Source organism: Pontibacter mucosus (genome assembly GCF_003054055.1).
Taxonomy (GTDB): Bacteria; Bacteroidota; Bacteroidia; order Cytophagales; family Hymenobacteraceae; genus Pontibacter; species Pontibacter mucosus.
Genome location: NZ_QBKI01000014.1, coordinates 1 through 55,877 on the forward strand (window position 1 = coordinate 1; position 55,877 = coordinate 55,877).

Annotated in this window: 55 protein-coding genes and 1 pseudogene (1 of these 56 running past the window's edge); 37 read left to right on the forward strand and 19 right to left on the reverse strand. The window is 53.7% G+C overall.

All coding sequences use genetic code 11. The features are described from left to right. Positions 1-1,042 precede the first annotated feature (1,042 nt). Positions 1,043-2,863, forward strand: a complete 1,821-nt coding sequence (locus C8N40_RS20610; protein WP_108213707.1) for a cytochrome c oxidase subunit I — start codon at positions 1,043-1,045, stop codon at positions 2,861-2,863. A 76-nt stretch (positions 2,864-2,939) separates the two neighbouring features. Here the strand turns inward: C8N40_RS20610 and C8N40_RS20615 are convergent, their stop codons facing one another. Beyond that, entirely contained in the window at positions 2,940-4,139 is a 1,200-nt protein-coding gene (locus tag C8N40_RS20615) for a proline dehydrogenase family protein (protein ID WP_245905207.1), read from the reverse strand. Positions 4,140-4,389: 250 nt separating this feature from the next. On the opposite strand from C8N40_RS20615, the gene C8N40_RS20620 reads away from it, so the two are divergent. The 3 genes from C8N40_RS20620 to C8N40_RS20630 are packed head-to-tail and all read left to right on the forward strand — an operon-like array spanning position 4,390 to position 6,821. After that, the gene (locus tag C8N40_RS20620) at positions 4,390-5,022 is read left to right on the forward strand and encodes a thioredoxin family protein (RefSeq protein ID WP_108213708.1); all 633 of its coding nucleotides are present in this window, start codon (positions 4,390-4,392) and stop codon (positions 5,020-5,022) included. 30 nt (positions 5,023-5,052) lie between these two features. Beyond that, complete coding sequence (locus C8N40_RS20625; RefSeq protein ID WP_108213709.1) at positions 5,053-5,496, forward strand: hypothetical protein; 444 nt, start codon at positions 5,053-5,055, stop codon at positions 5,494-5,496. Then, complete coding sequence (locus tag C8N40_RS20630; RefSeq protein ID WP_108213710.1) at positions 5,496-6,821, forward strand: hypothetical protein; 1,326 nt, start codon at positions 5,496-5,498, stop codon at positions 6,819-6,821. The genes C8N40_RS20625 and C8N40_RS20630 overlap by 1 nt, the downstream gene beginning before the upstream one ends. Positions 6,822-6,823: 2 nt before the next feature. Here C8N40_RS20630 and C8N40_RS20635 read toward each other — a convergent pair whose 3' ends face one another. Both C8N40_RS20635 and C8N40_RS20640 read right to left on the reverse strand, forming a co-directional pair. Next, on the reverse strand, positions 6,824-7,219 hold the full coding sequence (locus C8N40_RS20635) for a group III truncated hemoglobin (RefSeq protein WP_108213711.1): 396 nt from the start codon (positions 7,217-7,219) through the stop codon (positions 6,824-6,826). Between the two features lie 250 nt (positions 7,220-7,469). Next, positions 7,470-10,778 (reverse strand): vitamin B12-dependent ribonucleotide reductase, encoded by a 3,309-nt coding sequence (locus C8N40_RS20640; protein WP_108213712.1) that lies wholly within the window; start codon positions 10,776-10,778, stop codon positions 7,470-7,472. 180 nt (positions 10,779-10,958) lie between these two features. On the opposite strand from C8N40_RS20640, the gene ric reads away from it, so the two are divergent. From ric to C8N40_RS20695, 11 genes are all read left to right on the forward strand, one after another. Next, positions 10,959-11,918 carry an iron-sulfur cluster repair di-iron protein gene (gene ric, locus C8N40_RS20645; RefSeq protein WP_108213713.1) on the forward strand — a complete coding sequence of 320 codons (960 nt, stop codon included), beginning with the start codon at positions 10,959-10,961 and terminating at the stop codon, positions 11,916-11,918. A gap of 198 nt (positions 11,919-12,116) precedes the next feature. Beyond that, positions 12,117-12,620 carry a hemerythrin domain-containing protein gene (locus tag C8N40_RS20650; protein ID WP_108213714.1) on the forward strand — a complete coding sequence of 168 codons (504 nt, stop codon included), beginning with the start codon at positions 12,117-12,119 and terminating at the stop codon, positions 12,618-12,620. 2 nt (positions 12,621-12,622) lie between these two features. Next, the gene (locus C8N40_RS20655) at positions 12,623-13,453 is read left to right on the forward strand and encodes a DUF2249 domain-containing protein (RefSeq protein ID WP_108213715.1); all 831 of its coding nucleotides are present in this window, start codon (positions 12,623-12,625) and stop codon (positions 13,451-13,453) included. A 70-nt stretch (positions 13,454-13,523) separates the two neighbouring features. Beyond that, the gene (locus tag C8N40_RS20660; protein ID WP_108213716.1) at positions 13,524-14,834 is read left to right on the forward strand and encodes a hypothetical protein; all 1,311 of its coding nucleotides are present in this window, start codon (positions 13,524-13,526) and stop codon (positions 14,832-14,834) included. Then, positions 14,812-15,138, forward strand: coding sequence for a metal-sulfur cluster assembly factor (locus C8N40_RS20665; protein ID WP_108213717.1), 327 nt, complete (start codon positions 14,812-14,814; stop codon positions 15,136-15,138). Before C8N40_RS20660 ends, C8N40_RS20665 begins: the two co-directional genes overlap by 23 nt. A 40-nt stretch (positions 15,139-15,178) precedes the next feature. Then, positions 15,179-15,637, forward strand: coding sequence for an RrF2 family transcriptional regulator (locus C8N40_RS20670; RefSeq protein ID WP_108213718.1), 459 nt, complete (start codon positions 15,179-15,181; stop codon positions 15,635-15,637). 125 nt (positions 15,638-15,762) lie between these two features. Further along, a complete protein-coding gene (nadA, locus tag C8N40_RS20675; protein ID WP_108213719.1) occupies positions 15,763-16,806 on the forward strand; it encodes a quinolinate synthase NadA in 1,044 nt (347 codons plus the stop codon). After that, the gene (gene nadB, locus C8N40_RS20680; protein ID WP_108213720.1) at positions 16,806-18,314 is read left to right on the forward strand and encodes an L-aspartate oxidase; all 1,509 of its coding nucleotides are present in this window, start codon (positions 16,806-16,808) and stop codon (positions 18,312-18,314) included. The genes nadA and nadB overlap by 1 nt, the downstream gene beginning before the upstream one ends. A gap of 186 nt (positions 18,315-18,500) precedes the next feature. Beyond that, positions 18,501-18,884: a hypothetical protein gene (locus C8N40_RS20685; protein WP_245905208.1), complete on the forward strand. Its 384-nt coding sequence runs from the start codon at positions 18,501-18,503 to the stop codon at positions 18,882-18,884. Between the two features lie 135 nt (positions 18,885-19,019). Next, complete coding sequence (locus C8N40_RS20690; RefSeq protein WP_108213721.1) at positions 19,020-19,244, forward strand: hypothetical protein; 225 nt, start codon at positions 19,020-19,022, stop codon at positions 19,242-19,244. Positions 19,245-19,281: 37 nt separating this feature from the next. Further along, positions 19,282-19,779 (forward strand): DUF4112 domain-containing protein, encoded by a 498-nt coding sequence (locus tag C8N40_RS20695; protein WP_108213722.1) that lies wholly within the window; start codon positions 19,282-19,284, stop codon positions 19,777-19,779. Here C8N40_RS20695 and uvsE read toward each other — a convergent pair. From uvsE to C8N40_RS20720, 5 genes are all read right to left on the reverse strand, one after another. Next, entirely contained in the window at positions 19,768-20,667 is a 900-nt protein-coding gene (uvsE, locus tag C8N40_RS20700) for a UV DNA damage repair endonuclease UvsE (protein WP_108213723.1), read from the reverse strand. The two genes, C8N40_RS20695 and uvsE, sit on opposite strands and share 12 nt — an antisense overlap. 55 nt (positions 20,668-20,722) lie before the next feature. After that, positions 20,723-21,337 (reverse strand): carboxypeptidase-like regulatory domain-containing protein, encoded by a 615-nt coding sequence (locus C8N40_RS20705; protein WP_108213724.1) that lies wholly within the window; start codon positions 21,335-21,337, stop codon positions 20,723-20,725. 182 nt (positions 21,338-21,519) lie between these two features. After that, positions 21,520-22,155, reverse strand: coding sequence for a carboxypeptidase-like regulatory domain-containing protein (locus C8N40_RS20710; protein ID WP_108213725.1), 636 nt, complete (start codon positions 22,153-22,155; stop codon positions 21,520-21,522). Between the two features lie 177 nt (positions 22,156-22,332). After that, a complete protein-coding gene (locus C8N40_RS20715; protein ID WP_108213726.1) occupies positions 22,333-22,836 on the reverse strand; it encodes a hypothetical protein in 504 nt (167 codons plus the stop codon). Between the two features lie 177 nt (positions 22,837-23,013). Further along, on the reverse strand, positions 23,014-24,240 hold the full coding sequence (locus C8N40_RS20720) for a metallophosphoesterase (protein ID WP_245905209.1): 1,227 nt from the start codon (positions 24,238-24,240) through the stop codon (positions 23,014-23,016). Between the two features lie 162 nt (positions 24,241-24,402). On the opposite strand from C8N40_RS20720, the gene radC reads away from it, so the two are divergent. Both radC and C8N40_RS20730 read left to right on the forward strand, forming a co-directional pair. Then, positions 24,403-25,125 (forward strand): RadC family protein, encoded by a 723-nt coding sequence (radC, locus tag C8N40_RS20725; protein ID WP_245905210.1) that lies wholly within the window; start codon positions 24,403-24,405, stop codon positions 25,123-25,125. A gap of 41 nt (positions 25,126-25,166) precedes the next feature. Next, on the forward strand, positions 25,167-25,571 hold the full coding sequence (locus tag C8N40_RS20730; RefSeq protein ID WP_108213728.1) for a four helix bundle protein: 405 nt from the start codon (positions 25,167-25,169) through the stop codon (positions 25,569-25,571). A gap of 15 nt (positions 25,572-25,586) precedes the next feature. Here C8N40_RS20730 and C8N40_RS20735 read toward each other — a convergent pair whose 3' ends face one another. The 5 genes from C8N40_RS20735 to C8N40_RS20755 all read right to left on the reverse strand — a co-directional run bounded on the left by C8N40_RS20735 (position 25,587) and on the right by C8N40_RS20755 (position 30,162). Next, positions 25,587-25,787 (reverse strand): YwbE family protein, encoded by a 201-nt coding sequence (locus tag C8N40_RS20735; RefSeq protein ID WP_046309007.1) that lies wholly within the window; start codon positions 25,785-25,787, stop codon positions 25,587-25,589. 57 nt (positions 25,788-25,844) lie between these two features. Next, positions 25,845-26,345 carry a hypothetical protein gene (locus C8N40_RS20740; protein WP_108213729.1) on the reverse strand — a complete coding sequence of 167 codons (501 nt, stop codon included), beginning with the start codon at positions 26,343-26,345 and terminating at the stop codon, positions 25,845-25,847. A 3-nt stretch (positions 26,346-26,348) separates the two neighbouring features. Continuing rightward, positions 26,349-26,585 carry a hypothetical protein gene (locus C8N40_RS20745; protein WP_108213730.1) on the reverse strand — a complete coding sequence of 79 codons (237 nt, stop codon included), beginning with the start codon at positions 26,583-26,585 and terminating at the stop codon, positions 26,349-26,351. A gap of 304 nt (positions 26,586-26,889) precedes the next feature. Next, positions 26,890-28,740: a pyruvate kinase gene (locus C8N40_RS20750; RefSeq protein WP_108213800.1), complete on the reverse strand. Its 1,851-nt coding sequence runs from the start codon at positions 28,738-28,740 to the stop codon at positions 26,890-26,892. Between the two features lie 1,077 nt (positions 28,741-29,817). Beyond that, complete coding sequence (locus C8N40_RS20755) at positions 29,818-30,162, reverse strand: hypothetical protein (protein ID WP_146173616.1); 345 nt, start codon at positions 30,160-30,162, stop codon at positions 29,818-29,820. Between the two features lie 213 nt (positions 30,163-30,375). Between C8N40_RS20755 and C8N40_RS20760 the strand changes: the two genes are divergently transcribed. From C8N40_RS20760 to C8N40_RS20810, 11 genes are all read left to right on the forward strand, one after another. Further along, positions 30,376-30,999 carry a DUF1684 domain-containing protein gene (locus C8N40_RS20760; RefSeq protein WP_108213732.1) on the forward strand — a complete coding sequence of 208 codons (624 nt, stop codon included), beginning with the start codon at positions 30,376-30,378 and terminating at the stop codon, positions 30,997-30,999. A gap of 199 nt (positions 31,000-31,198) precedes the next feature. Beyond that, entirely contained in the window at positions 31,199-33,610 is a 2,412-nt protein-coding gene (gene pheT, locus C8N40_RS20765) for a phenylalanine--tRNA ligase subunit beta (protein WP_108213733.1), read from the forward strand. 4 nt (positions 33,611-33,614) lie between these two features. Then, complete coding sequence (locus tag C8N40_RS20770; RefSeq protein ID WP_092100022.1) at positions 33,615-33,911, forward strand: hypothetical protein; 297 nt, start codon at positions 33,615-33,617, stop codon at positions 33,909-33,911. 59 nt (positions 33,912-33,970) lie between these two features. Then, positions 33,971-34,258: a cell division protein ZapA gene (locus C8N40_RS20775; protein WP_108213734.1), complete on the forward strand. Its 288-nt coding sequence runs from the start codon at positions 33,971-33,973 to the stop codon at positions 34,256-34,258. A 113-nt stretch (positions 34,259-34,371) separates the two neighbouring features. Beyond that, positions 34,372-35,970 carry a ribonuclease Y gene (gene rny, locus C8N40_RS20780; RefSeq protein WP_092100020.1) on the forward strand — a complete coding sequence of 533 codons (1,599 nt, stop codon included), beginning with the start codon at positions 34,372-34,374 and terminating at the stop codon, positions 35,968-35,970. Positions 35,971-36,250: 280 nt separating this feature from the next. Beyond that, positions 36,251-37,459 carry an alpha/beta hydrolase-fold protein gene (locus C8N40_RS20785; protein WP_108213735.1) on the forward strand — a complete coding sequence of 403 codons (1,209 nt, stop codon included), beginning with the start codon at positions 36,251-36,253 and terminating at the stop codon, positions 37,457-37,459. Positions 37,460-37,632: 173 nt separating this feature from the next. Next, the gene (locus C8N40_RS20790) at positions 37,633-38,166 is read left to right on the forward strand and encodes a hypothetical protein (RefSeq protein WP_108213736.1); all 534 of its coding nucleotides are present in this window, start codon (positions 37,633-37,635) and stop codon (positions 38,164-38,166) included. 52 nt (positions 38,167-38,218) lie between these two features. Next, positions 38,219-39,085, forward strand: coding sequence for a carboxypeptidase-like regulatory domain-containing protein (locus tag C8N40_RS20795; protein ID WP_108213737.1), 867 nt, complete (start codon positions 38,219-38,221; stop codon positions 39,083-39,085). A gap of 69 nt (positions 39,086-39,154) precedes the next feature. Next, on the forward strand, positions 39,155-40,438 hold the full coding sequence (locus tag C8N40_RS20800; RefSeq protein ID WP_108213738.1) for a serine hydrolase domain-containing protein: 1,284 nt from the start codon (positions 39,155-39,157) through the stop codon (positions 40,436-40,438). 108 nt (positions 40,439-40,546) lie between these two features. Next, positions 40,547-40,984 (forward strand): carboxymuconolactone decarboxylase family protein, encoded by a 438-nt coding sequence (locus tag C8N40_RS20805; RefSeq protein WP_108213739.1) that lies wholly within the window; start codon positions 40,547-40,549, stop codon positions 40,982-40,984. Positions 40,985-41,333: 349 nt separating this feature from the next. Then, positions 41,334-41,885, forward strand: a complete 552-nt coding sequence (locus C8N40_RS20810; protein ID WP_108213740.1) for a hypothetical protein — start codon at positions 41,334-41,336, stop codon at positions 41,883-41,885. Positions 41,886-42,038: 153 nt separating this feature from the next. Here the strand turns inward: C8N40_RS20810 and C8N40_RS20815 are convergent, their stop codons facing one another. The 3 genes from C8N40_RS20815 to C8N40_RS20825 all read right to left on the reverse strand — a co-directional run bounded on the left by C8N40_RS20815 (position 42,039) and on the right by C8N40_RS20825 (position 43,927). Next, a complete protein-coding gene (locus C8N40_RS20815) occupies positions 42,039-42,626 on the reverse strand; it encodes a carboxymuconolactone decarboxylase family protein (protein WP_108213741.1) in 588 nt (195 codons plus the stop codon). A 147-nt stretch (positions 42,627-42,773) separates the two neighbouring features. Continuing rightward, complete coding sequence (locus tag C8N40_RS20820; protein ID WP_108213742.1) at positions 42,774-43,331, reverse strand: peroxiredoxin; 558 nt, start codon at positions 43,329-43,331, stop codon at positions 42,774-42,776. Positions 43,332-43,453: 122 nt separating this feature from the next. Further along, positions 43,454-43,927, reverse strand: coding sequence for a Dps family protein (locus C8N40_RS20825; RefSeq protein ID WP_108213743.1), 474 nt, complete (start codon positions 43,925-43,927; stop codon positions 43,454-43,456). Positions 43,928-44,090: 163 nt separating this feature from the next. On the opposite strand from C8N40_RS20825, the gene C8N40_RS20830 reads away from it, so the two are divergent. Next, complete coding sequence (locus C8N40_RS20830) at positions 44,091-45,029, forward strand: hydrogen peroxide-inducible genes activator (protein ID WP_108213744.1); 939 nt, start codon at positions 44,091-44,093, stop codon at positions 45,027-45,029. Positions 45,030-45,384: 355 nt separating this feature from the next. Further along, positions 45,385-46,362, forward strand: a complete 978-nt coding sequence (locus C8N40_RS20835) for a Gfo/Idh/MocA family protein (protein WP_108213745.1) — start codon at positions 45,385-45,387, stop codon at positions 46,360-46,362. A 336-nt stretch (positions 46,363-46,698) separates the two neighbouring features. Here C8N40_RS20835 and C8N40_RS22860 read toward each other — a convergent pair whose 3' ends face one another. Next, the gene (locus C8N40_RS22860) at positions 46,699-46,977 is read right to left on the reverse strand and encodes a hypothetical protein (protein ID WP_170114174.1); all 279 of its coding nucleotides are present in this window, start codon (positions 46,975-46,977) and stop codon (positions 46,699-46,701) included. A gap of 166 nt (positions 46,978-47,143) precedes the next feature. Next, on the reverse strand, positions 47,144-48,034 hold the full coding sequence (gene sucD / locus C8N40_RS20845; protein WP_108213747.1) for a succinate--CoA ligase subunit alpha: 891 nt from the start codon (positions 48,032-48,034) through the stop codon (positions 47,144-47,146). 234 nt (positions 48,035-48,268) lie between these two features. Here sucD and C8N40_RS20850 point away from each other — a divergent pair. Continuing rightward, a pseudogene (locus C8N40_RS20850) lies at positions 48,269-49,249 on the forward strand (PLP-dependent cysteine synthase family protein); the annotation flags it as partial. A gap of 311 nt (positions 49,250-49,560) precedes the next feature. Next, on the forward strand, positions 49,561-49,998 hold the full coding sequence (locus C8N40_RS20855) for a response regulator (RefSeq protein WP_108213748.1): 438 nt from the start codon (positions 49,561-49,563) through the stop codon (positions 49,996-49,998). Positions 49,999-50,791: 793 nt separating this feature from the next. On the opposite strand, the gene ade is transcribed toward C8N40_RS20855, so the two are convergent. Further along, positions 50,792-52,432: an adenine deaminase gene (gene ade / locus C8N40_RS20865; RefSeq protein ID WP_108213750.1), complete on the reverse strand. Its 1,641-nt coding sequence runs from the start codon at positions 52,430-52,432 to the stop codon at positions 50,792-50,794. Positions 52,433-52,519: 87 nt separating this feature from the next. Between ade and C8N40_RS22865 the strand changes: the two genes are divergently transcribed. From C8N40_RS22865 to C8N40_RS20885, 5 genes are all read left to right on the forward strand, one after another. After that, on the forward strand, positions 52,520-52,675 hold the full coding sequence (locus C8N40_RS22865) for a hypothetical protein (RefSeq protein WP_170114175.1): 156 nt from the start codon (positions 52,520-52,522) through the stop codon (positions 52,673-52,675). 24 nt (positions 52,676-52,699) lie between these two features. Beyond that, positions 52,700-53,422 (forward strand): (d)CMP kinase, encoded by a 723-nt coding sequence (gene cmk / locus C8N40_RS20870; protein ID WP_108213751.1) that lies wholly within the window; start codon positions 52,700-52,702, stop codon positions 53,420-53,422. Further along, positions 53,419-54,312, forward strand: a complete 894-nt coding sequence (locus C8N40_RS20875) for a 4-hydroxy-3-methylbut-2-enyl diphosphate reductase (RefSeq protein ID WP_108213752.1) — start codon at positions 53,419-53,421, stop codon at positions 54,310-54,312. The genes cmk and C8N40_RS20875 overlap by 4 nt, the downstream gene beginning before the upstream one ends. A 78-nt stretch (positions 54,313-54,390) precedes the next feature. Then, entirely contained in the window at positions 54,391-54,933 is a 543-nt protein-coding gene (locus tag C8N40_RS20880; protein WP_108213753.1) for a DUF502 domain-containing protein, read from the forward strand. Between the two features lie 221 nt (positions 54,934-55,154). Further along, on the forward strand, positions 55,155-55,877 hold the 5' portion of the coding sequence (locus tag C8N40_RS20885) for an alpha/beta fold hydrolase (RefSeq protein ID WP_108213754.1). 90 nt of this gene lie beyond the right edge of the window; 723 of the gene's 813 nt are visible here — the first part of the coding sequence; its start codon is at positions 55,155-55,157; the stop codon falls past the right edge of the window.

Below are 55,877 nucleotides of genomic sequence, written 5' to 3' on the forward strand. Positions count from 1 at the left end.
AAAGATGGAGGGTGGAGCGCTTCTTCGCCTGGCTCTTTAACTTCAGAAGAACGTTGGTCAGGCACGAGCACAAAGCAGAAAACTACCTGGCCTTCGTCCTGCTGGCCTGCATGAAAATCATGCTAAGGTATTTTTGAGATAGCTTCTCTATACTTTGGCTATACTTGATCCCATCTCCTAACGCTGGCGCGGGTTTGCAACCCGTGCCTACCTATGATGTTGGGTTTGCAACCCAACTGGCTCGCAGGGCCATACTTGCTTTGGCTATACTTTCATAGCCACCACTTCCGCAACTTGACACAAGCTATTCTTTTGAGCCATCGTTCATCCTCTAGACTTACATAAGCAACTGTTTCATTTCCTGCTTTGGAGCTCTCAAGCCCGAGAGGGCTCGCCTTCGGGCATCGCGCTGTCTACATTTCCTGCCCTCGTACCTCGGGCTGCCTGCGGCACCGGAAATCTAGAAGGCGCTCAACCCAAAGGCTGGGAAAGAATCGATAGCCCCCGCCCTAGCTGTCATCTCGAATGAAATGAGAGATCTGATTAGAATTTCCGATAGATCTCTCACGCTGCTCGAGACGACAAAGGGAGAATAATTTATACTTTGTAGGGACAGGTCGCGACCTGTCCGCGCGAGAACTGATGCTACGTAGCTTATACTTTAGCCAAAGTTATTACAGATTCCCCGTCTTAGACTACCGAGAACGCGAGTTCGAAGGTAGCGAGCGTAGCTCTGAGGGGCAGGGGTGGTTGGATACAGTACTACTAAGCTCCCTCCCCTGTTTTTAGGGGAGGGCTGGGGAGGGGTGATTCAAAGCCGCAACCTCAGCTCTACACTTTAACTTCCCCTATACTTTAACCGGTAACATCAGGCACATCCTACTACGTTTACAAACGAAAAACACCCTTAGTTAAAGTTTAAGTATAAAAAATACATCTTTTGTGGCACTGACACAGTATGTATGGGGTAGCAGTAATTCCGCACAATGCTGCAGCATAACAGTTTGTAGAGAAATGTTGCATCACCAAACCCTCTTCGTCTATGGCCACTACTGATATTACCACCAGCGGGGTGCACCCTGTGCATGAGGAGCACGAACAGCATGAGCAGAGTTTTATAGGGAAGTACGTTTTCAGCCAGGATCACAAAACCATTGCCAAACAGTACCTGTTCACAGGTATCTTCTGGGCCTTTATTGGCAGCTTCCTGTCGGTGCTCTTCCGCCTGCAGCTAGGCTGGCCGGAGGCTACGTTCTCCTTCCTGGAGCCTATCCTGGGAGGCTGGATAGAAAACGGGAAGATCAACCCTGAATTTTACCTGGCGCTGGTAACCATGCACGGCACCATCATGGTGTTTTTCGTGCTGACGGCGGGCCTGAGCGGCACGTTCAGCAACCTGCTTATCCCGTTGCAGATCGGAGCCCGCGACATGGCCTCCGGCTTTATGAACATGCTCTCTTACTGGCTCTTTTTCGTGTCCAGCTTGATCATGTTCTGGTCGCTGTTTCTGGATACAGGCCCCGCAGCCGGTGGCTGGACCGTATACCCGCCCTTAAGCGTGCTGCCCGAGGCCATACAGGGCTCCGCGGCCGGCATGACGATGTGGCTGATTGCCATGGCCTTCTTTATTGCCTCCACACTCCTGGGCGGCATCAACTATATCACCACCGTCATTAACCTCCGTACCAAGGGCATGTCGATGAGCAGGCTGCCGCTTACCGTGTGGGCGCTCTTTTTTACAGCCATTGTGGGTCTGCTATCGTTCCCGGTGCTGCTGGCGGCCGCCATTCTGCTAATCTTCGACCGTAGTTTCGGTACCAGTTTCTTCCTCTCCGACATCTACATTGCCGGTGAGGCGCTGGTCAACAGCGGCGGTAGCCCTATTCTGTTCCAGCACCTGTTCTGGTTCCTGGGCCACCCCGAAGTATACATCGTTATCCTGCCGACCTTTGGCATTACCTCCGAAGTGATCGCCACCAACTCCCGCAAGCCCATCTTCGGCTACCGTGCCATGATTGGCTCCATGATCGGCATCTCGGTGCTATCGATTGTGGTGTGGGCGCACCACATGTTTGTATCAGGCATGAACCCCTTCCTGGGTTCGGTGTTCATGTTCCTGACGCTGATTATTGCCGTGCCGTCGGCGGTGAAGGTGTTTAACTGGCTGGCTACGCTCTGGCGGGGCAATATCCGCTTCACCACGGCTATGCTCTTTGCCATCGGCTTTGTATCCATTTTTATCTCCGGGGGATTAACGGGCATTATACTGGGCAACTCCTCGATCGATATTCAGCTGCACGACACGTACTTTGTGGTGGCGCACTTCCATATGGTGATGGGCGCGGCGGCTTTCTTTGGCATGTTCTGCGGCGTGTACCACTGGTTCCCGAAAATGTTTGGGCGAATGATGGATGAAAAGCTCGGCTTTGTGCACTTCTGGTTCACCTTTCTGGCTGTTTACCTGGTGTTCCTGCCGATGCACTATGTGGGCATTGCCGGGTTCCCGAGGCGCTACTATAACTGGACAGGTTTTGAGACATTCAACATCTTCACCGACCTGAACACCTTTATCAGCATAGCGGCGATTTTCGGTTTCTTTGCGCAGTTCATCTTCCTGTTCAACTTTTTGTACAGCATCTGGCGCGGCCGCAGGGCCACCGCTAACCCCTGGCACTCCAACACCCTGGAATGGACCACCCCGGTACGGCCGGGGCATGGCAACTGGCCGGGGCCGCTGCCTGTGGTGTACCGCTGGCCTTACGATTACAGCAAACCCGGCGCGCCGGAGGATTATATCCCCCAGACGGTACCCTACGCCGAAACGCCTTCCTCCAACCTGCCCCACGACCGGGACGAGGAATAAGGAGCGGGTCAAACTTAGAAATAGCAGCAGCGCCGAAGTATAGGTTATACTTTGGCGCTGCTGTTTTTGGCAGGGTCTACAGCCTGCGTCTTTTTATTTCCTGCTGCAACAAGCTTAACTCACGGCCCATCTGCCCGGCAATGGAAGTGTTTTCCTCGGCCCTGCGGATAAGGTAAGGCAAGGCCGTGGCCACCTCGCCGTAAGGCAGGTACTTGGAGGCGTTATAGCCCGCGGCGGCCAGGTTATAGGTCAGGTTATCGCTCATGCCGTAGAGCTGCGAGAAGTGGATGCGATGGCGGTAGGGGCGGATGCTCTCCTCCTGTATGCGGCTGGCAAGGTAGCTCGTGCTCTGCTCGTTGTGCGTGGCCGCGCAAAGTTCCACCCGGTCCAGGTGCTCCAGGCAAATGTCGATGGCCTGGTTAAAGCTCTTGTCCGTGTCGGATTTACGGGTGAAAACAGGGCAGGGGTAGCCTTGCTGTTTGGCGCGCAGCTGCTCCTTCTCCAGGTAAGCGCCCCGCACGATTTTGATGCCCAGTATAACCGGCTCGCCCTCGAAGCGGCGCAGGCACGACTGCAGGTAGTCGATGCGGTCGGTGCGGTACATTTGCAGCGTGTTAAATACCACCGCCCACTCCTTATTGTAGCGGCGCATCATCTCCTCGGCCAGCTCGTCCATCGGGTTTTGCAGCCAGCTTTCCTCCGCATCCAGGTACACGGTAATGTCAGCCCCGGCAGCGGCACGGCAGATATCGTCCAGGCGCTGCTGCGTTCTGGCAAAGGCGGCCTGATCCTCCGGGGTTAACCCCTGCTTTAGGTGCAGTTTCCTAAAAATGTTGCTGGAGCCGATGCCCGTCAGTTTCACACTGATGAGGGAAAAGCTCCTTGTTTCGCGGCCTATGATGATGTTTTGCAGCACTTCATCCCTTACCATGTCGAAGCCGGCCTCCGTGCTTTGTGCCTCGGCAGCATAGTCGAGCACGGTTTGGATGCGGGCCGACGCCAGTTTCTGCACCACCTGCTGGGCCTCCTGCACGGTCTCGCCCCCGCAGAAGTGCTTGTAGATGGTGTTACGGATGAGCCCCTTCACCGGCAGCTTAAGTTTCAGGGCGAGCTGGGCTGCCGCACCGCCGGCCGCTACCAGGGCAGGTTTGCCCATCATGCCAAAGAGCCAATTGGCCAGCTTTATCTCTTTGTCGGTTTTGTTGCAGAACGTTACCTGCAGGTTGTTCGGGTCGAAAGTGCCCGCTAGTTTCGGGGAGGCTGTTGCGTTCTCCATATGTTGAAAAGTAAAATCGTGAGGCATCGGGTAAGCGCACCACCTACAAACGCGCAGGAAGGCACTGAACCGGGTGGAAAGGTCGTCAATAAAGCAGGGGAAAGGCATGAGTAGGGTCAGTGGCAGAAATGACTTGTGTCATTGCACAGGAACAGGGTATAGCGGGGCTGTGTGAACGGACCAGAAGTGATGTTTATCATTTTATGAATGAACGGGTTAGGGTAAGTTTGTGGAGACAACTTTACGAACGATGGATACCCTAGAGATAACAACCCCGGAGCTGATAAACCCGATGACCTATGCGCAGTTCAAGGCCCTGAGCGAGGCGCTGGTGGCTGAGAACAAAACCACCGGCCCGGAGCAGAGCGAGCAACGTATCGGCTTCACCAAACTAAACCAGCAGCGCCTGAAGCGCGTGGAAAAACAGTTTGTGCTGCAGCCTGCCCTGCAGGAGCTGCTGGCGCAAAACCAGCGCGCCTGGAAATGGCTGGTGCTGGTGGAGGCCTGGTGCGGCGACGGCGCCCAGACGCTGCCCGCCATTGCCGCGATCGCCGCGCAGGCACCGAACATAGAGCTGGTGGTGCTGCTCCGCGATGAGAACCCGGCCCTGATGGACACCTGCCTAACCAACGGTAGCCGCGCTATTCCGAAACTGATTTGCGTGGATGCCGAAACCGGCGAACGCCTCTTTACCTGGGGCCCGCGCCCAACGGCTATCCAGGCGCAGGTAAAGCAACTGAAGGCCGACAGGCCGGACATCCATCACGATGAACTGGTGCAGCAGGTACAGCTGTGGTATGCCAAAGACCGCAGCCAGGCGCTGCAGCAGGATATGGTGCAGTTGCTGCAGGAGGCGCTGCAGACACAGGGTGCCGAAGTATAAATCAGAAGTATAAATTAAAATAGGACGATAATGAGAACTATACTTATACTTGTAGCGGCCGCGGTGGGGCTGTTTTCCTGCTCGCAGGAGCACAAAGCCGGAGAGGCCGGCCACCACCACGGGCACGCGGTCCACACCGAGCTTGCCCTGAATGATGGGGAGCGCTGGCAGGCCGATGAGGCTACCAACGACAACATCGCCCAATTGCAACAGCTGATGGAGGAGCACCTGAGTCAGCCTGATGCCGACGAGCCGGAGGCGGTGCACGAACTGAGCCGTGCCATGCAGCTGGGTTTTCAGGAGGTGTTTGAAGAATGCCGCATGAAAGGCCCCGAGCACGACATGCTGCACGTATACCTGATGCCGATGCTCGAGGACGTGAAGGCGCTTGAGTCTGGCAAGGCGGAGGAGTCACTTGCCGCCCGCGACCGCCTGGCCGAGCAGCTGGAGGCGTATCAGACATACTTTAAATAATGCCCAAAACCGGAGAAATAGCTGAAGAAAGTATAAACCGTTGGCGGCTACCGCTGCTCTCGGCCCTGCTGGGCCTGGTCGTCATTGCCCTGCTGGGCCTGCTGCTGCGCGGGATGCTGGTGGCACCCGTAGTGGGCCTCAATTACAAGTACCTGCTGCACGCCCACTCGCACGCGGCGCTGCTTGGCTGGCTATACCCGGTGTTGTTTATTGCGCTGCTGCACGCTTACCTGCCCCCGGAGGTACGAAATAAGCAAGTATACTTCCGGCAGTTCTGGCTCTCGCAGGGGGCGGTGCTGGGCATGCTGCTGAGCTTCCCGGTGCAGGGTTATGCAGCAGTTTCCATCACCTTCTCCACGGCGCACATCCTGCTGAGTTACTGGTTTATACTTCGGTTTTGGATAGATGCCAAAGCACAAAGTATCAACGGTGGGATGCACCAACTGTCATTCCTCTTCATTAAAGCGGCGCTGTTTTTCCTGGCGCTTTCTTCGCTGGGGCCCTGGGCGATGGGACCGATTATGGCCTCCGGGCACAGCGGCACGGCGCTCTATTACAACGCCATCTACTTCTACCTGCATTTTCTCTACAACGGCTGGTTCACCTTCGCGGTGCTGGGGCTGCTGTTCTGGCTCTTGGAAAAGTATAACATCGGCTTTAGCCAAAAGTATGGCCTGCTGTTTTTCCGGCTGATGTTCTGGGCTTGTCTGCCGGCCTACCTGCTGTCGGTGCTGTGGGTAAAGCCTGGTGCGGTGGTATACTTTGTAGGCGGACTGGCGGCGCTGGTGCAGCTGCTGGCGCTTGGGGTGCTGCTCGGGTTGCTGTGGCCGTTGCGTGCACGAATTTATACTTTGTTTAGTGGCTGGGGGAGAGCACTATTTATACTTGCGGGCACGGCCTTTATACTTAAAATCCTGATGCAGCTCTCCACGGCTTTCCCATACATGGCCGATTTGGCTTATAACCTGCGCTTCTTTATCATCGGCTACCTGCACCTGGTGCTCATTGGGTTTGTGAGCCTTTTTATGATTGCCTGGCTGGCGCAGCAGGGTTGGGTTAGCTTTAGCCGAAGTATAGGCCGGTGGGGGATGGGCCTGTTTATACTTGCCTTTATCGGTACCGAGGTACTGCTTTTCGGACAGGGTTTATACTTGTGGTTGGCTTTGGGCGCTATTCCAAAGTATAACGAGCTGCTTTTCGGGGTAAGTGTCCTGTTGCCGCTTGGCGCCCTGCTGTTTTTTGGCTCTCAGCTAAAGTATAAACCGCCTCATACGTTGCAGCCAAGCAAGCACCCCGGCAGTTACGCCTCGGCTGCGAAAAACTAGCCTTACAGAATCATCCTGCCGCTGCTCTGCTTATAGTGGGCAATCTTGGAGGCAAACATATCTGCCATTTTCTCGGCCCGCCACTTGGCTTCAGCCGCTTTCTCGCCAGTGAAAAGCTCATCCACCGTGGTGAAAAACAGCAGGAGCCACCGCTCAAAATGCTCAGCGCCTACAGGCAGTGTAATATGCTTGGCGCCCGGCCGGCCCTGATAGGTATACTCCTCCAGCAAAACGGTTTGCCAGAAGCGGTACATGATGTCCAGGTGCCGTTCCCAGCGGTCCTGTATGCGCTCGTCAAACACCGGCCCCAGCAGCTTATCGGCCCGCACACGGGTATAAAACGTGTCTACCAGCAGCTTGATATCGTCGAGGGTCAGGATGTCTTTTTTCTCTGTCATGGTGTAGGAATAGTATGTCCGAATCAGGATTTATAGGATGTTTGGATGAGCAGGATTTTCTCTGCTACGATTGGCAAACCACCCCTTCCCCTCCTTAACCAAGGAGGGGAGTTTTAAAGTCTCCCTTTGAAGGGGGCAGGGGGATGATGACGATAGCTACTAAAGAATTCTGTTCAATTTTCTAATCCCGTAAATCCTGACCCGGACAAGTAATCATTCAAATCTAGTTAATCTTTCCAATCACTGGTCCTTAGCTACAACCCAGGCTGTTGCCGCAGTTCAGGCATTTGTAGCAGGTCCCGGAGCGGATGGTGATGTGGCCGCAGACGTTGCAGTGCGGGGCGTCGCCCATCATGCTGGCCAGTACCTGCTGCGTTTGCTCCATCAGCACGGTGCGGCTCTGGGAAACTACTTTGTAGCTCTTGCCATTGCTGGCCGGGGCCACCGCAGCATCCGCCGCTTTTGGCTCCGGAACCCGTGCCGCAGGCGGCGCGTCGCTGCTCTTATCCTCGGGCGCTACTTGTGGAACATGCACCAGGTCGGTTCGGTTCAGGTACTCGTAGGCCAGCAGGCGGAACACGTAGTCAAACACTGAAGTGGCTGACTTGATGTTCGGGTGCTCTACGCGGCCGGCCGGCTCGAAGCGGGTGAAGGTGAAGCGGTTCACGAATTCCTCCAGCGGCACGCCATACTGCAGCCCCAGCGACACCGAAATGGCAAAGCAGTTGAGCATCGACCGGAACGAAGCGCCCTCTTTGTACATATCGATAAAAAGCTCACCCAGAGAGCCGTCCGGGTACTCGCCGGTTCTTACGTACACGGTGTTCCCGTCAATTTTTGCCTTCTGCGTAAAGCCCCTGCGTTTATCAGGCATTTTGCGGCGCTCCACCATGCGCACCAGCTGCTGGCGGAAGCCCTCGCTGGCCGAGTCGGCCAGTATACTTTGGGCCGCCTTCAGAATCTGCTCTGCGTTATACTTTTCTTCCGGCGTAGCAGTTTGCGGCACCTCTGCCGGCTCGTCTTTCTCCTCCTGTGTAGCGCTTTTAGAAGTCAGCGGCTGGGAGAGCTTGCTGCCGTCGCGGTAAATGGAGCAGGCCTTCAGCCCCAGCTCCCACGACAGTTCGTAGCAGCGTGCCACCTCGTCTACATTCGTTTCGTTGGGCAGGTTGATGGTTTTGGAAATGGCCCCGGAGATAAACGGCTGCACGGCTGCCATCATGTAAATGTGCCCCTCGGCTTTGATAAAGCGGGTGCCTTTGCTGCCGCAGCGGTTGGCGCAGTCGAACACCGGATAATGCTCCGGTTTTAAGTAAGGCGCGCCTTCTACGGTCATGGTGCCACACACGAAGGTATTGGCCTCCTCTATCTGGCGCACGGTGAAGCCCAACGCCTGTAACAGGTTAAAATCGGGGCTGTTATACTTTGCCGGGGTGTAGCCCAGGCGCTGCAGGCAGGCCTCACCCAAGGTATACACGCTGAACAGCGAGCTTACGTCGTAGGCCGTAGGCAGCGCTGCCTCCAGTTGCGCGATTTCCTCAGGCAGGAAGCCTTTCTGCTGCAGCGTTTCGGGGTTGATATAAGGTGCGCCGGTAAAGGAACCGTGGCCCTTGGCATAATTCACGATCGCCTTCACCTCCTCTGGTGTATACCCCAGCTTTTGCAGGGCCACCGGGATGGATTGGTTGATGATCTTGAAATACCCGCCCCCGGAGAGCTTTTTATACTTTACGAGCGCATAATCCGGCTCTACGCCCGTCGTGTCGCAGTCCATCAGAAGGCCGATGGTGCCGGTGGGGGCAATGACGGTAGCCTGTGCGTTGCGGAAGCCATACTTCTGGCCTTGCGTCAGCGCGGTGTCCCAGGCTCTCTGGGCGGCTTTCAGCAGTGCCTGCGGACAAAGCTCTTGGTCCAGCCCCACCGGTTTTATACTTAGCCCCTCATACTTGTCTGCCTGGTTGTAGGCCGCGTGGCGGTGGTTGCGGATCACGCGCAGCATACTTTCCCTGTTGGGCTCATACTTGGCGAACGCCCCCAGCGAAGCCGCCATCTCGGCGGAGGTTTGGTAGGCCACGCCCGTCATCAGAGAAGTGATGCCGGCGGCCATGGCGCGGGCGGCGTCGCTGTCGTAGGGCAGGCCCTGCACCATCAGCAGCGCACCCAGGTTGGCATAACCCAGCCCAATAGTACGGTAATCGTAAGAGCGTTGCGCCACAATCTCGGAGGGGAACTGCGCCATGAGCACTGAAATCTCCAGCACCACCGTCCAGAGGCGGCAGGCGTGGGCAAAGGCGTTAATATCGAACTCCTGCTTTTCGGCATCGAAAAAGCGCATCAGGTTGAGTGAGGCCAGGTTGCAGGCGGTGTTATCGAGGAACATGTACTCCGAGCAGGGGTTGGAGGCGCGGATGGGCCCTTCGGCCGGGGAGGTATGCCACTCGTTAATCGTCGTGTCGAACTGCACGCCGGGGTCGGCGCAGGCCCAGGCGGCCTCGGCCACCTGCTGCCACAGCTTGCGGGCAGGTATACTTTTGAGGATGCTGCCGTTGGTGCGGGCGGTCAGGTGCCAGTCCTCGTTCTGGTGCAGCGCTTTAAAGAAGCTGTTGGGCACGCGCACCGAGTTATTGGAGTTCTGGCCCGAAACGGTGGCGTAGGCCTCGCCTTCGTAGTCAGCAGGGTAGCCGCCGGCAATCAGCGCCGCCACTTTCTTTTCCTCGTCTTTTTTCCAGTTGATGAACTCCTCAATCTCCGGGTGGTCCAGGTCGAGGCACACCATTTTAGCCGCCCGGCGCGTGGTGCCGCCCGACTTGATGGCCCCGGCCGCGCGGTCGCTCACCTTCAAAAACGACATGAGCCCGGAGGAACTGCCCCCGCCCGAAAGCGGCTCGTTTTTGCCCCGGATGCTGGAAAAGTTGGTGCCCACGCCCGAGCCATACTTAAAGATGCGCGCCTCCTGCACCAGCAGGTCCATGATGCCGCCTTTCTGAGCCAGGTCGTCCTCCACCGAAAGTATAAAACAGGCGTGCGGCTGCGGGTGCTCAAATGCCGAGTCCGACTCGCGCATGTTGCCCGTGCCGGGATCTATATAATAGTGTCCCTGCGCTTTTCCTTTTATCCCATAGGACTCGTGCAGGCCGGTGTTAAACCACTGTGGCGAGTTGGGCGCTGCGTACTGGCCCAGCAGCATGTACGCCAGCTCATCATAAAATACCCCGGCATCGGCGTCGGATTTAAAGTAGCCATACTTCAGGCCCCATTGCTGCCAGCAGTTTACCAGCCGGTGCACCACCTGCCTCACCGATTTTTCGGAGCCGGTGCTGCCATCGGGTTGCGGTACACCTGCCTTACGCAGGTATTTCTGGGCCAGGATGTCGGTGGCAATCTGCGACCATTGCTCCGGCACCTCCACGTCGTTGAGCTCAGCCACCACATCGCCTGAGGGGTTGCGGATGGTGGAGGAACGCAGTTCGTAGCGGAACATCTCGTAAGGGGACTGCTGCGGCCTGGTAAAAAGCCTTTTAAACGTGAGCGCGCTGGCCCGGGGGGAAGTTTTTTTTTCCATAAAGAGGGGGTATTTGAATGGATGATGTCAGAAGTGACTGAAGTATCCAAAGGTGCTATATAGTGGGGGCAATAGAAATGACAAAGATCATTTTAATAGAAGACTTTATACTCTTTTTTTGTGGCATCGAACATATACATTTGTAACAGTAAAAAAAGTAAGACTTTTAATCTTAACGAAATGACAAGTACACAAGAAATTGAGAAACTGGATGTTACCGTCCTGGAGCCCCGCATGAAGCACCCCACTATCTTCCAGTGGTTCGACAACCTGAAAGGCGGCGAAGCTTTTGTTATTCACAACGACCACGACCCCAAACCGCTGTATTACCAGCTGCTGGGCGAGCGCGGCAACGTGTTTAAGTGGGAGTACCTGGAGCAGGGCCCGGAAATATGGGAAGTGCGCATCTCCAAGCTGACCCCGGAGGAAGGGGAGACCGTAGGCGAGCTGGTGGCAAAAGACTACCGCAAGGCACAGGTGTTTAAAAAGTATGGCATCGACTTCTGCTGCGGCGGTAAAAAATCGGTGAAGCAGGTGTGCGCCGAGAAAGGTATCAGCCAAGACGAACTGGAAGCCGAGCTGATCGCTCTGGACGAGGCCGAGAAGGCACGCGAGGTTGAATACAACAAGTGGGACCTGGGCTTTCTGGCCGACTACATCGTGAACACGCACCATAAGTATCTGCAGGAGGCGATTCCGGCCCTGTATGAGTATACCACCAAGATAGCCCGTGTACACGGCAGCCGCCACCCAGAGCTGCTGGAAGTAGTGAAGCATTACACCAACGTGGCCAACGAACTGGAGGCGCACATGCCGAAAGAGGAGCGCGTGCTGTTCCCTTACATCAAGCAACTGGAAGAGGCCAAGAAGAGCGGTGTGAAACTGGAGCCGGCCGGCTTTGGCTCTATCCAGAACCCGATTAACATGATGGAGATGGAGCACGAGAGCGCCGGCGGCGAGATGGAGCGCATCCGCGAGCTGACCAATAACTATACGTTGCCGGCCGATGCCTGCGCTACCTATACCGTGGCCTTCAAGAAGCTGAAGGAGTTTGAGGATGATCTTTTCCGCCACATCCACCTCGAGAACAACATCCTGTTCCCGAAAGCGATTGAGATGGAGAAGGAAGTGCTGAAGTAAATAATCTGAATCAGGATTTACAGGATGTAAGGATAAACAGGATGCAGTTCCTGGACCAACCACCCCTACCCCTCCTTAACCAAGGAGGGGAGCTATAAAGTCCCCCTTTGAAGGGGGTAGGGGGATGACAACAATAGCTGATAAAGAATCCTGCCAATCTTAAAGTCCTGTAAATCCTGTTTTTAATGTACCACGATCATGAAAAAGACCATCGCACCGCAGAAGAGAGACAAGAGCCTGGTTCCGCTTTCCAGAGAGCACCACTTTGGGTTGCTGTTTTGCTGGAAGCTGCGCCAGGGGCTCAAGAACGGAACTGATTTGGAGGTGATGCGCGCCTACGTGCGTTATTTCTGGGATAATATTCTGAAGGAGCACTGCCAGGAGGAGGAATGGCTGCTGGAGCGGGTGCTGCCAAACGACGACACACAGCGGGCAAGGCTGCATGAGGAACACAAGCTGCTTGAGGCGCTGGTGGAACTGGTGGAGGAAGGCAGCCGCATGAACAAAGACCTGTTCAGGGTGCTGGAGCAGGACCTGAACGACCACATCCGCTGGGAGGAGCGTGAGCTGTTTCCGTACCTGCAGGCGGCGGCGAACTCCGACGATTTGGAGCTGGCCGGGCAACTGCTGGCACACAAGCACGACCCGCGCACCGACACGTTCACGCCGGAGTTCTGGGTAGCCAAACCTACAAAAGAGTAACCATGCACATAGCAGCCAACACCAAAATATCAGCCCTGATAAAGGAGAACCCCGCTGCCATCGAGGCCATTGCCAGCATCAACAAGCACTTTGAGAAGCTGCGCAACCCGCTGCTGCGCAAGGTGCTGGCCTCCAGGGTAACCATTGCCGACGCCGCCCGCATTGGCGGCTGCGAGGTGGAACGGTTCTATGAGCAACTGGCCCCGCTTGGCTTTACCGTAACCGCTGAAAACAGCACCGAAAGCATGGAAGATCCGGTTTATACTTCCGCCCCGGAATTGTCAGCTTTTTTAAGGAGTCTGCCGGCCGAACGCCTGCACCGGCTGGATGTATGCGAGGATATCGCCACCGGCAACGATCCCTTCCGGAAGATAATGGCTGCCGTGGATAAGGTAGACGAAGGCAGCGCCTTGCTCCTCATCAACACGTTTGAGCCTACCCCGCTGATCGCCATACTTAAAAAGAAAGGCTACAGCTACTTTACCGAGGAAAAGTCGCCGGACCTGGTGCATACCTACTTCTGGCGGAGCGGGACGGCGGGGCCTCAGGCAGAGGAAAGTATAAAACCCGCTGAAAACAACTTTGAAGAGACCCTGGCCCGCTTTGCCGGCAAGGTAAAACGCATAGACGTGCGCCACCTGGAGATGCCGCAGCCCATGGTGACCATACTTGGCGAGCTGGAAACCTTGCCGGCAGGAGAGGCACTGTACGTGGTGCACAAGCGTGTGCCGCAGTTCCTGCTGCCACAATTAGGCGAGCGTGGCTTTAGAGTAGCCATAAACGAAGCGGGTCCGAACGAAGTATACCTACTTATTTATAGAGCCGAAAAGTGATGTATAGGTTTTCCACTGTTTCGGAAAGTCCTTTGTCTAAAGCTCTTTTGTCAACTCTAATAAAGAAACCATGAGCGCTGCCACTACATCCAACTCGCCGGGCAAATGGGTAGTGCTTCCGCACTACGCTTTTGCAGCCCTGGCTTTCATGGCCCTGGGCGTGCTGTTGCTTTTCTCTACCGATGCCTTCGGCGGCCACTACTTCCACCCCAAGCTGCTGACGCTGACGCACGTGGCGGCGCTGGGCTGGGCTACCATGGTCATCTTCGGGGCGCTGTACCAGTTGCTGCCCGTGGTGCTGGAGTGCAAGCTATACTCGGAGAAACTTGCTACGGCAGCCTTCGGCTTCCTGGGAGCAGGCACCATCCTGCTGGCCTGGAGTTTCTGGCATTTTGAGCTGGGCTGGCCCATGCACGTGGCGGCCTGCAGCCTGGTTATCGCTTTTATACTTTTCAACATAAACGTGGCGCAAACGGCCCGCAAAGCTCCTAAATGGACGATAGAGTCTGACTTTATCGTGACCTCGGCCATCTGGCTGCTGGTAACGGGGCTGGTGGGGCTTCTGATGGTGGTCAACTTCACGATGCCTTTTCTGCCGGTGGAGCACACGCATTACCTGAAGCTGCATGCCCACATCGGCATGGCGGGCTGGTTTCTGCTGCTCATCATTGGCGTTGGGGCTAAACTGATACCAATGTTCCTGCTGGCGCACCACGAGGATACCAAAAAACTGAACTGGTCCTACAACCTGATAAACGCGGGCCTGGTGCTGTTTACACTCGATCACCTGCTGTTCCAGACGGCGCTGCTGCCCGTGTATGCAGCCTTGGTAGTAGCGGGGGTGATGTGCTTCCTGCTATACTTGCGCGAGGCTGCCAAAACGCGCCAGCGCCAGGACATCGACCTGGGCATGAAGCAGACTTTCGTGGCGCTGGCCCTGCTGCTGTTGCCGCTTCTGCTGGTGCTGGTGGTGAGCAGTCAACTGGCCTTGCCGCAAAGCCTGCTGTCTTCAGTCTATTTGGTATATGGCATCTCGGTTTTCTTCGGGTTTATCTCAGCGCTCATACTAGGGCAAACCTTTAAAACACTGCCTTTTATCGTATGGATGCATGCTTACGAGGATTATGTGGGCCGCTTTAAAACGCCTATGCCGAAGGATATGTACAGCCATACGCTGCTGCGTTGGCAAAACATCAGCTACCTGCTCGGGTTTATACTTTTAGTGGCCGGGGTGCTGCTGCGCCAGCAGCAGGTTATACTTGGCGGGGCCATCGGGTTTACCCTTACTTCACTGCTGTACACGGCCAACGTGTTCCAAATGCTGTTGCACAAAGCGCACAACCTTAAACCTTTTACCTATGGAAACGCAAAATCTGCCTGAGGACTTCGGCCAGGAGGTGTACGAGACCCTCAAGTATATCATCGACCCGGAAGTGGGCATCAACATCGTGGACCTGGGGCTGGTGTACCAGGTGAGCCTGAGCGAAGAGGGAGAACTGGTGGTGGACATGACCCTGACCACGCCGGGCTGCCCGATGAGCGGCACCATCCGAACGGCGGCCGAGCAGATTCTGCTCAAGCGGTTTCCAAGCCTCAACGTAAAAATAAACCTGGTGTGGTCGCCGCCCTGGAGTATGGACATGATTACCGAAGAGGGCATGCGGCAGCTGGAGCGGAAGGCGTAACTTGCCGCCGTGTTAGTGTTAGACGAATAGATTTATAAACATGCTACTATCCAAAACAGCAGAATATGCCCTGCGCGCTATTGTGTACGTTGCCCTGAACGACGCACAGGGGCTGAAAGTGGGGATGAAAGACATTGCCAAGGAACTGGAGTTGCCCATGCACTTTATAGGCAAGATACTGCAGGACCTGGTGCGCAAAGGGGTCATCGCCTCCATCAAAGGACCCGGCGGAGGCTTTTTTCTGCACCGGCCGGCCAGTGAGATAAGCATCCTGGAAGTGGTGCAAACCATTGACGGGCTGGAGTCTTTCCGCAAGTGCGGCATGGGCATGAAACAGTGCTCCGACACCCACCCCTGTCCGCTACACGACGACATTAAAGCCTATCGCAGCCAGGTGCTCAAAACCTTCAGCACCAAAACCATACAGACGCTGGTGGATGGCGTGAACTCCGGCAATTACTTTATCACCAATGTGCATGAGGCTGAGCCACAGGGTTAAAGTATAAAACAGCAGTGCAAAACCAAGAGTACAGGTGTCAGCTTTCCTGGCTTCTGTAATTCGTTTTCCGCTAATTAATCCTGTATTCCGCTGAATCCTTAAATCTCAAAATCCATTACCGAATCATGCTAACACAAACCGAGAGCGCGTTTCTGCAGAAACTGAACGCCATGAATCCTGTTGCCCTGCCTGAGCCCAAAGAGACCGGGCTGCTGGCTGCCGTAGAAGAGATACGCGAGCTGAAGCGCCGGAAGAACGCTGTTGTCCTGTCGCACTTTTATATGCCCGCCGAGCTGCAGGTGAAGCACCAGGAGGGCGGCATCGCCGATTTTGTGGGCGACTCGCTGGGCCTGAGCGTGGCGGCCAAAAACGTGGAGGCCGATTACATCATCTTCTGCGGCGTGAAGTTCATGGCCGAGACCGCCAAAATCCTGAACCCGGCCAAACAGGTGCTGCTGCCCAGCTTTGAGGCCGGCTGCTCGCTGGCCGAAAGTATAACCGGTGCCGATGTGCGCCGGCTAAAGGCGCAGCATCCGGGCGTGCCGGTAGTGGCCTACATCAACACCTACGCCGAAACCAAGGCCGAGTCCGACATCTGCTGCACCTCGCGCAACGCCATGGACATTGCCCGCTCACTGGGCGGCGACAAGCTCATCTTTTTGCCCGATTTATACATGGGCCGCAACCTGCAAACAAAGATAAAGGCCGAAACAGGCAAGGAGCTTATACTTTGGGAAGGCCGCTGCGAGGTGCACGAGCAGTTCACGCCGCAGCGCATCAACGGCCTGAAATTGATGTACCCCGAAGCGCAGGTGCTGGTGCACTGGGAGGTGCCGGATAACACAGTTTCCGATGCCTTGACAGGCGCCGGCGGCGTGGTGGGCAGTACCTCCGATATTATCCGCTTTGTGGGTGAGAGCCAGAGCCGCCAGTTTATACTTGGCTCGGAGTGCGACTTGGGCGCCACGCTGCGCGGCATGTACCCCGAGAAGGAGTTTATCGTGCCCTGCATTAAGTGCCCGCACATGAAGCAAATCAGCATACAGAACACCCTGGAGGCTTTGAGAGCAATTGGTACGGCACAGGAAGCAATGTTCGAGGTGAGGCTGGAGGCGGAAATCATGAAACGCGCGCTGGCCCCGATCGAGCGCATGCTGGCCTTCTCCTGATGAAGCTATCCTTTGATTATGTGGTGCTGGGCAGCGGTGTGGCCGGCTTAACCTTTGCCCTGGAGGCGGCGGCGCATGGCCGGGTGGCAGTGGGGTGCAAGGCGGCTCTCTCCGAAACGAACACTTTGTTTGCCCAGGGCGGCATTGCGGCCGTGCTCGGCGTGGCAGACTCCTTTGAGCAGCACGTGCAGGATACGCTGCTTGCCGGCGCCGGCCTGTGCGACGAGGTTGCCGTGCGTTTTATGGTGGAGCGGGCGCCGGAAAGTACAAACTGGCTGCAGGAGCGGGGTGTTGCCTTTGATACAGATAGAGAGAAAAGTATAGCCCTGGGTTTGGAGGGCGGCCACAGCCGGCACCGCATTGTGCACGTGAAGGACCACACCGGCCTGAGCCTGCAGCAGGTGCTGGGGAAGGCGGCGCGGCAGCACACCAACATCACCATTCTGGAGCACCACATGGCCCTGGAGCTACTGCTGCAACAAGGTGCCTGCCAGGGCGTGCAGCTGCTGGACCTGAAGACCGGAGAAAGCAAAGCTATACTTGCCAAAGCCGTAGTGCTGGCCACGGGCGGCTCGGGACAGGTATACCAGCACACCACCAACCCCAGAATAGCCACCGGCGACGGACTGGCCATGGCCTACCGCGCAGGAGCCCGGGTCAGCAATATGGAATTCTTCCAGTTTCATCCTACGGCGCTCTACAACCCGGCTTGCGAAGATACTTTCCTGATAAGCGAGGCTTTGCGCGGGGCAGGAGCCGAACTGGTTTTACCGGACGGCGCCCGTTTTATGCACCATTACCACCCGCAAGGCTCCCTGGCCCCGCGTGACGTGGTAGCCCGCGCCGTTTACCACGAGATGCAGCAACACCACTCGCCCTGTTTATACTTAGACGCACGCCATCTGCCGGAGGGGCATTTGCAGCAGTACTTTCCGCTCATCTACAACAAGTGTAAAAGTATAGGCATCGATGCCGCTGTTGATTTTATTCCCGTAGTGCCGGCGGCGCATTACCAGTGCGGCGGCGTGGCGACAGACCTGCAGGGGCAAACCTCTGTGCCAGGCCTGTACGCGGTGGGCGAGGTGGCCTGTACCGGCGTGCATGGGGCTAACCGGCTGGCCAGCAACTCGCTGCTGGAGGGGGTGGTGTTCGGGAAAGCCGCGGCGGCGCATGCTGTAGCTCAAAAGTACGAACTCCCGGAAAGTATGGAAGTGCCGGCGTTTACCGCAGGTACAGAATCAGCTGACGTGTCAGGTTTAAAGGCAGCGTTACGGCAACTGATGTGGGAGAAGGTAGGCATCGAGCGAACCCATGGCGGGCTGCTGCAGGCACAGGAGCAGGTGCGGTTGCTGGGGCTGCAGTTACAAAAGCATGAGCCTGCCTTGTCGGGGGAAGTATGGGAACTGCGGAACCTGCTAACGGTAGCCGCTCTCACAATAGAAGCCTGCCTGGCCAGGAAGGAAAGTGTGGGCGGGCACTTCCTGTTGCAGGAGGCTGAACTGGTTTAGTAAGGAGCCGTGCTTCAAAAAATACTTTGTTAGAAAAGCAATATGCCGTGGTTGCACTGCTTTTCCCGCCTGATTGCAGATTGTATAGCTTCGGGGCTATGAGGTTAGGAATTAATTGAAACATTGCTGTATATTAGCAGCGGCTACATTGGCTGTAGCCTCAGATAATTCCTAATTATAAGCCCGATGAAGTATACTTTTGTAAGAGTATTATGTGTGCTGGTGGCCGTAGTCATGATGTCTTCATGCCACATATCCCGCAAAAAGACAGACAAAAACGGAAAAGTAGTGGTGGTGAGCAAGAGCAAAACCGCTACCCGTAAGGACAATGGCCTGCACAAGGGATGGTACAAGAACCCGAACAACCCGCATCACCCGCGGACCACAAACCCTGGGCACACCAAGCACAAGAGCAAAGGCGGCGGCAACACCACCGTGGTAGTGGTGAAAAGCCACAACGCCACCAGTGCCGGGCATAAAGGCGGCAGCAAGGCCCAGCCTGGTAAGGGAAACTCTGGCAAGGGCAACGCTGGTAAAGGCCATTCCGGAAAAGGCAAGGGAAAGAACTAGATCAACAGGGTAACCCTGGCGAAGGGAGTCGTAATCAGAGATATAGAGCTGATTGCGGCTCCCTTTTTGTGTTTGCGGCCATACGCTTTCATGGTATTTTACGTTTAACAGATAGGTTATTTATCCTGCTGGCTTATGGTTAGAATACTGGCATTGGCGCTGCTGCTGTTGGCGGGCAGCGTTTCTTATGGCGCTCCGGCACAGGCTGAGGCAGATGGGCCCAAGCTGCTGAGCGGCCTTTTTAAAAAGGGTGGCAAAAAAACTTTTAAGAAAAACAAGAAGCACAAAAAGTACTACCACGTAGCCGCTAAGAAGCAGCGGAAGGCTAAATTTAACAGCCACCGTAGCATGGTGCCCTAAAGTATACCTTTGCCGCACGCCCAACCGTATAAGCCGTATGGTAACACCAAACACACACTACACCCGCACGCCCCACTCCGAGAAACTGAAGTGGGTAGACCACATCACGTACCTGATGGACAACCAGTTCCGGCTGCCGGGCACTAACTTCCGCTTTGGCCTGGACCCGCTTCTGGGTCTGGTACCCTTTGTGGGCGACCTCGCTTCTTTCGGAGTATCGGCTGCGCTGGTAATGACGATGGCGCGCCACGGGGCCAGCGGCAAACTGATTGTGCTGATGATGATCAACATCGCCCTAGATGTGGTGCTGGGCAGCATTCCGCTTATTGGCAACATCTTCGACTTCGCCTTTAAGGCCAACGAGCGCAACGTGCGCCTGCTGCGCCGCCACTACGAGGAGGGCAGGTACCAGGGCAGCGGCAAAGGCATTATTGTGGGCGTGTTGATAGGACTGGTGCTGCTACTGGTGCTGCTGGTATGGGTGCTGTGGCAGATTGCTGAATGGCTCTGGAACGTGGCTGCCTCATACTTTTAGGCGGCCCATCCGCTGCGCCAGGTCGCGGGCTTTGAGGGCGCTTTCCTGCTTGTCCTTTATCTCCAGCATAAGGTCCATGTCCAAACCCTCAGTTTCTGCCAGGAAATCGTGGAAAAGCTGCTCTTCTATACTTTGCACGTGCTTGCCGCGCCGCTCGTTAGGGGCCTGTGAGCTATAGTCCATCATCAGGATGCCGTCTTTGTCAGGTTGCCAGGTGGCGGCGGCCATCTCTACGGCCTCGCGCATGGGTTCGCCGTTGTTCACGCACTCGTGGTGCAGGTTATCGAAGATAACGGGCATGCCGGTAAGCTCGTGCAGCTGCAGGCAGTCCTGTAACGTATAGGTGCGGTCGTCGTTCTCCACGCAGAGGCGGGCCTTTACAGCCTCGGGCAGCTGGGTGTGGTATACTTCGGCAAAGCGCTGGATAGCGGCGGGCTTGTCGCCATAGGCGCCACCGCCGTGTATCTGCAGCTTGGCGCTGGTGTCCAGCTCCATCAAATCCAGTATACTTCCCTGGTACACCAATTCGGCAATGCTGTTGCGCACCGTCTGCTCGTTGGGCGAGTTGAGCACCACAAACTGGTCGGGGTGCATGGAGATGCGCATGTTATTGTTTTTGATGTAGCTGCCCAATCGCCGGAACGTCATTTTAAAATGCTCCTGCCAGTTGTATTGGTTTACCTCATGCGAAGCGAAAGGCACCAGCCCCGAGGTGAGGCGGAAGAAAAGCAGGCCGTGCTGCACGTTATACTCCAGGATGCGGCGCAAACAGGCCAGGTTCTGCTCCACGGTGGCAATGAGTCGCTCTTCTGAGTAAGAGGCGAGCCGGAAGGTGCGGGAGGAACTGCAGTCGAGGGCCTCGTTGATACAGGGGTATCCGATTTTCATAGGTTCAGGGAAAAGTATACTCTCAACCTACGAGGCGGCGGATTGTTTGGCTGCTTTACTGGTAGCCGGTGTTGTCCTTGAAGAAGCGGTTATAGTTCTGTTTGGCCTCCTCCTGTTCCTGCAGCAGTCGTTCTACCTCCTGCCGCTGGCGCTTTTCTTCCTCCTTGGTTAAGTATTTGCGGAGCTTTCGCCGTTGCTTGCCTTCTTTGGAGAAGTAGGAAACCGGATTAAAAACCAGGGTTGGCGGACGAGCCGGAACCGGGGGCGGCGGTTTGATGGCGGGTTTTAGCTGCTCTTCCGGGCGCTTGACCAGTAGCGGGGCCGTACTGACCTCCACCTCCCGGATTTGCTGTACCTCCTCCTGCAGCACAAAGAGCAGCTGCTGCGTGGTGCCCAGCTCCGGCTTTACCTGGTACACCACAGGCCGGAAGCCAACTGCCCGGACAAGTATAGAATCGTTGGGTTTTACCAGCAGGGTGAAGCGGCCGGCCTCGTCGGTTAAGGTGCCTGTGCTGGTGCTAAGCCTGATGACGCCTGCCCCGGCCAACGGCGTTTTCTTATCGGGGCGCAGCACGGTGCCGCTCACTTTTAACTGCTGCGCGTGGGCCGGCAAAGTATAAATAGCGAGCAGCAGGAGTCCTAAAACACACAGGCGTTGGAGTTGGGACATGGGCGGCTTGTTTTCATAGGTGCTTTTATACTTACGGATATATAGCGCAAATATTATATGATGAAGTATAAATATTTAACGGAAGGGTTATACTTCAGGCGCCAGTTTATACTTTGATCTGTAGTATAAGTATAGCGCAGCCGCTTTCCCATCTGGGAAGATGTGGTCGTAGTTGGGGTACTTTACTCGTAGCCGGTATTATCCTTAAAGAAGCGGTTGTAGTCGTTCTGCTCTTTTCGTTTTTGCTCCGCCGCCTGTTTGTCCAGGTACTCCTGCAGCGCGCGCTTCTGCTTGCCCTCACTGGAGAAGATATCGTACAAAAGGCTCATGGGGCTGAGGATGGTAGGCGGTGCGGCAGGCGCAGGAGGCGGTGGCTCCAGGCCCGGAATAAAGTTAGGATTTTTGGTCTGGCTGGTTTGCTCGCGCTTCATGTTGCGCAGGGCGCGGTCTATCATTTCCTGCGAGGGGCGGCTGGTTACCTCCACTTCGCCCAGCATCACGCTATCTTCCTGCAGTACAATGTTCACGCGCAGCTCCGACACGGGCAGGGTCTTGGGCAAGTATAAAAGCGGCTTGTAACCTAGCGCCCGTATCATGAGCGTATCGGTTTGGGCCACATCAATCAGAAACTTGCCCTCCTCGTCCGATACCACCCCCATGTTGGTGTTTATCTTCACGATGGTAGCGCCCGGAATAGGCGTTTTTCGGTCGGGTTGCAGCACAGTACCACTTATCCGGATGCTCTTCTGGGCCACGGCAGGCAGGCTACAGAGCAGTAGCAAGAGCGTCAAGAGGTAAAACAGCGAGTGTCTGTGCATGAGGTTCGGGTATGGCTGCGGCGTTAATACGTTGCCGTAGAAAGCTAAAACTGTGCCGGCCAGCAGTATAACGGGCCAAGCCAGGTAAAATTACAAAGAAATCAGGAGAAGGGCTAAAAAAGACGCAGCCCGCTGCACAGGGCAACAGGCTGCGGTAAATTATACTTGGATGGCTGGTTATTGCTGGTCGGTTTTGTTGCCGCTGCCTGACTGGTTGTTGCCATTGCCGGCCGGGTTGCCGCTGCTGGTGTTGCCGTCGCTGTTGCCGCTGTTGTTGTTGCTGGCCGGGGTTGGCGCGCTGCTGGCAGGGGCTGGCTGGCTACCGGAAGCCTTGCTGCCCACCAGGCTGTTCGGGTTGTGTTCCTTGGCCAGATCCTCCAGCGAACGGCTGGCAGAGTAGTACACGGTCACCATCTGTGTGGCAATATTGCCTCCTTCCAGGTTTCTGCGGGCTTCCTCTGGCAGCGTAGCGGTGTTGAACGGATAATACTGGCTCGTGTTTTTAATTGAGCCCGGCATGTGCGGCTCTCCTACGCCATAGCCCCGGATGTTGGCGGGGTTCACGTTCTCGTCGTGGTTGGCGTTGGTAACCTCAAAGGAGGTGCCCTTTGTATCCTCTCCGCAGGAGGTGGTAAGCAGAAGTATGGCTGCAGCGGCTACCGGAAAAAATATCTTGTTCATAGTTGCGTTGGTTTTTGGTTCATCCTGCCTCTGCGGGCAGGCAAAAAGGGTGAAATTGGCTCAGGACTAAGTACGCTGGCTTTGGATTGAATGTTCGGGAAGCGACGCGCCGGTGGTGCCAGACACAAAAAAAGCGCCTGGGAACAGGCGCTTTTTCTATGGTTTTATACTTTCAGGTCAGGCTTTCTTCAGCTCAAACACGGTAATCTCCGGTAAAAAGCCTACGCGGCCCGGATACCCGATAAAGCCCAGGCCGGTGTTCACGTACAGGTGCTGGCGCCCTTTTTTGTAAAGGCCGGCCCACTGCTCGTACACGTACTGCACCGGGCTCCACTTCAGGCCGGGTATGTTTACGCCAAACTGCATGCCGTGCGTGTGGCCCGAAAGCGTCAGGTCGATGTCGGTATACTTTTGGTTGATTTCCCCATCCCAGTGCGAAGGGTCGTGGGAGAGGAGCACCTTGAACGGGGCCTTTTCGGTACCCTTGTAAGCCTCGTGCAGGCGGCCATACTTTGGAAATCCGGCCCGGTTGCCCCAGTTCTCCACACCCAGCACGGCAATCTGCTCCCCGTCTTTCTCAATGATGCGGTTCTCGTTCATCAGCAGTTGCCAGCCCATCTGCCCGTGCGTATCAATCATCTTGCGGAGGTTCTCGGCCTTGGCGTCGGCGTGCGGCCACTCGCGCACGTAGTCGGCGTAGTCGTGGTTGCCCAGCACCGAGAAAACGCCCTCCCTGGCCCTGATTTCGCTGAGGGTAGGGATGTGCGGTTCAATCTCCGAGGCCAGGTTGTTTACCAAATCGCCGGTGAAGAACACCAGGTCAGCTTCCTGCTTGTTTATCAGGCGCACCGCCTCCTTCAGAGGCTCCGTAGAGGTAAAGCTGCCCGTGTGCAGGTCCGATATCTGCAGCATTTTGTACCCGTCGAACGCGGCGGGCAGGTTCGGAAAGCGCAGCGTGACACGCTTCACGCGGTAATCGTAGGCGCCCTTCACCATGCCATAGATAAAAGCCGAGAAAGGTATGGCAGCCACCAAAAGGCCCATCTGGTTGAGAAACCTATGGCGCGAGGGGTCATATGTGTCGTCCCCATTGGCCGTGTTAAACACAATCTTGCCCAGCCGCAGGGCATCGTCGGCTATCAGGAAAAGCACCACCACCAGCTTAGAGGCAAAAATGATGAACAGCGTGCTGGCCAGGTAGGTTCTGAACGCGTCCGGCGGCGTGCCACGGGTAGCGGAAGCAAGTATAAACGTACCGGCCGTAATGGCAAAAACAGCCCAGTGCAGCACATAAATGGCCTTTTGGACAGTGGGGTTAAGGTTTTCGGTTACGGTCTTGATAGCCTGAAAGACATAAAGGTCTATCAGGAAGAGGAGTAATAAAATGATTATAAAGGTCAACATACTTCGCATATCGGTATAAAACCGCCAGAGACAGGAATTGTTCCGGACCAGTGGCAGGTAAGCTTTAAAAGTATGAAAGTACAGAAAAGCAGGCAGGTTGAACTATTTCGGGTTGAAAGAGATTCCACTTGCATTCCTATACTATCAAATTTTGTACCGCAAGTGAAAGAAAACGAACTGACTGCCACGCTGCCATACCTGCAGCCGCTCAACATCAAAACCTGGGCCGAGGAAGACCGCCCCCGCGAGAAACTGCTGCTGAAAGGCAAAGCCGCCCTGAGCGACGCCGAGCTCATCGCTATCCTCATCGGTTCGGGCACGCCCAAGCTCACGGCCGTGGACGTGGCCAAGCTTATACTTGCTGCCGTGGGCAACGACCTGAACGAGCTGGCCCGCCTGAGCGTGAAGGATTTGATGAAGCACAAGGGTATCGGTGAAGCGAAGGCTATCACCATTGTGAGTGCTCTGGAGCTGGGCCGCCGCCGCAAAGAGGCTGCCGTTACGGCCAAAACCCGCATCACCTGCTCCACCGACATCTACAACTACATCAAGCCGCAGCTGCTCGACCTGCCGCACGAGGAGTTCTGGGTGATACTTTTAAACCGCGCCAACGTGGTGATGAAGAAGGAAAGCATCAGTATGGGTGGTGTGGCCGGCACGGTGGCAGACCCCAAAATCATCTTCAAAAAGGCCCTGGAGCAGTTGGCCAGTTCCATCATCCTGGTGCACAACCACCCCAGCGGCAACACCAAACCCAGCGCCGCCGACATCGCCCTCACCAAGAAAATGAAGGAAGCCGGCCAGTTCCTCGACCTCCCCATCCTCGACCACATCATCTTCACCGACAACGACTACTACAGCTTTGCTGATGAAGGAACGCTTTAGAGTTAGAGAGTTGGGGAGTTTAGGAGTTAGAGAGTTAAGTTATGAGTGAGAACAAGTTAAGTAACTTTGAGTTTGCAGAGGCATTTAAAAGACGTACAAAGGCTTTTGCATTGCGTGTAATAAAGCTGTGTCAGGCGTTGCCTTATAAACCAGAAACACAAGTAATTGGCAAGCAACTATTACGTTCTGCAACGGCTGTGGCAGCTAACTACCGCGCTGCCTGTAGAGCAAGGTCTGGTGCCGAGTTTGTAGCTAAAATCGGAGTAGTCCTGGAAGAGGCAGATGAGTCTTTGTTTTGGCTGGAAATATTGGAAGAGGCAGAGATTGTTGCTGGAACTCGGCTCGTTGATTTAAAGCGTGAAGCAGATGAGTTGACCGCCATTCTAACTAAAATAAGAAAATCAGCAGCAGTAAAAAAGCAACTCTCTAACTCCCAAACCCTCTAACTCTCTAACTCCACTTCAGTCTTCCGGCAAGATTTCCTGAACCCGTCCCACTTCCCCTGTCTCCAGGCGTACTTTGATGCCATGGGGGTGGGTGGGGGAGTTGGTGAGGATGTCCTGCACGTAGCCCTCGGTGAGTTCGCCGGTGCGCTGGTCCTGCTTCTGCACAATGTTTACGTGGGTGCCGGGTTTGATATTGGCGCGTTTTCTGCCGTCCATGGGGAGCAAGTATAAAGTATAAGTTGGCTGCAAGATACGCAGGAAATACCATAGGGGCTAGTGCTGCAGCTTGGTAACGATGTTGAGGTACTGCTCATCAAAACTCCAGCGGGAGGGGCTGGTCACGTCGAAGTCCGTTACCTCCACCTTCTCAATCTGGCGCAGGTCGGCAAGCAGCAGGGCGGGGTCTTTTACGTGCTTGCCGTTGATGGCCAGCGTTAGCTTCTGTTGCTGCGCAGGGATTTTGAAGGCTCTGTATACTTCCTCCAGGCGCACCAGCGGTAGCTGCTGCTTCAGGCTCATGATAATGGCACCGTCCGCGGCTTTCCGACCAAACCGCTCCACCGCCTCATTTCCTTTCAGCACGTTCAGGCTCTTTACGTCATTATCGTTCAGGATAAGGGCGCCTAGTATCGTTTCCTGGTTGTTTACCAAAACCAGCGGCTGCGGCTTTTCCTCCACCAGCAAGGCTGTTTTCTTGATGGGCTCGAACTGCTGCGCCTGCACCGCAAGGGCAGAAGCAAGGGCCAGGAGCCCCGTCAGGAAGTATTGTTTCATCGTTTAGTTTATCTTTTCCCGTACCCGGTCGGCGGACTCTTCCTGTAGCGGCTCCTGCTCCGTCTCGTTGGCGTGCTTCATATAAAGCAGTATGCCCGCCACACCCAGGATGTGCCCACCAAGTATAAAGTAGAGACCCAGGTAGTTCTCGGAGGGTTGCGTGAGTCGAAGTATAATTCCGACAATCGCCAGCAGTGCGGCAACCTTGTAAAGCATTTTCTCAACAGTCCTGTTTTGCATCTGATACTGGTTTTACTAAAACAAATGCCTTTTACGAGCCACCACGAGGCAGCAGGTAATGCGTCTTCATTATTAACCATCGGGGCGGCCAAAGCCTGATACGCGGCCGCGCGCCTTTTGGCTGGGAACTAGCAGGGATTTATCCTCCGTGCTGCGCCAGAACGATGGTAGTACAGGGTGAGTAGCAGAAAAAGGAGTAGTAGCGCTTTGTGCTTGTAAAGGTATAAATATAATTTATTAAAGTGCAATTACATCGCCAGGTTTCTATAAAAAAGTATGAAGCAAGCTATTGATGCTGAAAGGATTACTCCTGAATAAGGTTGCCCAGGTCCGAGATGTGCAGCATCCGCAGCATAGACGTTTTCTTGTGCTGATGCTCCTGCATGCGGACCAGGATATCGTGCAGCAGTTCGATGGCCTGTATGATATGCGGCCCCTTGTTAAGCATCACACAGTCGGCGCGCTGCGACATGGCCGCATCCGTGATCTCGGCCCGCGACGGCCGCCCTTTCTTGGCCAGTGTCTCGAGTACCTGGGTAGCCCACACTACCGGCATGTGCGCCGCCTCGCTGAGCCACAGGATTTCCTCCTGCGCCTCGGCCAGCCGCTGCCAGCCGCACTCCACTGCCAGGTCGCCGCGCGCAATCATGATGCTGGTAGGGTGCAGCTTCATGGCCGTCAGGAGCAGGTGCGGCAGGTTTCGGAAGCCCTCTTTGGTTTCAATCTTAAGCATGACGCCCAGGTCCGTGGCGTTGAGCCGGCGCAGTTCCTCGTGCAATGCCTCCACGGTGTCGGCATGGTTCACGAAAGAAAGGTTGACGATGTCGGCGTGTCTGGCTATAAACTTAAGATCCTGGCAATCCTTCTCGGTCAGTCCTTTTAAATGGAGCTTGCTGTCGGGCAGGTTAATGCCCTGGTCGGCGCGCAGCCTGCTGCCTTTGCTGTTGGCAAAGGTAATTTTTACCAGCAGTCGGTCCGGGCTTACTTCTTCCAGCACTCCCTCAATCTTGCCATCATTAAAAAGGATAGGCTCCCCTACCTTGGTCTGTGTAAAGACCTCGGGCAGGGTGCAGGAGATGTGCGCGGGTTGTACCACGTGCCCTTGCGCGTCAAAAGTGGCGGGTTCTCCCGGTATGGGCTCTCGGTTTAACACCAGGAAGCTGCCCTTCTGCAGGACAAGGGGCACTTCCAGGGCTTTCAGGTCCCCGACTTTAGTGGAGCGTTGGGTCACATTTTTCCCTTTCAGGACCAGCTCCGTGCCCGTGTTGATATAGGACGATTTGAGCAGGTGCGCCAGCACGCCTTTCTCCTCCCTCCTGATAATCGTCATAGACCTTCTGCGGCCCCGGGTGTCCTTAAAGGATAGCCTGTCGCCCTCCTGCAGTTGCACCTGCCAGTTCGCGTCCACCGGCAGCCAGACATCCGCATCTTTCGGCAGCGGCACATCCTGCGGGGCGAGCCACACTTTGGCGGCCTCAATCACCTGGCCCAGACTGTCTTGTATGGGGCGTATCACCTGCAGCTTGGGGCCTTCCTTCAGCGGGCCGGTGCGCAACTTGGGGCCCATCAGGTCCATGAGTATTTTGCAGGGGATGCCGGTTTCCTGCTCGGCCCTGCGGATGTTCTCCACCATTTTGAGCCACTCCTTCTCCGTGTCATGGGCACAGTTGATGCGGGCGCAGTTCATACCCGCCTTCAGCAGGCGCGGCAGCAGCTCGTACTGGTCGGCAGCCTCGGAAGGAAGCGTTACCATGATGCGGGTAGAGCGTTTTTCGGGCTTTGGGCCAAGCAAGGCCTCCGTGTGTTGGGCGAGCAGCTCCCGGTTCTCGAAAAACGACACAGCCAATTCTTCCCGGGTATCCTTGCAGTCGCCGATGCGGCACAGGTGCTGGCGCACAGCCTGCAGACTGGCCAATACATGCCCCTCCGCGCGGCCCAGCGAGGATAGGCCCAACTGAGCCAGCTGCTCCTGCAAATCGCGGATGTCGTGCTGGCGCAGAGCCAGGTAGTGCAGCAGGTTTTTGGCGCTTTTCTTAAACTTCGGGTGAACTGCCTCAACGGTGGATCCTAACTTTTCCTCCAGGGCAATGGCGTCCTGATGCAGCTGGTCCAGCTGGTTTATCAGGCTTTGGTAGTGCTCTTTCGTTTTTCGCATAACAAACAGTGGTATAAAGGCATACGGCGAAGCATGGGGCATGGATAGGATGATTGGGAAGTGCTTGCCAGCCTGTAAAGTGTAAGCCCCGTTCAGTAGAGTCCCAGGTTATGAACAGGAGGGAGGCGATAAAGTTATAGTATGGCTGGAAAGGGAGGGTAAAGTATGATTTTGCCCTGTACTTTACATGATAGGTCGACTCTGGCAGTGCCGGGTCCAGTCGTCCCTGCCAAGTATAAACCCCGGCCCGGGCCTAAAAAACAGGGGAGGGGGTTATGCAATGCCGGGCCCAACCACCCCTGGCCCCTCCTTAGCCAAGGCGGGGAGCCTGTTATTGCTGGTGCTGAAGTATAAGTTCTATAGTTGCTGTCCTTGCGCGGACAGGTCGAGACCTGTCCCTACAAAGTATAAACTCAGCAAACGATTACACCCCTATTGAGCTTTGCTCGCAAGTTTCGAACTCCCGTTCTCACTTGTCCTCAAGGGGACAGTCTGGTCTTTAATCATTCCCTGTCATCTCGAGCTGCGCGAAAGATCTATCGGGAATTCTAACCAGATCTCTCCCGAAGGTCGAGATGACAGCAGGGGCAGCGGCTATCGAATGATTCCCAGCCTTTGGGTTGAGCGCCTTCTAGATTTCCGGTGCCGCCTTAGCGGCATTGCGACCGAAGGGTAGCAAAGGAAATGTAGACAGCGCGATGCCCGAAGGCGAGGCCTCCCGGCCTAGGAGGGCACCAAAGTATAGATGCAACTATAGGTTTGTGGGGGCTGGAGGATGAAAGGAGGCTAGGAAGGATAGCTTGGTTCAGGTTGCGGGAAGCGGCGGCTATAGGAGGAACAAGCGTACGCTTGCGCCAGACAATCATTAAGTTAAGTATAGCCAAAGTATGACTAACGTAGACTTGGAAGTCCGCAGCAGAGTAGTTCCGGACAAGGATGTCCGGAACTACTAACCTAATGAAGTATAAAAGTATAGCAGAAGTATAAAGTATAGCTAAAGCCTATGCCGAAGCAAGAGCAATTGAAAGTATAAAACAGCAGCGGCTGAAGTATACTTCAGCCGCTGCCACTAATATGTTACTTCTGCCCGAGCGGCGCGCCCACCGGAATGGCGCAATCATGGCCCGGCTCGCCGTGGGGCGGGTTGGTGCCCGGGGCCACCGTGGTTTTGGCCGGAATAGGCGACAGATTTGGCTGAACAAGTCTTGGCTGCGGGGTGCCATCCAGTGGCGCACCTACCGGAAGGGCACAGTCGTGGCCCGGCTCGCCGTGGGGCGGGTTTAGTGCTACTTGCTTGGCAGGCGCCTGATTAGTATTGGCAGCCGGAACGGTAGCGGTAGTTGTGTTCTCCTGTTCGTTGCCGGAGCAGGAGGCAAATACCATCGCCGACATTATCAGTAAAGTAGAAAGTGCAGTTCTCATGCGGGGTTTAGTTTTTGAAGTATAAATGTCTGAACACAGCGAAGTGCCTGTTAGTTTCCGTACAAGCCCGAAGTGCCGTTTGGCTGTACTAGTTATGCATTCCGGAGTTAAAGTGCAAATTTATACTTCCTATCCGCTAAAGTACTTCTACCTTACCGCTACTTTCCTCCCCAAAAATTTCCGACCTTTGTGTAAACTATAACCCGGAGTTTTATGCAAAGACCGCTGAGACTTGTTTTAATGGCGGGCCTGGCGCTCGTCATGTTCTACTTCCTTCAGGACGCCCTTTTCAACGACGATAACTACATTAAGCCCCTGCTGCAGGAGCGGGAACAGAAAGACCTTTCGTTCCGGAGCCGCAGCAGCAGCCCTTTTGACGATGCCGGCCGCCGGGCCTTCAAGAACCTGGTGTATTACGAGCCCAACCTCGATTACCGCCTGACTGCCTCCGTGGAATTATTGCCCCAGCAGGACACGCTGCTTTTACCGCTAACCAACGGGAGTTACGAGCCCTACATGCGCTACGGCAAGGCCACGTTTAAGGTGGAGGGGCAGCAGCACCAGCTCACGCTGTACAAGCGCCTGAGCGGCGAAAACAAGGAGGAGCTCTTTGTGCCCTTTACCGATAAAACAAATGGATTCGAAACCTACGGCGGCGGACGGTTCCTGGATATACCCTACGAAGAGGGGAAAAGTAAAATCGTGCTGGACTTTAACCGCGCCTACAGCCCCTTCTGCGCCTTTAACCCCGATTACGTGTGCCCGCTGCCACCCAAGGAGAACCGCCTGAGCGTTGCCATACCGGCCGGCGAGAAAACCTACGAAACGCCGGAGTAAGCTTCTCAGACAAAGGACTATCGGACAAAGGACAAATTGGAAAGTATAAGGACGTTGAGCAGCCTGCGCAATCCTTCTTCTAACAATCTTTTGTCAAATAGTCTTTTGTCCTATTTCATCCCATATCATAATTATCCTTATTTTTGGGGAATGGCGGCTGCCCAGGCAGTAGCCAAAACAAAACCAACAGAGATTAAACATGCTGATTTCATACGACTGGCTTAAACAACTCATACATACAGATAAAACCGCTGAAGAAATAGGTACACTGCTGACGGGCGCTGGCCTGGAGGTAGAGGGCATCCATACCTTCGACGTGGTGCAGGGCGGCCTGGAGGGCATCGTAATAGGGGAGGTGCTGACGTGTGAGCGCCATCCGGATGCCGATCGCCTGAGCATCACCACCGTGGATATCGGGGCGGGGGAGCCAAGCCAGATCGTGTGTGGCGCGCCCAACGTGGCAGCCGGGCAGAAAGTGGTGGTGGCCACTGTGAATAGCACGCTCTACCCTGCCGGAGGGGAGCCTTTCAAGATCAAGAAATCCAAGATCCGTGGGGCGGCCTCAGAAGGCATGATTTGCGCGGAGGATGAGATCGGTATTGGTACGTCGCATGACGGCATTATGGTGCTGGATACCGATTTGCCGAACGGAACGCCTGCCGCCGAGTTCTTCGGCCTGGGCTCCGATAAAGTATTCGAGATCGGCCTGACGCCCAACCGCGCGGATGCCGCCTCGCATTTCGGCGTGGCCCGCGACCTGCAGGCGCTGCTCGACACGAAGGCGCAGCTGCCAAACGTCGAAGCTTTCAAGGTAAACAACACTTCCCGTCCGGTTGCGGTGGAGATACAAAACACAGATGCCTGCCCGCGCTATGCTGGCCTAACGGTTTCAGGTGTAAACGTGGGCCCGTCGCCGGAATGGCTGCAGAAGCGCCTGCGCGCCATCGGCCTCTCGCCTATAAACAACGTGGTGGACGTAACCAATTTCGTGCTGCACGAGTTGGGGCAGCCGCTGCACGCCTTCGATGCCGACAAGATTAAAGGCGATAAGATTGTGGTGCGAAACGCAGAAGCCGGCATTACCTTTAAAACGCTGGACGGTGTGGAACGCAAGCTGAACGCCACCGACCTGATGATCTGCAACGCCGTGGAGCCTATGGCCATCGGCGGCGTGTTCGGAGGTGAGGATTCCGGCGTATCGGAGGCGACGACAAGCATTTTCATCGAGAGCGCCTACTTCTCGCCAGACTCTGTTCGCCGCACAGGCATGGCGCACGGTCTTAAAACAGACGCCTCTTTCCGCTTTGAGCGCGGCACGGATCCCAACATGGTCATCACGGCCCTGAAGCGCGCGGCCCTGCTGGTGCAGGAGGTAGCCGGTGGCGAGATAAGCTCCGAGATTGTGGACGTGTATCCGCAGCCCATCCAAAACCACGAGGTGAAGCTGAACATTGCGCGCGCCCATACTTTAATTGGCCAGCACATCGGCGTGGAGCGCATCAAAACCATACTTACTGATCTGGGTATTGAGATCACCAGTGAAACCGAGACGGACCTGACGCTGTCGGTGCCGCCGTTTAAGGTGGACGTGACCCGCGAGGCCGATGTGGTGGAGGAAATCCTGCGCATCTACGGCTTCAATAACATTGAGATGAGCGAGAACCTGGCCACCACTTTTCTGGCCAAGTTCCCGAGCCCTTATGCTGAGGACGTCACTGAAACGATTGCGGGCTACATCGCAGCCAACGGGTTCCACGAGATCATCACCAACTCCATTACGAACTCCAACTACTACCAGGCCATCGGCGAAACAGCCAACCTGGTGCAGGTGGTCAACTATAACTCCGAGGACCTGGACGTGCTGCGCAAGAGTATGGTTTTCTCAGGCTTGGAGGTGCTGCGCCGCAACATCAACCGCCGCCAGCGCGACCTGAAGCTCTTTGAGCTGGGCAAGGTATACGAGCTGCAGGAAGGAGACTACAAGGAAAGCCGCCGCCTGTCGCTGTACATGACCGGCAACGTAACGGCCGAGAGCTGGAAGCAGGCAAGTATAAAAACCGCCTTCCACGACCTGGCTGGTGTGGTACAGAACGTGCTACGCAAGCTAAACGCCGGTGATTTTGAGGTGCAGAAGCTGGCGGAGAACCCTTACATGCGGCAGGGTATTGCCTACGCCAAAAACGGTACGGTGATAGCCGAACTGGGAATGCTGGACACCGCTATCACCCGCCTGATGGAGGTGAAGGAGCAGGTATGGTACGCCGAACTGAACTGGGATTACCTCCTGAAGAAGTATAAAGACAAGCTGGTGGCCGAGGAACTGCCGAAGTTCCCGGAGGTGCGCCGCGACCTGTCGCTGGTGGTGGACAAGCACGTGAGTTTTGACGAGCTGAAGAAGGTGGCCTTCCGGGTGGAGCGCAAGCTGCTGCAGGACGTGAATGTGTTTGACGTGTACGAGGGCGACAAGATTGAGGCAGGCAAAAAAGCCTACGCCCTGAGCTTTACCCTGCAGGACAAGCAGCAAACCCTGACCGATAAGGTGATCGATAGCACCATGAACCGCCTGATGCAGCAATTCGAGAAGCAATTGGGAGCTTTTATCCGCAAGTAATGTTATGGCTAAGGACACGCAAGTACAACAACTCCGGCAGATTGAAGATAAGCTGCGGAAAATGATTCAGCGCCACCAGGAGGTGCAACAAAGGCTCTTGCAGGCTCAGCAGCAGCTAAAAGAGCTCGAAGGACTCCTGGAGGAGAAAGACGAGCAGATAAAAAATTTTCAAAATCAGGAGAATATTGTTAAAATTGTAGACGCGATAGCAGGAAATGCTGCAAATTCGACAGAATTGAAGCTCAGGCTAAACGAATATATCAGAGAAATTGATAAGTGCATTGCTTACCTACAGGACTAAGTATGAGCCGCTAAAGCGCTCGGAAAGGTTGGTAAGCCGAACCATAAACTACGCAGCGGATGAGTGAATTATCTATTAAGATTCGCATCGCGGAACGCGAGTATCCGATGCGGGTGAAGGAAGAGGAAGAAGAAAGAATCAGAGCGGTCGGGAAAGTTCTGAACGAGCGGCTGCGCTTTTTCAAGGACCAGTTTGGGATACAGGACAAGCAGGACCTGCTGGCGATGGTGGCGTTTGAGGCCATGGCCGAAAAGGTGAAGCTGGAGGAGGAGCATACCTCCCATGTAGCCCAGGTAGACCAGCAGCTCAACCTTCTGGACGATCTCTTATCATCGGTGAGCAAATAGGCGGAAGAACTTTTACCTCTTTCGGCTATACTTTCGTTTAGGCCCAACAGCCATACCATGTCTCCTTTGCAGGTGCTTGCTATACGTGTTTAAAAACCATAAACGCTATAGTTATGCCCGACATCCTTTATATTGTACTAACTGCCCTCGTCTCGCTGATAATCGGCGTAGTGATTGGGCGTGTACTGCTGCAGAAGGTATTTAAGCAGCAGGAGGAAGAGGCTCGCCAGAGAGCCAAAAGTATCATTCGCGAAGCCGAGCTGAACGCGGAGACCATCAAGAAAGACCGCATTCTGGAGGCCAAGGAGAAATACCTGAAGATGAAGGCCGAGTTCGAGGAGGAGATGAATAAGAAGAAGAACCTCATCATCCAGAACGAGAACAAGGTAAAGCAGCGCGAGCAGCACGTTACCAAGCAAATGGAGCAGGCCAAGCGCCTGGAGGCTGACCTTCATAAAGAGAAAGAAACTCTGCACGCGGAGTTGGAGAAAGAGAAAAACCACCTGCACGCACAGCACGAGCAACTCAAGAAACGCCGCGAGGAGGTAGAGCAGCAGCACGAAGAGGTGGTAGGCCGCCTGGAGAAAATCGCCGGCCTGACGGCTGCCGAGGCCCGCGAGCAACTGGTGGAGGCCCTGAAGAATGAGGCTACTTCCCGCGCTTCCTCCCATATCAAAGACATTGTGGCCCAGGCCAAGCTTACGGCCACCAAAGAGGCCAAGAAAATCGTTATCGAGACGATCCAGCGCACTGCCGCCGAGCATGCCATCGAGAACTGCGTATCGGTGTTTAACATCGAGAGCGACGATATCAAAGGCAAGATCATCGGCCGTGAAGGTCGTAACATCCGTGCCCTAGAAGCTGCCACCGGCGTGGAGATCATCGTAGACGATACCCCAGAGGCAATCATCATCTCCGGTTTCGACCCGGTGCGCCGCGAGATCGCGCGCCTGTCGCTGCACCGCCTGGTGGCCGACGGTCGTATTCACCCGGCCCGCATTGAGGAGGTTGTAACCAAAACCCGCAAGAATATTGAGGAGGAGATCGTGGAAATAGGCGAGCGTACCGCTATCGACCTGGGCATCCACGGACTGCATCCGGAACTGATTAAGATGGTGGGCCGCATGCGCTTCCGTTCGTCTTACGGACAGAACCTGCTGCAGCACTCGCGCGAGGTAGCCAACCTGTGCGCCACCATGGCCGCCGAGCTGGGCCTGAACGTGAAGCACGCCAAGCGCGCCGGTCTGTTGCACGACATCGGCAAGGTAACGCCAGACGAGCCGGAACTGCCGCACGCCATCATTGGTATGGAGCTGGCCAAGAAGTATAAAGAGCATCCGGACGTGTGCAATGCCATTGGTGCCCACCACGACGAGATTGAGATGACGGCTATGATTTCTCCGCTGATACAGGCCTGCGACGCCATCTCTGGCTCCAGACCAGGTGCCCGCCGCGAGATCATGGAGTCGTACATCAAGCGATTGAAGGAGCTGGAAGAAGCAGCCGTTTCGTTTGACGGGGTGAACCAGTGCTACGCTATACAGGCCGGCCGCGAGCTGCGCGTGATGGTAGATGCCGACAATGTATCGGACGAGAAAGCACAGCAACTCTCCTTCGACATCTCGCAGAAGATTGAGAAGGAAATGCAGTACCCTGGCCAGATAAAGATCACGGTTATCCGGGAGATGCGCGCCATCAGCTATGCCAAGTAAGCATTATAGTTGATATTAAATAAGGTTAAACCGCCTGCTGCATCTGTGGCAGGCGGTTTTGTTTTGGCTATACTTGAAGGACAACTTGCAGTGCTTATACTTTATATATTTTTATATTTATCCTTACATATGCTATATTGAATAACCTAGTCATACTATCTACCAGTTGCTGGAAGTATGAGAGGCGTATTGCTCCTGCTATGCAACACTAAGATACTGTTGCATATTCTAGCAGTATCCTGATGGTTATTTAGTTACCGGTTCACCTAAACAAGAAGAAATGAAAAAGCTTCTCCTCGCCTTGCTGTTGCTATTTTCCTCGACAGGCTTTTCGCAGCACGGAAGGATCGAGATTGGTGTTATAGACAGCTTACAGTCGCAGGTGCTAGGGGAGGCTCGGGAAATATGGGTACATGTACCAAAGCAGCCGGAATACTATGGGGACTACTTTGCCCACAAGCGTTACCCCGTACTTTACCTGCTCGATGGAGACTGGCATTTTCAAGCGGTTACAGGACTCATGCACTTCCTAAGTTCAGAGAACGGGGCAGGCATGGTTCCTGAAATGATTGTAGTGGCTGTTGTAAATACAAACCGCACCCGCGATTTTACCCCAACCAACTCTACTAAAAATTGGGATGGGACAGAGGCAAGATATTTACGGCAATCGGGTGGCGGCGAGAAGTTCACGGCCTTTCTGGAAAAAGAACTGATACCCTACATTGATGCGAAATATCCCACAGAGCAGTACCGTATGCTCGTAGGGCATTCTTTCGGAGGCTTGCTGGTGACAAACACGCTGGTGGATAAACCGGAACTTTTCAACTCCTATGTAGCCATTGACCCTAGCTTATGGTGGGACGATAAGTTGGTCCTGAAGAAAGCAATAAATGACTTCAAAAAGGGAGACTTAAAAGGTAAGAAGCTTTACTTAGCCTTAGCTGATTCGGCGCTTACCGTTAAGCAGGACCCGACTAGCACAACCCACGTGAGGGCGAATATGGAGTTTGCACGCCTGCTGGACAGGCAAAGTAGTAGGTCTCTTAGGTGGAAATACTATGCGGATGAGAATCATTTCTCCCTTTTTCTTTATGCTGTAAATGATGCTATGCGTGCATTTCTAGCTCATGAGCCCTTACCCATACCAGAAGCAGGTGTGCAAGCCGCCACTTTCAACGCCCAGTTTGTAGAGGAACATTACAACAGCATAACCACCAACTTTGGCTATAAAGTGCTGCCGCCCGAGTCATTGGTGTATTCCTTTGCTCTTGCTTGCCTGAACCGCGATTTGCCCGATAAAGCTCTTGGCTTCTTGCAATTAAATAAAACTAATTACCCGCAGAGCTTTGGTGTATATGATGCCTTAGGCGACTATTACAGTAAGAAGGGAGACAGGAAGAAAGCCATAGAGCACTTCACAAAGGCTTTGTCGATAAGGGAAAATCCGGAGACACTTACAAAGCTAAATGGGCTGAGGAAGAATAAGTAAAGAATCATTTTGCAACTGGCTATAGCAGGATGGGCAAGTTGTCAGTGGTAAATAGCTTATACTATTTACTATATATAGTATATTCGTTAGCCCTGTTCTATTTTGCTACTGAGTTTGATAATACGAAGGGCCACTCTTTATACTTTGGTGATAATCATGAAAATTTATAAGCTATGAAAAACATACTCCTCCTCCTCTGCCTCCTTAACCTCACAGCTGTCACTAATATCTATGCTCAGGACCAGAAACCACAAATCCTAAATGTGGAAACAGTAAAAGGAGGAGTGGTGGCAATAGACATGAACAACAAAGACTGTATCCATGTCGTGGACGGGCTGGTAACCGATGGTGTTGAAGAAGTACCGGCTATACTACTGGCTCACTTTGAGCAGGCGGTTAGCAAAGAAAAGCTTGATAAACTAGGTTTCAATGATAGCCAGTGCGTTTTGGTAAAGTCTTCTTTCGACCTGGATATTGAAAATTATATTTACAGACAGGTGCATGCACAGGTACAGCGCATTGGAACCCAGTACAAGGTGCCCATCGCTGTAAACGGTCAACTCACCTCCTCGTTTGCAGCCAGGCGGAGCCAGCTTGCCGGCATAAAGCCTGAGCAAATCAAAGAAGTCAGGTTTTTAGACAAGCCAGCCGCACAAGCAAAGTATGGTGACCAAGTTGTGTTTGGTCTAATTGAAATTGTGCTCTAGCTGTTCTCTCCTATCTTAACTTGAACCAGTTTGTACTCACAGACTTCTGATAATGTACTCCAAGCCCTTAGTTTTATTACTTCTTCTGTTTGTTAGCACCAGCATCCATGCACAAGCACTAAGAATTTCGGGAAGAGTAGTAAATACCACCACACAACAGCCTATACCTTACGCAAACATAGGTATAGCCGGTAAAGCAATAGGTACAGTGGCTACTGCCTCGGGCGACTTTGCTTTCACTGTAAAGGAGGGGCAGCTGGCAAGCACGGACAAGCTCGTGGCTTCCTGTGTCGGTTATGAAAGCATGGTAATAGCCTTGGATGCTGGTAAATTGGAGGTCCTGCAGATCTCGCTAAAACCGCAGGTTGTGGAGATTGCCGAGGTAAAGGTGCAAACAGGTAAGCCTAGAAAGAAGGTACTCGGCAAAGACGACAGAGCGTTCTTTACGCATTATAACTTCTACACAGTGCATGACACTGCTGCACATGACCGACTGGGGCGTGAGGTAGGTAACTTTATCAAGCTAAGCAAAGCATGCTATGTGAACGACTTCAATGTGTATGTGGGCTGGAGCGAGTTTACTTCCGTGAAGTTTAGGCTCAATATCTATGACGTAGTGGATGATTTGCCGGGGGAAAGCCTCTTGCAGGAAGATGTGATTTTCGAGGCGAAAGGCAGTAATCCAGGTTGGGTGCAGGTTGACCTGAAAGGGTACAATATACTTCTGGAAGGACATGATCAGGTGGCTGTAACAGTGCAGTGGCTGGAGAGTGTGAAGCAAAAAGATGGTAGTAGGTTCCTGGCCGTGCCTGCGGCCATTTCACCAGTGCATTCAATTGTAAGAAGGGATAAAAGTGCCGCGGGGTGGAAGAAAAGCGGAGGCTACCTGAGTATGTACCTCAACGCTGATTGCTATTAACCTGAAGCACAGGAAACGACTAACTAACCCCTGGTATAAAGCATAAAGCAGCTGCACCAACTCTCATAAATGAAAACACTCTACCTCACCTTTACTCTCCTTTCCGGACTCTGCATCGCCATCGCCTATAAAATAAAGGACGACTACTTTCATTTACCTTACCCCAATGCCATCGAGTATATTCTGGTGCTGTTTGTCCTGCTGGTCACGGCTATACTTTTAATCTGGCGAAAGCACCGCCGACTCAAATTTATTCTTGGGCTTACATCGGCAGCTATCATTTTGCTGGTGGTGAACAGTATGAACTACTTCTTTGAATGGCACCCGCTCAACCTGTCGTTGCCCTTCACTGCGTCACAATCTTTTGAGGTGAGCCATGAGCCTTATAACTGGCAAACCGCCACACCCGAAAGTACCGGGTATGCGCCAGAGGACATTGAAGAGTATCTCCAGGCGATCGAGGGTTGGGAAAGGTTAAGAGGTTTAGTTGTTATCCAGGATGGGAAGTTAATCGCGGAGAAATATCAGAAGGGGGCCACCCGGTACAGTGCCTTTAATGTCCACTCTGTTACTAAAAGTATAACTTCTGCACTCGCCGGTCTTTCAGTTCAGGAAGGCTATCTAAAATCAGAAGATGGGTATGTAATGCCATACTTTTCAGAGTACCAGGGAAGGGTTTCGGGGGAATCAAAGAATAATGTAACGGTAGCACATCTGTTGTCCATGCGTGGCGGGTTTACCGGCTGGGACGGGCCGCAAGGTGTTGAGCAGGTGCTCTTGAAGGAGGAGGTAGCTGAAAGTAAGATAGGGCAGGAGTTTAAGTATTTCACAGGCTCCCACATGCTCCTCTCCGCTGTAATTACCAGGGCTTCTAACACCACCACAAAGGAGTTTGCCCTGGAAAAGCTATTTAAGCCATTGGGCATACAGTGTGGTTTCTGGCGAAAGGTGGACGGTTACTACGCCGGAGGCGACGAGACATACTTTACAGCGCGTGATCTTGCCCGGTTTGGGGAGTTGTACCTCAACAAAGGCAAGGTGAACGGGGTGCAGCTCCTGGACTCTGTATGGGTGGAGAAAAGCCTCACAAGCTATACAAGCGAGAGCAGCGCATTCCGCACCTTGGGTTGCTATCAGGAGGTAGGGTATGGGCTCTCCTGGTGGCTCTTAAACTATAACGATCAGCCTGTCTACACCGCCAGGGGCAAAGGCGGGCAACACATTCTGATACTGCCCGAGCAAAAAGTTGTGGCGGTTATCCTGCAGGAGTGGAACCTGCAGAAAGACTTTGAGAGCGAAAACGCTTATTTGTGCCAGCTGCTGGCCTTGTTAACCAAGGAAGAAGGGGTGTAATAGGATACCTGAGTGAAATAAGGAGCAAGAGGCGTTCTTGAATTAATTTAATTTTCTCCCTTTCTTTATCGCCGGCCTTCGTGTCAGCAGCATTTAAAAACACATACTATGGAAAAGCGAGTTAACATCAGCCAAGTAGAGCCGCAGGCGTTCAAAGCCCTGTATGCATTGGAGGACTACATGCAATCGACGGATATAACGCCCACGCACAGAAACCTCATCAAAATCCGCGCTTCGCAGATAAACGGATGTGCCTTCTGCATCGACATGCACACCAAAGAGGCCCTTAAAAAAGGAGAAACGAATCAGCGCATCTTCCTGCTGAATGCCTGGCGTGAGGCACCCTTGTTTTCGGAAGAAGAGAAGTTGGTCTTAGCTATCACTGAAGAGGTTACCCTAATCCATCAGCAGGGGCTGTCTGAGGAGACGTACCAGAAAGCAGCCGCACTGTTTGATGAAACCTACATTGCCCGGCTTATCATGCTGGTCGTAACGATCAATGCCTGGAACCGGGTTGCCGTCAGTTCGAAAACGACTTTTTCTTAAAAGTTATGGGCAATAGTATCTTATACTTACTATTGGGGAGACCGTGTTATTTGAAGGGGGAGCCAGTGCTAGGCTAATCAGTCTGGCTGTATGCTGCTCGCCATCTAAGTATAAGTTGATATTAAATAAGGTTGAACCGCCTGCTGCATCTATGGCAGGCGGTTTTGTTTTGGTTATACTTGATAGGCTGGAATGTTTCTATACTTGAGTATCTATACTTGCCTTGGTAACGAAAGAATGTACACGCTCTCTTTATTTTATTTATGCTGATTCATATATATAGTATATTCGTTAGCTCACTTCGCAGGATTTGGGCGTTTTAATCTAGTTGTAAGGCATTAAGACCGTAATGAAAGACTTCTTTAGAAAAATTAAGCTAGTAGATAATCTAACTACTGAAATTGAAATTCAAAGAAATGAGTTTGTAGCTAGGCTCAAAGAAAATGTGGATGAAGGGAGCACTAGTCTTTTCTCAGACATGTTTGATGTGTTTTCTTCTAGTTCAAATGAATACAAGGGAACTATAAGAATGGAGTACTTTAAGCTAAGAAGAAGGAGAAGGTTTTTTGATATGAATATGAACGTAGCTGTAGCAAAGGGAACATTTACACAAAAGGAAAAGATTCTAATTGTTGATACTGAGATAAACGGATTCAGTGGAATGATGATACCATTCTACATGTTTGCAATAATTTTTTATTTGATTTTTATTTCCACGTTTCTCTTTGCTGAAAACATAGAAGGAGCCAGTTTCGCATTTCCCTTTTTAGTTATACATGCTGCTTTTATGTTTGGGCTTCCGTATTTCGTGATGCGGAGAAGTGTGGATAGAATGAAGCATGAGCTAGAAAGAGAATTCTATTACATGACAAAGAACAAAACACCTTACAATAATAGCTAAAAAGTATTAAAACGCTTTTTAGCACGACCGCCGCAATCTCTTGTTCATAGTAAATCTACCGCCCTATTACCTTCCTGGAACATATGAGCCATAACAAAAACACCCGCAGAAACTGCGGGTGCTTTCAGGTAACTTAACTTAGCTTTAGGGATACTATTTGATAATCTTGCTCAGGCCCACCACTACGGCAGCCACGCGGATGGCGTCGAAAATGCGGGGCTCTTTGGTGCCCAGTTGCATCACGGAGGCCTCGTGGGAGGTAACGCAGCGCTCGCAGCCGTTGATGGCCGAGATGGCCAGGCTCATCAGCTCGAAGAACTCCTTGCCCAGCACCGGCTTCATCATGATGTTCATCTTAATGCGGGCAGGCTGCTGCTCATACTCCTCCTTGCCAGCGAAGTGACGGAAGCGGTAGAGGATGTTGTTGGTGGCCAGCAGGGAGGCGCAGGCGATGGCCTCAGCCACTTCGCCTAGTTCAGCGCCGTTTTCCAAGGCCTTCTCTTCAAAAGCCTTCACCAGCACCTCGTTCTCCTCGTTGGCCGCCGCCGACAGGGCCAGCAGGTAAGCTTCTTTTATACTTAGGGCCTCACCGGCCAGGGCGCTTTTCAGGTTCACGCGCAGGTCGCGGAGGTAGCGTGATTCGGTTTCGCTCAGTTTTTCCAGTGCCGGGAAAGTGCTTTCCTCCGGCAGGCCCAGGTCTTTGAGTAAATCTATCTTGGTTTCTTGTGTTGCAGTCAGCATGATAAATGGGTTTTAGTTTGGTTGGATTCAAAACTAAAGTATAAGTATGGCGGCGGGCGGCCAGGCAACAGGAGACCAGCCCGGCCACCGCGCCATACTCATCGTCTAAATAAACTATATATGAAGTGCGCTCAGCGCGCGTGAAGGTTAGGCAGTGATGGTTTCCTCGCCTTTCTGCCAGTTGCAAGGGCAGAGCTCGTCGGTTTGCAGGGCGTCGAGCACGCGCAGCACCTCGGCCACGTTGCGGCCCACGTTCAGGTCGTTGAGGCTCACCCAGCGGATGATGCCCTGCGGGTCCACGATGTAAGTGGCGCGGTAGGCTACTTTCTCCTCGGCCTGCAGAATGCCCAGCTCCTCTGCCAGCGATTTGGAAGTGTCGGCCAGCATCGGGAAGCGCAGGTCGCGCAGGTCCTCGTGGTCGCGGCGCCAGGCGGCGTGCACGAACTCCGAGTCGGTAGAGGCACCAATCAGCACAGCGTCACGGTCGCGGAACTCGTCGTAGTTCTTGTTGAACTCGGCAATCTCGGTGGGGCACACAAACGTGAAGTCTTTCGGCCACCAGAACATCACCATCCACTGCTCGTTGTGGCGGTGCGTTTCGCTGGAGATCTCGTAAAACTCCTTGCCTTTTTCTATGGATACAACAGCCTGCTTCTTAAACTCCGGGAAAACCGAACCAACGGATAAAATTCTATTTTGCGTCATTTCTTTTTAATGAATAGTGAGTAATGAGGAATGAATAATGAATAGGTTGAAGTATGGCTGCCGAGGCAGCTTATACTTTAATAAGGTCTTATGTCCTAAGTCTTTTGTCCTTTGTCTAGCTGCTAGCTCAGGAAAGCATTCAGCATCCAGAGTGTTTTCTCATTTTCGTGGATGTTTTCGCTGATAAGGGCCACGGTGCCCTCGTCGCCAGTCTCCGCGGCTAGTTTCAGAATCTCGCGCTCCAGGTCCAGCAGAGTGCTCAAGTTCTGCTGCGTGGCCTGCACGGTTTCTTTGCCATCGCTCAGGTTGCCTGCCTCTTTTATACTTGACACGCGCAGGTACTCCGAGAACGTATGGAGCGGTTGCTGTCCGATGGTCAGGATACGCTCGGCAATGGCGTCTATCCTGCCAAGGGCGGTGTTATAGAGCTCCTCAAACTTGTCGTGCAGCTGGAAGAAGTACACGCCCTTGATGTTCCAGTGGAAGCCACGCAGGTTCTGGTAGTATACATGATAGTTCGCCAACAGCTCGTTTAGCTTCTGTGCTACCTGTCTGCTGTCTTCTTTCTGTAGTCCGATATTCGATAGTTTTTCCATGTTTTATACTTGTGTGATGTTTTGCTTTGATGTTGATACAAAGGTCCCCCATCTGGTTATATATATCAAATTGATTGTTTTTATACTTTGATAGCTAAAGTTTATAAGGTACTTTTGCGGGGGGCAGAGCCCTATGAAGTATAGATTATCCTTATCTTGAGAAATGACTTTAGTACAGTTAGAATACCTGGTAGCCGTAGACACCTACCGCCACTTTGCCACTGCCGCGGAGAATTGCTTCGTGACACAGCCCACCCTGAGCATGCAGCTACAGAAGCTGGAGGAGGAGCTGGGCGTGCAGCTGTTTGACCGTAGCCGGGTGCCGGTGCGCCCTACAGAACTGGGCAAGGAGATTATTGCGCAGGCGCGCGTGGTGCTGGCCGAGAGCAAGAAGATTCAGGAGCTGGTGCAGAACCAGAAGCTGGAGCTGAGCGGGGAGCTTCGCATCGGCGTTATTCCCACGCTGGCCCCTTACCTGATTCCGCTGTTCATCACCAGCTTTCTGCAGAAGCACCCGCAGGTGCGCGTGGTGGTGCAGGAACTGCTCACCGACGAGATTGTGGAGAAGCTGAACCACGAGTTGCTGGACGTGGGCCTGCTGGTGACGCCGCTGGGCAATAAAAGTATAAAGGAGCTGCCCTTGTTCTATGAGGCCTTTGTGGCCTACATCAACCCTGGGCACCCATTGGCTAAGGAGCGCCACATTGCCCCCGACGAGCTGGACACAAGCCAGTTGTGGGTGCTGAACGAAGGCCACTGCTTCCGGAGCCAGGTGCTCAATATCTGTAACCGCGGCGGCAGCGCCGACCCCGGCAGCCACCTCGATTACAAGAGCGGCTCTCTGGAAACGCTTAAGCGCATCGTAGAAACCCAGCACGGCCTGACGCTGTTGCCAGAGCTGTCGGTGCTGGACATGCCGTCAGAGAAACAAAAGCTGGTGCGCAACTTTGAGGAGCCGCAGCCGCTGCGCGAGGTGAGCCTGGTAATCCACCGCACTTTCCTGAAGAAGAAGCTGATAGAAGCGCTACGCGAGGAAATCCTGAACTGCATTCCGGCGGGCATCAAAAACCGCGAAAAAGAGAAGGTAGTAGCGATAAATTAAAGTATAAAACTCAGGTTGCGATGAACTCTCCTCTTCCTGGAGGGCTTACGCTTCGGGCACAAGTTCATTGCTGCTTCAAGTTTTCAACTTGGAGCTATTATGGGGCCAGTTTTCAACTGGCATAAGTATAAATAGCGGCTCCCGCAAGCTGAAAGCTTGCGGCTAAGGATAACCACGAGCTGAAAGCTCGCGGTAGAGGAGGTAGGTTATACTTCTGTCCTAATGGTAGCCTCGGAGGGGTAAGGGTGGATTTACACCATCACTCCAAAGCAAATTTTAACTCAAGTTATAAAGTATAAACATTGCTTTTGCCGTGGGCTGAGCCAGCTCACGTTCATCATAAAATCATAAACAGATGCAAAAAGTACGCTGGGGTATCATTGGCTGTGGCGATGTAACCGAAGTCAAAAGCGGACCGGCCTTTAACAAGGTTCAGGATTCGGAGCTGGTGGCCGTGATGCGCCGCAACGCAGCCAAAGCCCGCGACTATGCCGAGCGGCACGGCGTGCCCAAATGGTACGATAGAGCCGAGGACCTCATCCACGATCCGGAGGTAGACGCGGTATACATTGCCACACCCCCGGATTCGCATGCGGCTTATACGTTGCAGGCAGCCGCTGCCGGCAAGCCGGTATACGTGGAGAAGCCCATGGCCCTGAATTACGCCCAGTGCCAGGAGATGATTGCGGTTTGCGAACAGGCCAGGGTACCGTTGTTTGTCGCCTTTTACCGCCGAAGTCAGCCGGCTTTCCGGAAGGTAAAGGAGCTGGTAGAGAGCGGAGTGCTTGGAGACATCAGGTTAGTGACGATAAAACTCTTCCAGCCCCTCAGGCCAGCGCAGTATAAAGATAAGCTGCCATGGCGGGTGCAGCCCGAAATCTCCGGTGGCGGCTTGTTCCACGATCTGGCGCCCCACCAGTTCGATATCCTGGATTTTATACTTGGACCTATCGTGTTGGCCTCCGGACAGGTGACCAACCAAGCCGGGATGTACGAGGCGGAGGATTTGGTAACGGCCCAGTTCAGGTTTGAGAGCGGCGTATTGGGCAGCGGCGTGTGGTGCTTCAGCGTGGCCGATCAGCAGCAGCAGGATAGTATAGAAATCATTGGCAGCAAAGGTCGCCTTACCTTCCCCACGTTTGCCAGAGAGCCCATACGCCTGGAGACAGCCGCCGGAACCGAGGAGTTTCTCCTGCCGCCGCCACAGCACGTGCAGCAGCCGTTCATCCAATCCATTGTGGAGGAACTGACCGGACAAGGGAAATGCCCGGGCTCAGCTGTTTCTGCCGCGCGTACTTCCTGGGTGATGGACCAAATTGTGGGCAGGGGCTAAGAAGAACAAGCCGTGACTGAAGGTCCTGCGAGGGTGCAGACGCCTTAGCTTGTCCCTTGTTTTTCTGGAGTAAGCTAAGCTATGATTTAGGGAATTGTCCTCAAGGGGACAGGCGAGAACGCGAGTTCGAAACTTGCGAGCAGCGCTCAACAGAGGTGTGAAGCTACGGAGCAAAACAACTAAGATTGTGTTGAAGCGCAATCTCCGCAAGTGTAAACACCCCTATAGTCCCCTCAAGGGGACAGTACGCTCTATCCTTCACTTGCAGGCGCGGGTTTGTAACCCGTGCCTTGTTATGAGGTCGGATTTGTAATCCGACTGGGGCGGAGGCCCAAGCTATAGCCGGTCACGAGCGTGGACTCTGGCGTTATAACAAGTGAATTTAGCACGCTTGCCCTCGCTCGCCTCCGGCGAGTGTGCGTCATGGGGCGGCCTCTGGCCGCTTTGAGTATAAGTATAAGTATAAGTATAAGTATAAGTATAAGTATAAGTATAAGTATAAGTATAAGTATAAGTATAAGTATAAGTATAAGTATAAGTGGCGGGACGCCGCCAGAAAAGCTCACACTCGCCGGAGGCGAGCGAGGGTATTAATTTAAGAGCCTTTGAAAGCATTAACCCATTTTGTCATCTCGACAAATGGAGAAATCTATCTCTGATGCTGAAGAGCCCCCCTCACAAAGCTCCGGATGACAGAGAGGGGTAAGGCATAAAACAAGAACAGGCTGCCTTTGCGGGGCAGCCTGTTTTATACTTGAGGTTATACTTTCTGGAAGTATGACTAAGCGTTGATGCCGGCTTCTTTCAGCGCCTGAACCATCGCGTCGCCGATCTCGGCAGGAGACTCCACTACGTGGATGCCGTTCTCACGCATGATCTTCATTTTAGCGGCAGCCGTGTCATCAGCACCACCCACAATAGCGCCCGCATGGCCCATACGGCGGCCAGCAGGAGCCGTTTGGCCAGCGATGAAACCTACAACTGGCTTCTTGTTGCCAGTCTCGCTGATGTACTTGGCAGCCATGGCCTCGTAGTTACCACCAATCTCACCGATCATCACAATCGCATCCGTCTCAGGGTCGTTCATCAGCAGTTCAACGGCGTCTTTGGTAGGCGTACCGATAATCGGGTCACCGCCGATACCGATGGCTGTAGAGATGCCCAGGCCAGCCTTCACGATCTGGTCGGCAGCCTCATAGGTTAAGGTACCGGATTTAGAAACGATGCCGATGCGTCCTGGCTTGAACACGAAGCCTGGCATGATGCCCACCTTCGCCTCGCCTGGCGTGATAACGCCCGGGCAGTTAGGGCCAATCAGCGTCACGTCTTTACCTTTCAGGAAGTTTTTAGCAGCTACCATGTCCTTTACAGGGATACCCTCTGTAATGCACACGATAACTTTGATTCCGGCAGCGGCAGCCTCCATGATGGCGTCGGCGGCAAAAGCCGGTGGCACGAAGATAATCGATACGTCGGCTCCGGTTCTCTTCACAGCATCCTCCACTGTGTTGAAAACCGGCAGGTCCAGGTGGTTGCTGCCACCTTTGCCCGGCGTAACACCACCCACTACGTTTGTGCCATACTCAATCATCTGTGATGCGTGGAAGGAACCTTCCGAGCCTGTGAAGCCCTGTACGATCACTTTCGAATCTTTATTTACTAAAACACTCATGTGTATCTTTTTTAAGTTGTGTATAGACGGTACTACGATAAGGTTGTGCAAAAATAGGTTTTTTTGCGGCCCCTGCAAAAAATAGTTAACCCGAATATAGGCTTTGGGCCGGAACCTCAGGGCCTTTCAGGAGGTTATACAGGGGCAGTGCCGCTGTCCGCAATGTTGGTACAGGGGCAGACCGTATGGCTTATTTTCTTTACATTTGCACTAAAATCTATAAAAACTGAACAGATGGCTTATCTGAATCATATCACCGAGGCAATCGGTAACACCCCGCTTGTAAAATTAAACAGTGTAACAGCCGGTATCAAAGGCACGGTGCTGGCTAAGGTAGAGTACGCCAACCCCGGCAACTCGGTTAAGGACCGCATGGCCATTAAGATGATCGAGGACGCCGAGAAGGCTGGTATTCTGAAGCCCGGCGGTACTATCATTGAAGGCACCTCCGGCAACACGGGCATGGGCCTGGCGCTGGCGGCCATTGCCAAAGGCTATAAATGCATCTTTACCCTGGCCGATAAGCAAAGCAAAGAAAAGATAGACGTGCTGCGCGCCGTGGGCGCCGAGGTGGTGGTATGCCCTACCAATGTGGCACCGGATCATCCGGACTCTTACTACTCGGTGGCCAGGCGACTGAATGAGGAGATTCCGAACTCCTTCTACCCGAACCAGTACGACAACATGTCGAACACGGCGGCACACTACGAAACCACCGGCCCCGAGATCTGGGAGCAGACGGACGGCAAGGTGACGCATTGGGCTGCCGGTGTGGGCACGGGCGGTACCATCTCGGGCGTGGCCAAATACCTGAAGGAAAAGAACCCGAACCTGGTAACGGTGGGTATCGATACCTACGGCTCTGTGTTCAAGAAGTATAAAGAAACAGGCATCTTCGACGAGAAGGAGATCTACGCCTACGCCACAGAAGGTATCGGCGAGGACATCCTGCCCAAAAACGTAGACTTCGACCTGATCGACACCTTCATCAAAGTATCGGATAAGGACGGAGCTGTGATGACCCGCCGCCTGGCCCGTGAGGAAGGCCTTTTTGTGGGCTGGTCGAGCGGATCGGCGGTTTACGGTGCCCTGGAGTATGCCAAAGAACACCTGAAGGAGGGTGACGTGATGGTGGTACTCCTTCCTGACCACGGTACCCGCTACTTGGGCAAGATTTACAACGATGACTGGATGCGCCAGCAAGGCTACATCGACTAAGCATAAAGTATAACATTTAGTCAGGACCCGGATAAATTACCGGGTCCTGTTTTTTTAATGTTGCAACATAATCAATGTTGTAACATAATCTTACGCTGTCAGTTTACCTTAATACAGTGGTGGCCGGAAAAGGTGGTACAGATGGCAGGGTAGGAGAAGTGTGGCGGCAGGTCCGGTAACAGAAACATCCGATGCCACAGACAAATAGCCGGCGGTAGTACTCATAATACCGTAAGTTTGTATACCTTTGTGAGAGTGTAAGTATAAACACCTTAGCCACTGCTCTTACGAGTGACTAAAGAATCCCTATGAAAAAGCTGTCAGGAATTTTACTTATTGACGACGACGATACGACCAATTTCCTGAACAAACGGTTACTGGACAGGATGGAGGTTTCCAACCATATCCGCACGTTTGTTAATGGCAAGCAGGCTTTTGATTACTTATACAACGTTAGCAACAAAAACTACGAAGTAGAGAGCAGCGAGTACTTTCAGCCGGAGCTTATCTTTCTGGATATCAACATGCCGGTGATGGATGGCTTTGAGATGCTGGACCTATACGAGCGCCTGAACCCGGAGTTCCGCAAGAAGATAGTGATGGTTGTGCTGACCACCTCCACGCACCCGCAGGACACGGCCAACTCCAAAAAGTATAACGCCGAGTACATCATCAAACCCCTTACTGCCGAAAAGGTAAACAGGCTACTGGAAGTACACTTCAGCGATAAAGGCGAAGAAGCATAACAACATATGAAGTATAAAACAGAAGGGGCAGCCATACTTTGGCGGCCCCTTCTGTTTTATACTTTCTCCGCCGCAGACGGGCTTCATACGGGAGGCAGGTTATACTTGCAGTACCGGGCCCAACCACCCCTAACCCCTCCTTGGCTAAGGCGGGGAACCCGGTTGTTACTGATGCTGAAGTATAGGTTTTATAGTGATGTTCTCGCGCGGACAGGTCGCGACCTGTCCCTACAGAGTATAAACCCACCCCAGCCCCTCTGAGGAGGGGAATTATACTTACTCCTTTTCCTGTCATCTCGACCTTTGGGAGAGATCTCTTTAGGATTCCCGATAGATCTCTCGCTATGCTCGAGATGACAGCAGGGGCCTTGGCTATCGAATTCTTTCCCAGCCTTTGGGTTGAGCGCCTCGAGAGGTTCCGGTGCCTGAAAGGCAGCCCGAGGTACGAGGGCAGGAAGCGAAAGCAGCGCGATGCCCGAAGGCGAGCCCTCTCGGGCTTGAGAGCACCAAAGCAGGAGTTGCAACAATAGCTTATGTAAGTCTGCAGGATGAACCGTGGCTAATAAGGACAGCTTGCTTCAATTTGAAGGAAGCAGTGGCAAAGGGAGTATAGATCGGCAAGCATAGCTAAAATATAACGGCACAAACGGACGCTTGCACCGGCAGGAGCTATGAAGTATAAAAACTATATACTTGAAGCAAGACGCTGCCATAGGTCACAAACCCATACTTCACTTTCTCACTTTCTAACTTTCTAACTCCCAAACTCCCAAACTCCCAAACTCTCTAACTCCTAAACTTTCTCCACCACCGGCACAAACCTAAACGTATCGCCATCAAAAAGGCCTTTGTCGCTGAGCTTGAGCGAGGGGATGACGAGCAGCGCCATGAACGAGAGCGTCATGAAGGGGGAGGCCAGGGTGCTGCCCATTTCCTTGCTCAGGCGGTCGATAGCGGCATAAGCCTCGGCCACCTTATACCCATCCTCGGCCGACATAATGCCTGCCACCGGCAGTGGCAGCAGTTGCTCTTGGCCCTTGCCCACGGCAGCCACACCACCTTTGGCCGCAATGATCAGGTTTACGGCGCGGGCTATACTTTCATCATCCACCCCCACGGCAATGATGTTGTGCGAGTCGTGGCCAACCGAGGAGGCGATGGCACCTTCTTTCAGGCCTATGTTCTTGATAAAAGCCACCGCCGGCTCAGCGTTCTGGTAGCGGTTCACAACCGTGATTTTGAGTACATCCTGCGCCACGTCAGAAAGTATAAAACCGTTCTCCACGCGCGGCGTGGCCCAGACTTGCTTGGTAATCAGTTGCCCGTCATACGCCTCTATCACCCGTATTTTGCCAGCCTCCTCGGCTGGTATGGCGAACTGCTGCGGCTGCTTTGGTTCGGTGTTAAAGTTGTTGATCTCCTCGCTTGGCGTGAAAGCAATCTTAGACACACCACTCTCCGCCACCAGTTCCCCGTTGATGTAGGTGGCCAGCACGTTGAAGTTTTCTGGATTATCGATAAGTATAAAATCGGCCGTGTCGCCCTCGCGCAGCAACCCTACTTCCAGCTTGTAATGCTCTACCGGGTTAACACAGGCTGCCTGCAGCACGTGGAACAGGTCGTTGCCTTTGGCCAGTGCGCGCTTTACCAGCAGGTTGATGTGCCCTCCCACCAGGTTGTCGGGGTGCTTGTCGTCAGAGCAGAACATGATGTTGTGGTGGTGCTCGGGCAGCAGCGGAATCAGGGCCTCGAAGTTCTTAGCGGCGCTGCCCTCACGGATGAGGATCTTCATGCCCACAGCCAGTTTATCCAGGGCCTCTTCGGCGGTAAAGCACTCGTGGTCGGTGGTAATACCAGCCGAGGCATACTGCGCCGCCTGCTCGCCCCTCAGGCCAGGCGCGTGCCCATCCACAGCCTTGCCATACTTCCTGGCCAGCTCGATTTTCTCCATCACCACCGGGTCGCGGTGGAGCACACCGGGCCAGTTCATCATCTCGGCCAGGTACTTAATCTCCTCGCGCTGGAATAATTTCTCGATGTCGGCGGCCGTTATCTCAGCGCCGGCCGTCTCGAAAGGCGTGGCGGGGACACAGGAGGGAGCCCCGAAGTAAAACTTAAACGGCACCTTCTTCCCGTTCTCGATCATGTACTCTACACCCTTTACGCCCAGCACGTTACCAATCTCGTGCGGGTCGGAAATGGTGGCCACGGTGCCGTGCGGCACGGCCAACCGGGCAAACTCGCAGGGCACCAGCATGGAGCTCTCCACGTGCACGTGGGCATCCACAAAACCCGGCAGAATGTAACGGCTGCTGTCGGTGGCCTCCCGAACTATTTTAGAAATGCGGCCGTTTGACACATGAACAGTGCCCTGGAAGATTTCGCTGTTCAGCAGGTCGATGATGTTTCCGGAGATGGAAAAGGCTGTAGGCATTGGCATTGAAGTTTGTACTTAATTTTGCCCGTTTCAGGTGGGCTTAAACCGGCAAATTACCTTATATTTGCATTAAAATCAGTCGCTTTGAGAAAGTTAATTTCATACTTCATTTTAGCAGGGTTCTTAGCCAGTGGTACGCTGGCCGGCTGCTCTGGTAAAACCCCGCAGCAGAAAAAAACAGCCAAGTACATGAAAAAGAGCAAGAGCGGTAACATGCCTTGCCCCTGCGACTCCAACTAATTCCCTTTTTTGAATCTCCCTGTTATGAAGAAAATTGTAATTGCGCTCGATGGTTACTCCTCATGCGGCAAAAGCACTACAGCCAAACAAGTGGCTGCCGAGCTCGGTTATGCCTATATTGATACCGGAGCCATGTACCGGGCGGTTACATTATACTTTCTGGAGCACCACGTTTCGCTGACCAACCCCAAGGAGATAAAGGACGCGCTCAGCCATATCGAGATTGAGTTTCATTACAACCCCAAGAAGCAGCGCAACGAGGTTTTTCTTAACGGCCTGAATGTGGAGGATGAGATCCGCAAGATGTACATCTCCAACATGGTGAGCGAGGTGAGCGTAATACCTGAAGTGCGCCGCGCCATGGTAGCCCAGCAGCAGAAAATGGGCAAAAAGCGTGGCGTGGTGATGGACGGCCGCGACATCGGAACGGCTGTTTTCCCGGATGCCGAGGTGAAGATCTTTATGACGGCCGATGTGGACACCCGCACCAAGCGCCGCCAGGAGGAGCTGCTGCAAAAGAAGCAACTGGTAAACTACGACGATATACGTGAAAACCTGCTCAAACGCGACCACATCGACTCTACCCGGGCCGAAAGCCCGCTGCGCCAGGCCGAGGACGCCCACCTGCTGGACACCTCGCACATGACCATCGACGAGCAGGTGGAGTTTGTGATGGAGCGCGTAACGGCCCAGCTCCTGCGCAACGAGTATGCGGCCCAGGAACAAGAAATGAACCTAGAGAGATGAACGTAACCATAGACAAGAATTCCGGCTACTGCTTCGGCGTAGAGTTCGCCATACAGATGGCCGAGGATGAGATGGAAACCTGCGAGGAGCTATACTGCCTCGGCGACATTGTGCACAACAGCATGGAGGTAAAGCGCCTCTATGAGAAAGGCCTGCGCATCATCGATCGCGACCAACTAAAGGAGCTGCGCGACTGCAAGGTGCTGATCCGGGCGCACGGGGAGCCACCGGAAACGTATAAGCTGGCCCTGGAAAATAACATTGAGCTGATTGATGCCTCGTGCCCGGTGGTGCTGAAACTGCAAAACCGCGTAAAGCATGCCTTCGACTCGGGTAAGGCAGCGGACGCGCAGGTGGTGATCTACGGGCAGGTGGGCCACGCGGAGGTGATCGGCCTGGCCGGTCAGACACGCGACGAGGCGATTATCGTTACCACGGAGGAGGATCTGGAGAAGATTGACTTTACCCGCCCGGTTACGCTTTTTAGCCAGACGACCAAGAGCACCAAAGGCTTTTACCATATCAAATCGCTGATAGAAGAGCGCCTGCAGCAGGCCAATCAGGACAGCAAAGTAGTGCCGAATTTTGATGCCAACGACAGCATTTGCCGCCAGGTGTCTAACCGTGAGCCGCAGCTGGCCAGGTTCTCGACGGAGCATGACGTGATTGTGTTTGTGAGCGGCAAGAAAAGCTCTAACGGAAAGGCCCTGTACAGCGTATGTAAGCAGCATAACCCCAACAGCTACTTCGTAGAAAATGAGCAGGAACTGCAGCGCGAGTGGTTCGAAGGAGCCAGCAGTGTGGGGATTTGCGGAGCTACCTCTACGCCCATGTGGCTGATGGAGCAAGTAGCTGCCGGTATAACCGCCCTGGAGGCAGAGCAAGTATAAATATTAGCAACTTACTATAAAGGCTTTTTGCTAATTTAGGCTTTGCTTCGGCAAAGCCTTTTTTATGCACCAAACACCATGAGAATCCTTTTCCGCTACTTCTTAAACGGACTTCTGATTATTGCCCCGATCGCCATCACCGTCTTTATCGTGGTTGGGATTATAGACTGGCTCAACAGTATTTTTGACCTGGGCATACCTGGGTTGGGTATCCTGCTGATGATGGTGCTGCTGACCATCGTGGGCTTTATCGGTTCCTCGTTCTTCGTGAAGCCTTTTTTTGTGGCTGTGGAGACGCTGGTGCATAAAGTGCCGATCATCAGCATCATCTACTCCAGCATTAAAGACCTGTTCGATGCCTTTGTGGGTGACAACCAGAAGTTTAACCGCCCGGTGATGGTGAAGATGAGCGAAGACTCTGACAACCACAAGCTGGGTTTCGTGACGCAGGATACCCTGTTGCAGCTGAATGTGGAAGACAAGGTAGCAGTATACTTCCCGCACTCCTACAACTTCTCGGGTGAGCTCTTCCTGGTGCCCCGCCGCAACGTTACCTACCTCAACCTGCCCAGCTCCGAAGTCATGAAATTCATCGTCTCCGGCGGCGTATCGAAACTGTAAAGGGTTAGAGAGTTTGGGAGTTAGAGAGTTTAGGAGTGATAGGAAAACTTTATTTATACTTTGCTACTTCTTGCGGTTTATACTTCCTTTTTAACTCTTCGTACTTTAAACTTTAAATGAAGGTCATTCCATACTTTGATCCTGACTTTTGTCCCGCTACTTTCTAATACACCTAACTCTTTAATTCTCTAACTCCCAAACTCTCTAACTCCCAAACTCCCTTGCCTTACCTCATCCAGGATAAATCGAAGCTGCATTACCGCGTCATTGGGCGGGGGAGGCGTGTGCTGCTGACCTTCCACGGGTATGGGCAGAGCAGCAGCTACTACCTGCCGATGGAGAAGGCGCTGGGCGAGGATTATACCATCTACGCCTTCGACCTGTTCTTCCATGGGCGCAGTTACCTCAACAAGCACAACATGCCCCTTTCCAAGGAGTTTCTGAAGGGATTTATCGAGCGGTTTCTGGAGAAGCAGGGAATAAAGGAGTTTTCGCTGATGGGCTTCAGTATGGGCGGCAAGTTTGCGCTGACGCTGGTAGAGTGCATGCCCGAGCGCATCCGCGAGCTGTTCCTGATTGCCCCGGACGGTATCAAGACGAGCTTGTGGTATAACATTGCCACCTATCCCGGCTGGCTGCAGCAGCTCTTTAAGCGAACTGTGGTAAAGCCGGAGTTCTTTTTCGGGATGCTCCGGATGCTGCAGCGCTACAACCTGGTGCACAAGAGCCTGATTCGCTTTGCCCACTACCAGATGGACAGCACCCCCAAGCGCCTGCGCGTATACCGCAGCTGGATTGGCTTCCGTGACCTCAATTTCGATATCCGGAAGATTGTGCAGCTGCTAAACAAACATCATGTGCCAGTGACGATGTTTCTGGGCGAGTACGACGAGATTATCTCCCCAAAACGGGTAGCGGTGTTTATGGACGCACTGGAGAAAGGC

What these genes read in the sequence shown, in the direction of transcription:
- C8N40_RS20855 (WP_108213748.1), top strand. Translation starts at nt 49,561, where the DNA reads ATGAAAAAGCTGTCAGGAATTTTACTTATTGACGACGACGATACGACC.
- C8N40_RS20685 (WP_245905208.1), top strand. Translation starts at nt 18,501, where the DNA reads ATGAAGTATACTTTTGTAAGAGTATTATGTGTGCTGGTGGCCGTAGTC.
- C8N40_RS20795 (WP_108213737.1), top strand. Translation starts at nt 38,219, where the DNA reads ATGTACTCCAAGCCCTTAGTTTTATTACTTCTTCTGTTTGTTAGCACC.
- sucD (WP_108213747.1), bottom strand. Translation starts at nt 48,034, where the DNA reads ATGAGTGTTTTAGTAAATAAAGATTCGAAAGTGATCGTACAGGGCTTC.
- C8N40_RS20705 (WP_108213724.1), bottom strand. Translation starts at nt 21,337, where the DNA reads ATGTCCCAACTCCAACGCCTGTGTGTTTTAGGACTCCTGCTGCTCGCT.
- C8N40_RS20875 (WP_108213752.1), top strand. Translation starts at nt 53,419, where the DNA reads ATGAACGTAACCATAGACAAGAATTCCGGCTACTGCTTCGGCGTAGAG.
- C8N40_RS20880 (WP_108213753.1), top strand. Translation starts at nt 54,391, where the DNA reads ATGAGAATCCTTTTCCGCTACTTCTTAAACGGACTTCTGATTATTGCC.
- C8N40_RS20835 (WP_108213745.1), top strand. Translation starts at nt 45,385, where the DNA reads ATGCAAAAAGTACGCTGGGGTATCATTGGCTGTGGCGATGTAACCGAA.
- C8N40_RS20720 (WP_245905209.1), bottom strand. Translation starts at nt 24,240, where the DNA reads ATGTTGACCTTTATAATCATTTTATTACTCCTCTTCCTGATAGACCTT.
- C8N40_RS20755 (WP_146173616.1), bottom strand. Translation starts at nt 30,162, where the DNA reads ATGAGAACTGCACTTTCTACTTTACTGATAATGTCGGCGATGGTATTT.
- C8N40_RS20815 (WP_108213741.1), bottom strand. Translation starts at nt 42,626, where the DNA reads ATGCTGACTGCAACACAAGAAACCAAGATAGATTTACTCAAAGACCTG.
- C8N40_RS20825 (WP_108213743.1), bottom strand. Translation starts at nt 43,927, where the DNA reads ATGGAAAAACTATCGAATATCGGACTACAGAAAGAAGACAGCAGACAG.
- C8N40_RS20745 (WP_108213730.1), bottom strand. Translation starts at nt 26,585, where the DNA reads ATGCAAAACAGGACTGTTGAGAAAATGCTTTACAAGGTTGCCGCACTG.
- C8N40_RS20830 (WP_108213744.1), top strand. Translation starts at nt 44,091, where the DNA reads ATGACTTTAGTACAGTTAGAATACCTGGTAGCCGTAGACACCTACCGC.
- C8N40_RS20610 (WP_108213707.1), top strand. Translation starts at nt 1,043, where the DNA reads ATGGCCACTACTGATATTACCACCAGCGGGGTGCACCCTGTGCATGAG.
- C8N40_RS20820 (WP_108213742.1), bottom strand. Translation starts at nt 43,331, where the DNA reads ATGACGCAAAATAGAATTTTATCCGTTGGTTCGGTTTTCCCGGAGTTT.
- cmk (WP_108213751.1), top strand. Translation starts at nt 52,700, where the DNA reads ATGAAGAAAATTGTAATTGCGCTCGATGGTTACTCCTCATGCGGCAAA.
- C8N40_RS20760 (WP_108213732.1), top strand. Translation starts at nt 30,376, where the DNA reads ATGCAAAGACCGCTGAGACTTGTTTTAATGGCGGGCCTGGCGCTCGTC.
- C8N40_RS20785 (WP_108213735.1), top strand. Translation starts at nt 36,251, where the DNA reads ATGAAAAAGCTTCTCCTCGCCTTGCTGTTGCTATTTTCCTCGACAGGC.
- nadA (WP_108213719.1), top strand. Translation starts at nt 15,763, where the DNA reads ATGCTAACACAAACCGAGAGCGCGTTTCTGCAGAAACTGAACGCCATG.
- C8N40_RS20710 (WP_108213725.1), bottom strand. Translation starts at nt 22,155, where the DNA reads ATGCACAGACACTCGCTGTTTTACCTCTTGACGCTCTTGCTACTGCTC.
- C8N40_RS20695 (WP_108213722.1), top strand. Translation starts at nt 19,282, where the DNA reads ATGGTAACACCAAACACACACTACACCCGCACGCCCCACTCCGAGAAA.
- C8N40_RS20630 (WP_108213710.1), top strand. Translation starts at nt 5,496, where the DNA reads ATGCCCAAAACCGGAGAAATAGCTGAAGAAAGTATAAACCGTTGGCGG.
- C8N40_RS20615 (WP_245905207.1), bottom strand. Translation starts at nt 4,139, where the DNA reads ATGGAGAACGCAACAGCCTCCCCGAAACTAGCGGGCACTTTCGACCCG.
- pheT (WP_108213733.1), top strand. Translation starts at nt 31,199, where the DNA reads ATGCTGATTTCATACGACTGGCTTAAACAACTCATACATACAGATAAA.
- C8N40_RS20620 (WP_108213708.1), top strand. Translation starts at nt 4,390, where the DNA reads ATGGATACCCTAGAGATAACAACCCCGGAGCTGATAAACCCGATGACC.
- uvsE (WP_108213723.1), bottom strand. Translation starts at nt 20,667, where the DNA reads ATGAAAATCGGATACCCCTGTATCAACGAGGCCCTCGACTGCAGTTCC.
- rny (WP_092100020.1), top strand. Translation starts at nt 34,372, where the DNA reads ATGCCCGACATCCTTTATATTGTACTAACTGCCCTCGTCTCGCTGATA.
- C8N40_RS20740 (WP_108213729.1), bottom strand. Translation starts at nt 26,345, where the DNA reads ATGAAACAATACTTCCTGACGGGGCTCCTGGCCCTTGCTTCTGCCCTT.
- C8N40_RS22860 (WP_170114174.1), bottom strand. Translation starts at nt 46,977, where the DNA reads ATGCTTTCAAAGGCTCTTAAATTAATACCCTCGCTCGCCTCCGGCGAG.
- C8N40_RS20665 (WP_108213717.1), top strand. Translation starts at nt 14,812, where the DNA reads ATGGAAACGCAAAATCTGCCTGAGGACTTCGGCCAGGAGGTGTACGAG.
- C8N40_RS20715 (WP_108213726.1), bottom strand. Translation starts at nt 22,836, where the DNA reads ATGAACAAGATATTTTTTCCGGTAGCCGCTGCAGCCATACTTCTGCTT.
- C8N40_RS20655 (WP_108213715.1), top strand. Translation starts at nt 12,623, where the DNA reads ATGCACATAGCAGCCAACACCAAAATATCAGCCCTGATAAAGGAGAAC.
- C8N40_RS20730 (WP_108213728.1), top strand. Translation starts at nt 25,167, where the DNA reads ATGAGTGAGAACAAGTTAAGTAACTTTGAGTTTGCAGAGGCATTTAAA.
- ric (WP_108213713.1), top strand. Translation starts at nt 10,959, where the DNA reads ATGACAAGTACACAAGAAATTGAGAAACTGGATGTTACCGTCCTGGAG.
- C8N40_RS20650 (WP_108213714.1), top strand. Translation starts at nt 12,117, where the DNA reads ATGAAAAAGACCATCGCACCGCAGAAGAGAGACAAGAGCCTGGTTCCG.
- C8N40_RS20805 (WP_108213739.1), top strand. Translation starts at nt 40,547, where the DNA reads ATGGAAAAGCGAGTTAACATCAGCCAAGTAGAGCCGCAGGCGTTCAAA.
- C8N40_RS20750 (WP_108213800.1), bottom strand. Translation starts at nt 28,740, where the DNA reads ATGCGAAAAACGAAAGAGCACTACCAAAGCCTGATAAACCAGCTGGAC.
- C8N40_RS20735 (WP_046309007.1), bottom strand. Translation starts at nt 25,787, where the DNA reads ATGGACGGCAGAAAACGCGCCAATATCAAACCCGGCACCCACGTAAAC.
- nadB (WP_108213720.1), top strand. Translation starts at nt 16,806, where the DNA reads ATGAAGCTATCCTTTGATTATGTGGTGCTGGGCAGCGGTGTGGCCGGC.
- C8N40_RS20790 (WP_108213736.1), top strand. Translation starts at nt 37,633, where the DNA reads ATGAAAAACATACTCCTCCTCCTCTGCCTCCTTAACCTCACAGCTGTC.
- C8N40_RS20775 (WP_108213734.1), top strand. Translation starts at nt 33,971, where the DNA reads ATGAGTGAATTATCTATTAAGATTCGCATCGCGGAACGCGAGTATCCG.
- C8N40_RS20640 (WP_108213712.1), bottom strand. Translation starts at nt 10,778, where the DNA reads ATGGAAAAAAAAACTTCCCCCCGGGCCAGCGCGCTCACGTTTAAAAGG.
- ade (WP_108213750.1), bottom strand. Translation starts at nt 52,432, where the DNA reads ATGCCTACAGCCTTTTCCATCTCCGGAAACATCATCGACCTGCTGAAC.
- C8N40_RS20800 (WP_108213738.1), top strand. Translation starts at nt 39,155, where the DNA reads ATGAAAACACTCTACCTCACCTTTACTCTCCTTTCCGGACTCTGCATC.
- C8N40_RS20625 (WP_108213709.1), top strand. Translation starts at nt 5,053, where the DNA reads ATGAGAACTATACTTATACTTGTAGCGGCCGCGGTGGGGCTGTTTTCC.
- C8N40_RS20660 (WP_108213716.1), top strand. Translation starts at nt 13,524, where the DNA reads ATGAGCGCTGCCACTACATCCAACTCGCCGGGCAAATGGGTAGTGCTT.
- C8N40_RS20635 (WP_108213711.1), bottom strand. Translation starts at nt 7,219, where the DNA reads ATGACAGAGAAAAAAGACATCCTGACCCTCGACGATATCAAGCTGCTG.
- C8N40_RS20810 (WP_108213740.1), top strand. Translation starts at nt 41,334, where the DNA reads ATGAAAGACTTCTTTAGAAAAATTAAGCTAGTAGATAATCTAACTACT.
- C8N40_RS20670 (WP_108213718.1), top strand. Translation starts at nt 15,179, where the DNA reads ATGCTACTATCCAAAACAGCAGAATATGCCCTGCGCGCTATTGTGTAC.
- C8N40_RS20770 (WP_092100022.1), top strand. Translation starts at nt 33,615, where the DNA reads ATGGCTAAGGACACGCAAGTACAACAACTCCGGCAGATTGAAGATAAG.
- C8N40_RS20690 (WP_108213721.1), top strand. Translation starts at nt 19,020, where the DNA reads ATGGTTAGAATACTGGCATTGGCGCTGCTGCTGTTGGCGGGCAGCGTT.